Source organism: Lysinibacillus sp. VIII_CA, from assembly GCF_049943995.1.
Lineage (GTDB): Bacteria > Bacillota > Bacilli > Bacillales_A > Planococcaceae > Lysinibacillus > Lysinibacillus pinottii.
Genome location: NZ_JBNFXM010000012.1, coordinates 1 through 57,671, shown reverse-complemented (window position 1 = coordinate 57,671; position 57,671 = coordinate 1). Strand labels below are relative to the sequence as shown.

The 57,671-nt window shown below is 37.9% G+C and carries 62 protein-coding genes and 1 pseudogene (1 of these 63 running past the window's edge); 42 read left to right on the top strand and 21 right to left on the bottom strand.

Annotated elements, in window-relative coordinates; all coding sequences use genetic code 11:
• From ACP3VS_RS16020 to ACP3VS_RS15995, 6 genes are all read right to left on the bottom strand, one after another.
• Positions 1-720, bottom strand: partial view of a BMP family lipoprotein gene (locus tag ACP3VS_RS16020; protein ID WP_036215168.1) — the 5' portion only. It extends 267 nt beyond the left edge of the window; 720 of the gene's 987 nt are visible here — the first part of the coding sequence; its start codon is at positions 718-720; the stop codon falls past the left edge of the window.
• 265 nt (positions 721-985) lie between these two features.
• The gene (locus ACP3VS_RS16015; RefSeq protein WP_012293562.1) at positions 986-2,254 is read right to left on the bottom strand and encodes a PTS ascorbate transporter subunit IIC; all 1,269 of its coding nucleotides are present in this window, start codon (positions 2,252-2,254) and stop codon (positions 986-988) included.
• Between the two features lie 33 nt (positions 2,255-2,287).
• Entirely contained in the window at positions 2,288-2,551 is a 264-nt protein-coding gene (locus ACP3VS_RS16010; protein ID WP_008174366.1) for a PTS sugar transporter subunit IIB, read from the bottom strand.
• Positions 2,548-3,006, bottom strand: coding sequence for a PTS sugar transporter subunit IIA (locus ACP3VS_RS16005; RefSeq protein ID WP_036161116.1), 459 nt, complete (start codon positions 3,004-3,006; stop codon positions 2,548-2,550). The genes ACP3VS_RS16010 and ACP3VS_RS16005 overlap by 4 nt, the downstream gene beginning before the upstream one ends.
• 61 nt (positions 3,007-3,067) lie before the next feature.
• On the bottom strand, positions 3,068-3,196 hold the full coding sequence (locus ACP3VS_RS16000; RefSeq protein WP_426389203.1) for a hypothetical protein: 129 nt from the start codon (positions 3,194-3,196) through the stop codon (positions 3,068-3,070).
• A 108-nt stretch (positions 3,197-3,304) separates the two neighbouring features.
• A complete protein-coding gene (locus ACP3VS_RS15995; protein WP_426389241.1) occupies positions 3,305-3,619 on the bottom strand; it encodes a LysR substrate-binding domain-containing protein in 315 nt (104 codons plus the stop codon).
• A 481-nt stretch (positions 3,620-4,100) separates the two neighbouring features.
• Here ACP3VS_RS15995 and ACP3VS_RS15990 point away from each other — a divergent pair, with 481 nt between their 5' ends.
• From ACP3VS_RS15990 to ACP3VS_RS15980, 3 genes are all read left to right on the top strand, one after another.
• Positions 4,101-5,399, top strand: coding sequence for a M48 family metallopeptidase (locus ACP3VS_RS15990; protein ID WP_426389239.1), 1,299 nt, complete (start codon positions 4,101-4,103; stop codon positions 5,397-5,399).
• A gap of 83 nt (positions 5,400-5,482) precedes the next feature.
• On the top strand, positions 5,483-6,301 hold the full coding sequence (locus ACP3VS_RS15985; RefSeq protein WP_012293567.1) for a YitT family protein: 819 nt from the start codon (positions 5,483-5,485) through the stop codon (positions 6,299-6,301).
• A gap of 98 nt (positions 6,302-6,399) precedes the next feature.
• A complete protein-coding gene (locus tag ACP3VS_RS15980) occupies positions 6,400-6,774 on the top strand; it encodes an MmcQ/YjbR family DNA-binding protein (protein ID WP_031417935.1) in 375 nt (124 codons plus the stop codon).
• Positions 6,775-6,840: 66 nt separating this feature from the next.
• On the opposite strand, the gene ACP3VS_RS15975 is transcribed toward ACP3VS_RS15980, so the two are convergent.
• From ACP3VS_RS15975 to ACP3VS_RS15950, 6 genes are all read right to left on the bottom strand, one after another.
• Complete coding sequence (locus ACP3VS_RS15975; protein ID WP_036162625.1) at positions 6,841-7,182, bottom strand: GIY-YIG nuclease family protein; 342 nt, start codon at positions 7,180-7,182, stop codon at positions 6,841-6,843.
• 17 nt (positions 7,183-7,199) lie between these two features.
• Complete coding sequence (locus tag ACP3VS_RS15970) at positions 7,200-7,955, bottom strand: DUF2087 domain-containing protein (protein ID WP_012293570.1); 756 nt, start codon at positions 7,953-7,955, stop codon at positions 7,200-7,202.
• 134 nt (positions 7,956-8,089) lie between these two features.
• Complete coding sequence (locus ACP3VS_RS15965; protein ID WP_036165932.1) at positions 8,090-8,965, bottom strand: ABC transporter permease; 876 nt, start codon at positions 8,963-8,965, stop codon at positions 8,090-8,092.
• A complete protein-coding gene (locus ACP3VS_RS15960; protein ID WP_036165936.1) occupies positions 8,965-9,885 on the bottom strand; it encodes an ABC transporter ATP-binding protein in 921 nt (306 codons plus the stop codon). Before ACP3VS_RS15960 ends, ACP3VS_RS15965 begins: the two co-directional genes overlap by 1 nt.
• Before the next feature lie 5 nt (positions 9,886-9,890).
• Positions 9,891-10,295, bottom strand: a complete 405-nt coding sequence (locus ACP3VS_RS15955) for a DUF3021 domain-containing protein (RefSeq protein WP_036165939.1) — start codon at positions 10,293-10,295, stop codon at positions 9,891-9,893.
• A 1-nt stretch (position 10,296) separates the two neighbouring features.
• Complete coding sequence (locus tag ACP3VS_RS15950) at positions 10,297-10,746, bottom strand: LytTR family DNA-binding domain-containing protein (RefSeq protein WP_031417941.1); 450 nt, start codon at positions 10,744-10,746, stop codon at positions 10,297-10,299.
• Between the two features lie 223 nt (positions 10,747-10,969).
• Between ACP3VS_RS15950 and ACP3VS_RS15945 the strand changes: the two genes are divergently transcribed.
• The 4 genes from ACP3VS_RS15945 (at position 10,970) to ACP3VS_RS15930 (ending at position 15,102) form a co-directional block, all read left to right on the top strand.
• A complete protein-coding gene (locus ACP3VS_RS15945; RefSeq protein ID WP_036161126.1) occupies positions 10,970-11,998 on the top strand; it encodes an AbrB family transcriptional regulator in 1,029 nt (342 codons plus the stop codon).
• A 272-nt stretch (positions 11,999-12,270) separates the two neighbouring features.
• Entirely contained in the window at positions 12,271-12,411 is a 141-nt protein-coding gene (locus tag ACP3VS_RS15940) for an RAxF-45 family protein (RefSeq protein ID WP_012293577.1), read from the top strand.
• A 104-nt stretch (positions 12,412-12,515) separates the two neighbouring features.
• On the top strand, positions 12,516-14,318 hold the full coding sequence (gene abc-f / locus ACP3VS_RS15935) for a ribosomal protection-like ABC-F family protein (RefSeq protein WP_036165942.1): 1,803 nt from the start codon (positions 12,516-12,518) through the stop codon (positions 14,316-14,318).
• Positions 14,311-15,102 (top strand): GNAT family N-acetyltransferase, encoded by a 792-nt coding sequence (locus ACP3VS_RS15930; RefSeq protein WP_036165945.1) that lies wholly within the window; start codon positions 14,311-14,313, stop codon positions 15,100-15,102. Before abc-f ends, ACP3VS_RS15930 begins: the two co-directional genes overlap by 8 nt.
• A 117-nt stretch (positions 15,103-15,219) precedes the next feature.
• On the opposite strand, the gene ACP3VS_RS15925 is transcribed toward ACP3VS_RS15930, so the two are convergent.
• Positions 15,220-15,414, bottom strand: coding sequence for a hypothetical protein (locus tag ACP3VS_RS15925; protein ID WP_036165948.1), 195 nt, complete (start codon positions 15,412-15,414; stop codon positions 15,220-15,222).
• A 157-nt stretch (positions 15,415-15,571) separates the two neighbouring features.
• Here ACP3VS_RS15925 and ACP3VS_RS15920 point away from each other — a divergent pair, with 157 nt between their 5' ends.
• Entirely contained in the window at positions 15,572-16,306 is a 735-nt protein-coding gene (locus tag ACP3VS_RS15920) for a hypothetical protein (protein ID WP_012293581.1), read from the top strand.
• A gap of 87 nt (positions 16,307-16,393) precedes the next feature.
• Here the strand turns inward: ACP3VS_RS15920 and ACP3VS_RS15915 are convergent, their stop codons facing one another.
• Positions 16,394-16,765, bottom strand: a complete 372-nt coding sequence (locus ACP3VS_RS15915) for a hypothetical protein (protein ID WP_012293582.1) — start codon at positions 16,763-16,765, stop codon at positions 16,394-16,396.
• Between the two features lie 386 nt (positions 16,766-17,151).
• Here ACP3VS_RS15915 and ACP3VS_RS15910 point away from each other — a divergent pair, with 386 nt between their 5' ends.
• Together ACP3VS_RS15910 and ACP3VS_RS15905 are read left to right on the top strand one after the other, a co-directional pair.
• Positions 17,152-17,682 carry a hypothetical protein gene (locus tag ACP3VS_RS15910; protein WP_036161135.1) on the top strand — a complete coding sequence of 177 codons (531 nt, stop codon included), beginning with the start codon at positions 17,152-17,154 and terminating at the stop codon, positions 17,680-17,682.
• 15 nt (positions 17,683-17,697) lie between these two features.
• Positions 17,698-19,251 (top strand): flotillin family protein, encoded by a 1,554-nt coding sequence (locus ACP3VS_RS15905; protein ID WP_012293584.1) that lies wholly within the window; start codon positions 17,698-17,700, stop codon positions 19,249-19,251.
• Between the two features lie 417 nt (positions 19,252-19,668).
• On the opposite strand, the gene ACP3VS_RS15900 is transcribed toward ACP3VS_RS15905, so the two are convergent.
• Complete coding sequence (locus ACP3VS_RS15900) at positions 19,669-20,550, bottom strand: tyrosine-type recombinase/integrase (RefSeq protein ID WP_036161139.1); 882 nt, start codon at positions 20,548-20,550, stop codon at positions 19,669-19,671.
• A gap of 417 nt (positions 20,551-20,967) precedes the next feature.
• Here ACP3VS_RS15900 and ACP3VS_RS15895 point away from each other — a divergent pair, with 417 nt between their 5' ends.
• Positions 20,968-23,757: an S-layer homology domain-containing protein gene (locus tag ACP3VS_RS15895; protein WP_426389196.1), complete on the top strand. Its 2,790-nt coding sequence runs from the start codon at positions 20,968-20,970 to the stop codon at positions 23,755-23,757.
• 379 nt (positions 23,758-24,136) lie between these two features.
• Here the strand turns inward: ACP3VS_RS15895 and ACP3VS_RS15890 are convergent, their stop codons facing one another.
• Both ACP3VS_RS15890 and ACP3VS_RS15885 read right to left on the bottom strand, forming a co-directional pair.
• A complete protein-coding gene (locus ACP3VS_RS15890) occupies positions 24,137-24,682 on the bottom strand; it encodes a GNAT family N-acetyltransferase (RefSeq protein ID WP_099806161.1) in 546 nt (181 codons plus the stop codon).
• 15 nt (positions 24,683-24,697) lie between these two features.
• A complete protein-coding gene (locus tag ACP3VS_RS15885) occupies positions 24,698-25,522 on the bottom strand; it encodes a methyl-accepting chemotaxis protein (protein ID WP_012293588.1) in 825 nt (274 codons plus the stop codon).
• A gap of 300 nt (positions 25,523-25,822) precedes the next feature.
• Here ACP3VS_RS15885 and ACP3VS_RS15880 point away from each other — a divergent pair, with 300 nt between their 5' ends.
• On the top strand, positions 25,823-27,028 hold the full coding sequence (locus ACP3VS_RS15880; RefSeq protein WP_426389193.1) for an MFS transporter: 1,206 nt from the start codon (positions 25,823-25,825) through the stop codon (positions 27,026-27,028).
• A 24-nt stretch (positions 27,029-27,052) separates the two neighbouring features.
• A pseudogene (locus ACP3VS_RS15875) lies at positions 27,053-27,778 on the top strand (sulfite exporter TauE/SafE family protein).
• 53 nt (positions 27,779-27,831) lie between these two features.
• On the opposite strand, the gene ACP3VS_RS15870 reads toward ACP3VS_RS15875, so the two are convergent.
• From ACP3VS_RS15870 to ACP3VS_RS15860, 3 genes are all read right to left on the bottom strand, one after another.
• Positions 27,832-28,614: an enoyl-ACP reductase FabI gene (locus tag ACP3VS_RS15870; RefSeq protein WP_012293591.1), complete on the bottom strand. Its 783-nt coding sequence runs from the start codon at positions 28,612-28,614 to the stop codon at positions 27,832-27,834.
• 450 nt (positions 28,615-29,064) lie between these two features.
• On the bottom strand, positions 29,065-29,358 hold the full coding sequence (locus tag ACP3VS_RS15865; protein ID WP_426389191.1) for a hypothetical protein: 294 nt from the start codon (positions 29,356-29,358) through the stop codon (positions 29,065-29,067).
• A gap of 134 nt (positions 29,359-29,492) precedes the next feature.
• Positions 29,493-29,741: a ferredoxin gene (locus ACP3VS_RS15860; protein ID WP_004232564.1), complete on the bottom strand. Its 249-nt coding sequence runs from the start codon at positions 29,739-29,741 to the stop codon at positions 29,493-29,495.
• 106 nt (positions 29,742-29,847) lie between these two features.
• Between ACP3VS_RS15860 and ACP3VS_RS15855 the strand changes: the two genes are divergently transcribed.
• The 7 genes from ACP3VS_RS15855 (at position 29,848) to ACP3VS_RS15825 (ending at position 37,278) form a co-directional block, all read left to right on the top strand.
• Complete coding sequence (locus ACP3VS_RS15855) at positions 29,848-30,876, top strand: helix-turn-helix domain-containing protein (protein ID WP_036161145.1); 1,029 nt, start codon at positions 29,848-29,850, stop codon at positions 30,874-30,876.
• Complete coding sequence (locus tag ACP3VS_RS15850; RefSeq protein WP_426389188.1) at positions 30,877-32,319, top strand: RecQ family ATP-dependent DNA helicase; 1,443 nt, start codon at positions 30,877-30,879, stop codon at positions 32,317-32,319.
• Positions 32,320-32,405: 86 nt separating this feature from the next.
• Positions 32,406-33,134: a LysM peptidoglycan-binding domain-containing protein gene (locus tag ACP3VS_RS15845; protein ID WP_036161149.1), complete on the top strand. Its 729-nt coding sequence runs from the start codon at positions 32,406-32,408 to the stop codon at positions 33,132-33,134.
• A 146-nt stretch (positions 33,135-33,280) separates the two neighbouring features.
• A complete protein-coding gene (locus tag ACP3VS_RS15840; RefSeq protein ID WP_197223757.1) occupies positions 33,281-34,036 on the top strand; it encodes a metallophosphoesterase in 756 nt (251 codons plus the stop codon).
• Between the two features lie 113 nt (positions 34,037-34,149).
• Positions 34,150-35,115: a YpdA family putative bacillithiol disulfide reductase gene (locus ACP3VS_RS15835; RefSeq protein WP_012293597.1), complete on the top strand. Its 966-nt coding sequence runs from the start codon at positions 34,150-34,152 to the stop codon at positions 35,113-35,115.
• A gap of 56 nt (positions 35,116-35,171) precedes the next feature.
• Positions 35,172-35,732 carry a glycerol-3-phosphate acyltransferase gene (locus ACP3VS_RS15830; RefSeq protein WP_031417958.1) on the top strand — a complete coding sequence of 187 codons (561 nt, stop codon included), beginning with the start codon at positions 35,172-35,174 and terminating at the stop codon, positions 35,730-35,732.
• A gap of 4 nt (positions 35,733-35,736) precedes the next feature.
• A complete protein-coding gene (locus ACP3VS_RS15825; RefSeq protein ID WP_426389186.1) occupies positions 35,737-37,278 on the top strand; it encodes an aminotransferase class V-fold PLP-dependent enzyme in 1,542 nt (513 codons plus the stop codon).
• 28 nt (positions 37,279-37,306) lie between these two features.
• On the opposite strand, the gene ACP3VS_RS15820 is transcribed toward ACP3VS_RS15825, so the two are convergent.
• Positions 37,307-38,275: an asparaginase gene (locus ACP3VS_RS15820; protein ID WP_198695167.1), complete on the bottom strand. Its 969-nt coding sequence runs from the start codon at positions 38,273-38,275 to the stop codon at positions 37,307-37,309.
• Positions 38,276-38,359: 84 nt separating this feature from the next.
• On the opposite strand from ACP3VS_RS15820, the gene prsW reads away from it, so the two are divergent.
• The 22 genes from prsW (at position 38,360) to ACP3VS_RS15710 (ending at position 57,400) form a co-directional block, all read left to right on the top strand.
• Complete coding sequence (gene prsW, locus ACP3VS_RS15815; protein ID WP_012293601.1) at positions 38,360-39,034, top strand: glutamic-type intramembrane protease PrsW; 675 nt, start codon at positions 38,360-38,362, stop codon at positions 39,032-39,034.
• Positions 39,035-39,130: 96 nt separating this feature from the next.
• Entirely contained in the window at positions 39,131-39,964 is an 834-nt protein-coding gene (gene sleB / locus ACP3VS_RS15810; RefSeq protein WP_031417963.1) for a spore cortex-lytic enzyme, read from the top strand.
• A 15-nt stretch (positions 39,965-39,979) separates the two neighbouring features.
• The gene (locus tag ACP3VS_RS15805) at positions 39,980-41,263 is read left to right on the top strand and encodes a PepSY1/2 domain-containing protein (RefSeq protein WP_031417965.1); all 1,284 of its coding nucleotides are present in this window, start codon (positions 39,980-39,982) and stop codon (positions 41,261-41,263) included.
• A gap of 86 nt (positions 41,264-41,349) precedes the next feature.
• The gene (locus ACP3VS_RS15800; RefSeq protein WP_012293604.1) at positions 41,350-42,009 is read left to right on the top strand and encodes a flagellar brake protein; all 660 of its coding nucleotides are present in this window, start codon (positions 41,350-41,352) and stop codon (positions 42,007-42,009) included.
• Between the two features lie 96 nt (positions 42,010-42,105).
• Entirely contained in the window at positions 42,106-42,780 is a 675-nt protein-coding gene (gene cmk, locus ACP3VS_RS15795; protein WP_012293605.1) for a (d)CMP kinase, read from the top strand.
• 102 nt (positions 42,781-42,882) lie between these two features.
• Positions 42,883-44,019, top strand: coding sequence for a 30S ribosomal protein S1 (gene rpsA / locus ACP3VS_RS15790; RefSeq protein ID WP_031417967.1), 1,137 nt, complete (start codon positions 42,883-42,885; stop codon positions 44,017-44,019).
• 290 nt (positions 44,020-44,309) lie between these two features.
• The gene (gene der, locus ACP3VS_RS15785) at positions 44,310-45,620 is read left to right on the top strand and encodes a ribosome biogenesis GTPase Der (protein WP_031417969.1); all 1,311 of its coding nucleotides are present in this window, start codon (positions 44,310-44,312) and stop codon (positions 45,618-45,620) included.
• Positions 45,621-45,727: 107 nt separating this feature from the next.
• Positions 45,728-46,744 carry an NAD(P)H-dependent glycerol-3-phosphate dehydrogenase gene (locus ACP3VS_RS15780; RefSeq protein WP_012293609.1) on the top strand — a complete coding sequence of 339 codons (1,017 nt, stop codon included), beginning with the start codon at positions 45,728-45,730 and terminating at the stop codon, positions 46,742-46,744.
• Positions 46,745-46,967: 223 nt separating this feature from the next.
• Positions 46,968-47,180 (top strand): DUF2768 domain-containing protein, encoded by a 213-nt coding sequence (locus tag ACP3VS_RS15775; RefSeq protein WP_008180416.1) that lies wholly within the window; start codon positions 46,968-46,970, stop codon positions 47,178-47,180.
• A 22-nt stretch (positions 47,181-47,202) separates the two neighbouring features.
• Complete coding sequence (locus ACP3VS_RS15770) at positions 47,203-47,985, top strand: hypothetical protein (protein WP_031417970.1); 783 nt, start codon at positions 47,203-47,205, stop codon at positions 47,983-47,985.
• 93 nt (positions 47,986-48,078) lie between these two features.
• A complete protein-coding gene (gene spoIVA / locus ACP3VS_RS15765; RefSeq protein ID WP_031417971.1) occupies positions 48,079-49,557 on the top strand; it encodes a stage IV sporulation protein A in 1,479 nt (492 codons plus the stop codon).
• A 199-nt stretch (positions 49,558-49,756) separates the two neighbouring features.
• Positions 49,757-50,029: an HU family DNA-binding protein gene (locus ACP3VS_RS15760; RefSeq protein ID WP_004232618.1), complete on the top strand. Its 273-nt coding sequence runs from the start codon at positions 49,757-49,759 to the stop codon at positions 50,027-50,029.
• 219 nt (positions 50,030-50,248) lie between these two features.
• A complete protein-coding gene (gene folE, locus ACP3VS_RS15755) occupies positions 50,249-50,818 on the top strand; it encodes a GTP cyclohydrolase I FolE (protein WP_012293615.1) in 570 nt (189 codons plus the stop codon).
• A gap of 62 nt (positions 50,819-50,880) precedes the next feature.
• Complete coding sequence (gene mtrB, locus ACP3VS_RS15750) at positions 50,881-51,099, top strand: trp RNA-binding attenuation protein MtrB (RefSeq protein WP_004232621.1); 219 nt, start codon at positions 50,881-50,883, stop codon at positions 51,097-51,099.
• 252 nt (positions 51,100-51,351) lie between these two features.
• A complete protein-coding gene (locus ACP3VS_RS15745; RefSeq protein WP_426389178.1) occupies positions 51,352-52,119 on the top strand; it encodes a heptaprenyl diphosphate synthase component 1 in 768 nt (255 codons plus the stop codon).
• A 14-nt stretch (positions 52,120-52,133) separates the two neighbouring features.
• Entirely contained in the window at positions 52,134-52,838 is a 705-nt protein-coding gene (locus ACP3VS_RS15740) for a demethylmenaquinone methyltransferase (RefSeq protein WP_012293618.1), read from the top strand.
• Between the two features lie 19 nt (positions 52,839-52,857).
• Positions 52,858-53,832, top strand: a complete 975-nt coding sequence (gene hepT / locus ACP3VS_RS15735; RefSeq protein WP_012293619.1) for a heptaprenyl diphosphate synthase component II — start codon at positions 52,858-52,860, stop codon at positions 53,830-53,832.
• An 86-nt stretch (positions 53,833-53,918) separates the two neighbouring features.
• Positions 53,919-54,335, top strand: a complete 417-nt coding sequence (gene ndk / locus ACP3VS_RS15730; RefSeq protein ID WP_012293620.1) for a nucleoside-diphosphate kinase — start codon at positions 53,919-53,921, stop codon at positions 54,333-54,335.
• Positions 54,336-54,441: 106 nt separating this feature from the next.
• Positions 54,442-55,440: a tyrosine-type recombinase/integrase gene (locus ACP3VS_RS15725; RefSeq protein WP_232900780.1), complete on the top strand. Its 999-nt coding sequence runs from the start codon at positions 54,442-54,444 to the stop codon at positions 55,438-55,440.
• 799 nt (positions 55,441-56,239) lie between these two features.
• Positions 56,240-56,530 (top strand): hypothetical protein, encoded by a 291-nt coding sequence (locus tag ACP3VS_RS15720; protein WP_198695172.1) that lies wholly within the window; start codon positions 56,240-56,242, stop codon positions 56,528-56,530.
• Positions 56,531-56,741: 211 nt separating this feature from the next.
• Positions 56,742-57,101 carry a hypothetical protein gene (locus ACP3VS_RS15715; protein ID WP_198695174.1) on the top strand — a complete coding sequence of 120 codons (360 nt, stop codon included), beginning with the start codon at positions 56,742-56,744 and terminating at the stop codon, positions 57,099-57,101.
• A gap of 149 nt (positions 57,102-57,250) precedes the next feature.
• A complete protein-coding gene (locus tag ACP3VS_RS15710) occupies positions 57,251-57,400 on the top strand; it encodes a hypothetical protein (protein ID WP_198695176.1) in 150 nt (49 codons plus the stop codon).
• Positions 57,401-57,671 lie beyond the last annotated feature (271 nt).

The following is a 57,671-nucleotide window of genomic DNA, read 5'->3' as shown; positions in this document are numbered from 1 at the left end:
ATCGATATCAACCCCAGCTGCATAAATTCCCATCTCTTCAGCTTTTTTAATCGCCCCAAAGCCTGTAAAACCAGCAGCGTGGTAAATAAAATCAACTTGATGTTGAATATATTTATCAGCGATTGCCGCACCAGCCTGTGTATCATCAAAGGTTCCTGCATAGTCACTCATAATTTCAATATTTGGGTTTACATAGTGAGCTCCTTCTATAAAACCATTTTCAAAGTGATGGATAACAGGAGCATCTGCCCCACCAATAAAGCCGATTTTTCCTGTTTTGCTTGTCATAGCAGCCACCATACCAACTAAGAAGCTTCCTTCCTGCTCCTTAAAGGTAATAGAAATAATGTTGTTCACATCTGACTGTCCATCAATCAATACAAACTGTTGCTCCGGGAATTGCTTCGCAGTCTTTTCTAGTGCCTCTTGTACAGAGAAACCGAGACCAATGATAATATCATATTTTTCTTCTACAAGCTCCTGTAGTTTTTCCTCATAATTTCCATCTGGTGCCTCTTTATAATCAAATAAAATACCAAGCTCATCCCGCGCCTTTTCAAGTCCTTTAAAAGCAGAATCGTTGAATGATTCATCTCCAAGTCCAGCATCCGATAGTAAAACGCCTATCTTATAGTCTTCCTTTGATGTTTCTGTCTGAGCCGATGAACAACCTGCTATTAATAGAGCAATCAAAAGACAAGCCACCATTAATTTCTTCAAAATGTGTACTACCTCCTGTTGTTTCCTAGTTATAAAGTATATATCGGCAAAAATTTAATATTTTTAGTCTGATGTCAGACGACGAATAAAATAAATTTCTGTAGAATCTATAAGAATATATATCCAAATCTATATACATAATAAGTTAATAATCTAAAGCTTGATGACTAATCAAGTAATAAATTTATTAAAGTTTCCCACTTTCCCACGTATGTACAATAACAAAAAAGCCCAACGCAATTTGCGTAGGGCTTTTATCTAAATTTTAAACAGCTCCAAATAATTTTAATAAATTAATAATAATAATGCCGATAACACCAAAGTCTGAATCACCAAAAGTCGTGCCTTCATAACCGATGTCTCCCATAAAAATCAGAAGTATCGCGGGAATAAAGCTAATCAATAAACCGTTGGCAAAGGCACCTGACATGGCACCAACTCTGCCTCCTGTAGCATTACCAAACACACCTGCTGCAGCGCCAGTGAAGAAGTGGGGAACTAGCCCTGGAACAATCACTTTCAGTCCGATGAAAGGTAGTATAAACATTGAAACAAGTCCAGCTAAAAAACTAAATAAGAAACCGATGATAACAGCATTTGGGGCGAAGGGGAAAATAGTTGGGCAATCGAGTGCAGGCTTTGTATTTGGTACAAGTTTATCAGCAATGCCTTTAAAGGCTGGAATAATTTCAGCAATTAACATCCGTACACCAGCTAAAATGATATAAACACCAGCTGCAAATGTAATCGCTTGCATAATGGCGAAAATAATGAAGTTAGATCCATCAGATAGTTGAGCCTCAATATAGGAAGGCCCTGCGAAAAACGCTACAATGATAAAGAATACACTCATAGTTAAAGAGATGGCGACAGAGGTATCTCGTAAAAAGCCAAGTGACTTAGGTACCTGTATATCCTCTGTTGATTTTGCTTTATTGCCAAAGAGCTTTCCGATTTTAGCTGATACATAGTAACCAACACTACCAAAGTGACCGACAGCAAAATCATCATTGCCTGTTATTTGGCGGACAGTTGGTTGCAAAATAGCAGGGAATACTACCATACAAAGCCCCAGTATAATAGAGCCGACGATGATAAGAGGTGTCCCACTCATTCCACCAACAGATAAAGAAGCAGCGATTAAGCAAGCCATGAATAATGTATGATGCCCAGTTAAAAAGATATATTTTAATGGCGTAAATCGCGCAAGTAATAAGTTGAAAATCATCCCAAATACCATAATGAGTGCAGTTGCTGTTCCGAAATTAGTTTGGGCAGCTGCTACGATAGCTTCGTTGTTAGGAATAACTCCCTGAACTTGAAAAGCATGGTCGAACATTTTACTAAAATGATCTAACGAGCCAATTAAGACTGTTGCTCCTGCCCCAAGAATCACGAAGCCCATAATTGTTTTTAAAGTACCAGAAAGAACAGTGGAGCTTGATTTCTTTTGAATTAGTAAACCAACAAATGCGAATAGGCCGACTAATATAGCTGGTGTTCCTAAAATGTCATGCATGATAACATCTAACATACCAACACCTCATCCTATCCAATTTTTTTTTGCTTAAAGCCAAGGTTCCAGCTTTTCCTTAATTTCCGATATATTCATCATATTGACGATACTCACGATGATTGCGTTGTCTTTCGCTAATTCATTCACAATATCGGCCGCACCTAAATAAATATCAGCTTTCTCCGCCTTTGCGGATGCTAAATCCGTATGGGTCACCTCAGCCTCTTTGCCCATAGCCTCTAATGCCTTCTTTACATTTAATTCTAAAATAAAGCTACTTCCTAATCCGCTACCGCACACGACTAATATTTTCATCCTGCTGACTCCTTTGTCGTAAATTGTTTAATTTTCTCACTTATGTCTTCCTCATGCTGACAAGCAATTAGGCTATCAACCTGATTCGGATGTTGTAGCACTAAGGTTAGATCAGCCAATGCCTGTAGATGTGAAGTATTGTCCATAGCAGCTAAAACAAAAATTAAAAAGACAGGCTGATTAGGGCTGAAAAAAACAGGCTGCTGTAAACATAGCAAACTTACTGCTAGAGCATAGACACCGTCTGATGGTCGTGCATGTGGAAGAGCGACTTTCGGTGTAATAACGACATAAGGACCATATTGCTCAATGGATTGAATCATTGCCTCGATATACCGCTGTTCAATTTTGTTTTGACGGACTAATGGGGTGGCAGCTAAACGAATAGCTTCTTGCCAGGACGGAACAACGTTTGCAATTTGGATACAATCCTTTGTCAGCAATTTGGTTAGCAAATACTTTCCTCCTTTCTAATAAATATATCCCCATTGCATTTTATTACGGCTATCTGTGGAATTATGTCAGAACTGAAGACATTTTTAATCGCTGTACTACTTTGTAAATCGACATTTTGACAAACTCATCAATGGCATTATCTAAACGAGTTTTAGGATATATAAATTGAATCTTTCTCTGAAGCGTCACATCCTGTAAATCCTTTTCATTAGTAGACCTGATTTTAACTATTCTTCAATTAAGGCATCAGAAACGAAGGCTAAGTTCTTTAAGAAGGTCAGCCTTTTTTTATTGTACTCACAGAATCCAATTCGATGGTATAAGTAGAAGGCTGAAAAGGGTCCATCCACTTTTCGATAAAGTGATTCGTGGAGCTAGAAGAAGTATGCAATAAAAGCTTATTTTTAAGAACATCCTCTTTGGTGATGCTCTTTTAGAAGCAAGTTCATGTGTTGGACTGAATGCCAAAACAAGGGAATCCTCTCCGATTGTCTCGTATTGAAGGGCAGTATTTTCCTGTTTAGTTCCCTTAATGAGCCCAAAATCTATTTCCTGAAGCGCCACTTTATTTTCAATTTCAGGAGCTGTTTTTACCTCTAACGAAATACGAATCTCTGGATAAGCCAGTGAAACTTAATGAATTAAATCTGGCATAAAAATATGTGCAGGTAATCCGCTTGCTCCTAGTCGTAGGGAGCCAATATGGCCAGTTATTAGCTTTTCAATATAGCGAAGCGAAACATGCAGGAGCAGCAAAAGCATAGGTTGATTTATCAGATGAAGGGCAAAAGCTTGTAGCAGATGCTTACTTATTACGAGGAAACAAAGAGATACCATTTATTATCCGCAAGCTATTTAAGTGAAGATCAACGTGGGAAAACAACATTTGTAATGGATAAATAATAAGCACTATCTTAAATTCACGACATTTTAAAACAATGAGAAGGATATATGGTCCTCATTGCTAGAAATGGAGCGAATTTTTTCTTGCAAAAAAGAGATGATAAAAAGTAGTCCATATTTGTTCTAACTTTGATAATTTCGCTTACACTGACTATAGGACGAACTTTGTTTGATATGAGGGGGAATTGATATAGCTAAAAAAATCGGCATTGTTGCGCTACTATTTTTCGGTGTTTACGTGCTTTGTATGTACTGGTATATATTCCACAGTGGAGGGGGCAAAATTCCAAGTGCCTTACAGGGAACTGCTGCTGATCCAGTGATGTTTATGTCTGGTAAGGAACTATTATTAAGTGGTGAATACTCAAAAATACGGAACTTTTTATTTTTTGTAGCTACTCCCTTGGAATGGCTTGTTTACTTCATGATATTACTGTTTGGTGTCTCACGTTATTTTGAGAAAGTGAGCACATCCCAAACAAAGTGGAAGCTTTTGCAAAATGCAACCTACTTATTTTTATTGTCATTACTAGTCTATGTCGTTTTATTCCCACTGGACTATTATCGTTATTATCTCAGTAAAAGCTATGGCATCAGCACGCAAGCATTTGGATCTTGGATGAAGGATGGTGTCATTGATTTTTGGGTGAACTTTGGAATGACCTTGATCATAGTGACAGTGCTCTATTGGCTCATTAAAAAGAGTGAAAAAAGATGGTGGCTCTATGCATGGCTATTAATCATCCCCTTTTCAATTTTTGTGATGTTTATTCAGCCAGTTGTGATCGACCCTTTGTACAATGATTTTTATCCGTTAAAAAATAAAGAGCTGGAAAGCAAAATACTTTCACTTGCTACCCAGGCACATATCCCAGCAGAGCATGTTTACGAGGTGAATATGGCTGAGAAGACGAATGCCCTAAATGCTTATGTGACAGGGATCGGTAGCAATTCAAGAATTGTTCTTTGGGATACTACATTAAACAGATTGACGGATAATGAAATTTTGTTTATTATGGCGCATGAAATGGGGCATTATGTTGAAAAACATATTTATTTTGGCATTGTAGGCTATCTTTTACTCTCTTTAGTTGGTTTATGGCTAACCGCCAAAATTATGCGACGCTTAGCTTCACGATATGGACAGGTATTCAACATTAATAAAATTAGTAATATTAGCTCCTACCCATTATTTTTACTAATTACTTCCATATTATTATTTGCTTCCAATCCCGTGTCTAATTATGTATCCAGATACCAGGAATCGAGAGCAGATCAATATGCGATTAACTTGATGAATGATCGGGAAGCGGCTGTAACGGCATTTCAAAAGCTAACCATTTCAGGCTTAAGCGAGGTCAATCCACCGCTTTTGGTGAAATGGTTCCGTTATACACATCCTCCAATGCTGGAGCGTATTGATAAGGTCGCTGATAATGGCGAACAGAAACAAGAGGGGCCTTTAAAGGAAGAACAGAAGAAAAAGTAAGTAAATAGGTTTTCTCAGTAAGTAAGTTGGGTAGTCTATGGAAAAGATGTATCAAAATTTGGTCGTTTATAGGGGACATCATCATGCGTAATGTGATTATTATTACACTTTCTTCCGTTTTAGTAGCCTTTGCTTATAATTTTTTGTTAATTCCTCATGAAATTTTAAGTGGGGGATTAAGCGGTATTGCTATTATGCTTGGGATTATAACGCCGTTGAATACCGGGGTATTAAACTTACTATTGAACTTACCTCTGCTCATTTTAGGTGTGATGAAGCTTGGGAAACGATTTATTAGCTATACAATTCTATCGGTGGCTGTTTTATCAGTAAGTTTATATATTATTCCGATTTACAAGGCCACACAAGAGCCAATTCTTGCTTCCTTATTTGGTGGGGTCATCGTAGGTGTTGCAATGGGGTTGATTTTCCGAGCAGCAGGCTCCTCTGGAGGCTTTGATATTATTGCTATGCTACTAAGCCGTAAACGTGATTTTCCGCTTGGTACTTTAATTGCTGCTATGAATGGTATCGTAGTGGCAGCTTCCGGCTTTGTCTTTAGCTGGGATGCAGCGCTATTAACGCTTGTTTCCATTTATGCTACCGGAAAAGTAGTGGACACGATTCATACAAGCCATATTAAATTAACCCTTATGATTATTACGAATAAAGGCGAAGAGGTCAAACAGCAGTTATTAGAAAAGCTTCATCGAGGGGTAACGATTATCGATGCGAAAGGAGCCTATTCTGGCGAAGGCCGTAAAGTGTTAATTACGGTTATTACACGCTATCAACTGGCTGATGTAAAAAGTACGATTAAGGAAACCGATCCTAAGTCGTTTGTGAATATTTTGCAAACAACCGAGGTGATGGGGATGTTTGATCGTGGTACAAGTAAATAACGCTATTCTCAACACATGATTTCGATTATACTAATTATAATCGAACGTGTGTTTTTTTATTTTAGAGGTAACTAGTTGATCTTGGAAGGGGAATGGAAATGGAAAAGGAAACGATTCATGCAAATTGTCTTCAGCTGCAAGGAACAACGTATGACTATAAGGAAGAATGGCAAGCAGATCGCTATCATATAGGCGGGAAGATGTATGCCATGATTGGAGGAAATACCACAGGTAGGCCAGTGCTAACGTTAAAATGTGAGCCTGCGCGAGCAGAGGAATTAAGAGAAGCCTATGCCAGCATTATACCTGGCTACTATATGAATAAAACGCATTGGAACTCCATTTATATGGATGCTGAAGATGTCCCGATGGATTTGGTAGAGAATCTTATTAAGCATTCGTATGAACTTGTTTTTAGTAAATTAACGAAAACAGCACAGCAGGAAATCTACCTATTGGAAGCAAAAGAATAACAAGACTCCTATGAGTAAGGGATAGCGCATCTACCTTGATTATTGGTAAATGCGCTTATTTTATAATCAATTATAACCACGCTCACCATAAGGATTTAGTGTGTCGAGCCATTTTTGCTCTAGCTTTTCAAGCTCTTTTTTAGCATCGAAATAACCCTCTTCCTTCTTCTTTAAATACTCAACGATTTTCACCTCGAAGGCATCTTGACCAAATGAATTGTAGTCCGCCTGAAGCTCCTTATTCGTATGTGTATTAGTTTTGAGCATAAATTGAAAACCATTTAACCGTTTCAAATTATTAAAGCTACCGACAAATACTTTATCTGTTTGTGTATTCGTCATTGTAAAAACACCCGCTTCAATTTTCATGTCCTTATACATTTCTTTTAGTTCTTTTTTATGATCCATTTTCATGACCTGCCTTCTTATTTTTTTACCCAGTAAGCACTACCGTCTGCTTTACGGTCCAGAAAACCGTATTCAATTAAGTAACGGCGTATATGAACATAGTCTTCATACATGGGTTTGATGATTTCATTCAATTCTTTTTCCGTATATTGTTTTTCTTTGTCAAAAAGCATTGAGATGGCACGAAGTACTATAATTTTTTGTTTTTCACGCTTAGGAAAACGAACTAGCTCCTTACCAACACCATGTGGAAATAATTTCGCTAATACTTGTTGTTCTTCTGAGAGAGTGACATTATAGCGATCGTCAACCATTGTAGCTGTTTTATGAATAGACACAAACGTATCCTCCTTTCGATCTTGTTCCTTCAGTAATTCCATCATTACTAATAACGTCTTGGCTTGGCGTTCTTTTTCCTTTAACGCAAAACGGTGATGACGAATAGTCGTGGCACTGCCAATCTCTAATTCTTTTTTTATATCCTGATCTGATTTACCTTCATAAAATAAGCGTAAAATATGACTTTGATGCTCAGTTAAGCCGGTCATTTTTTTATTGAGTCCATTTAAGTAATGAAATACAGACTGGTGTGTAATTGTAATATGGTGCTGCATCATTTTTTCGGCTTCATACAGTAAGCCATCGTACGGGTAAATAATTCCTTTTTCTATTTCTTCTCCACATAGTAGACAAGTGAAATGTGTCTCATCGTCGATATAACCCTTTTTTAGATTATCGATAGGCGCTTGCCAAAATAGTTCATTTACATCCATTAGGAATCCTCCGTTAAAAACAAACGATTTTTATATTTGTTTGCTTATTTATTATTAAAATAACAAATTGTTTGTTATAAAGCAATAAAAAACACATCGTTTTCTAAACGATGTGTAAAAACGTTGGCAACTATTTATTTATATTTTCTTTTAAACAAAAGGAGGGAGGCAATTGCTAGGATGAGTATTGTACCAACGATAATGAGGATGCTCGTTGAGGCATGAAGGGTATTACCATGAAGCTCATAGACAATACCATAATTAATTTTATAGTCATTCACATAGGAGACCGGTGTACCTTCAAAGATATTGGTAATGGAGCTTTCCATAAATGTGTTTCGTAAGAGTAATGTAGTATGACTAACCGGAAAATACATAATTAAATTTTGTGCAAAGCTTGGTAGAGCACCAAGTGGGACATAAACACCGCATAAAAATCCGAGTAGTGTACCGACAATAGTTCCTAATGTTGAGAAGGCATTTTGTGTCGACACAAACAAGGAAAGAAATAGATTCAAGACACTTGCGAGCAAGACAGATAATAAGATAATGCCAAGTACTTGAACAAAATGTGTAAGGCTTAAAAGCTTACCGCCTGTTGCTACTATAAAAATTTCACAGCCAATTAATGCGATAAAGGAAAAAATACTGCCAATTATTAATGCATTGAGTACATAGCTCATTTGTATGGTGGCGCGGGAAAGAGGGGCAGTTAAAAAATCGGCCATTGCCTTTGATTCCTGATCCTTTATGGCAATACTATATGCACCAAGTGTTGTTGAAACGGCAATCATCGATAGTAACCCTGCTACAACCCATTCGTTCACCATGGTAATCACTTCAGGTGTGGCTTCCGTGATTCGTTCAATGGCATCTACTTGCATTTTTTGGAGGAATACGGCGTAAAGCACAATGACGATAATCACCGATAGTAGAGAGAAGAACACTTGTGTTTTATCTCGCCTAAATACTTTGTTATTTCGTTGTACTAAGCTCATTAAGGCTTCCATTATGCAACATCCCCCTCTGCCATAATATGAAGAAAGACATCGTCCATCGTTCCTTTAATCACTTCAAAGGAGGCGATGAGTGGCTCCGCTTTCTTTAAAAGGGAGAGAGCTTGTAGGGTGGACTCCAAACGGATTGTATAGATCTCCTGTTTCTCGGTATAGGAAATGGCGTGTTCTTCCAGCCATTTAACACCGTCTATTGGATTATTGAAAACAACGGCCATAGAGTCATAGGCATACTTTGTTTTCAACGCATCAGGCGTACCTTGTGCGACAATTTTTCCTGCCTTTAATACAAGGACCTGATGGGCGACTGCTGCTTCCTCCATATAATGGGTTGTTAAAAACACAGTCATATTCGTTTCGAGTTGGAGCTGCTTGATGGCCTGCCAAACTAATTGTCGTGTTTGTGGATCTAAGCCAGTTGTAGGTTCATCTAGAAATAATATAGTTGGACGATGAATAAGTGCACGTGCAATGTCTGCTCGTCTTTTTTGACCGCCTGATAATGTTCCATATTTTTGCTTTTCTATATCCTCTAAATGCAAATAGGAGGAAACAAATTGATAGTTTTCAGCAAGCTGTGTTTTTGACAATCCATAGGTTCTGCCTCGGTGTAGAATGTTTTCCTGCACAGTTAAACGATCATCTAATAGGCTTTGTTGGAACACAACACCAATGGATTTACGGATATCTGCGTTATGATTGCTGACATCTAGTGTAAAGTTATTAATAGTGACATTGCCGCTGGATTTTTTTAATAAAGTACAAAGGATTTCAATTGTTGTCGATTTGCCAGCACCGTTTGCTCCTAAAAAAGCAAAGAGGGTACCTCGTTCAACTGTGAATGAAATGTCGTTAACCGCATGGTGGTCACCATATTGTTTACATAAATTCTCAACTTTTACCGCGAAGGTCATCTAGATTATTCCTTTCTCTTTCGGATTTCTCGATTTATTTTTTCAATATCATTTAATTGAAGGATATAAAGAATACACCAAACGATGATGTAAATAAAGGCTTCAGAAAGCAGCACATATTTCACACCAGAATGCATAAACCAGCCACCAAAATAGCCAGCAATTAAAACACAGATTGTCACAGCGATTAAATGCAAGAGTAGCTGCGCCATAAAAGGAATGGATTCAATCTCAAAAATACCAGATATAAGTCCGATGGCAATGCCAAGTATGGCTGCAATTACAGTTTGCTCCAGTAATTCTGTGCCGGACACCATCGCATTATTTGATAGGACGCTAAATGTCACTAAGACATAAGAAGAGCTAAGGGATATGAGTAGTCCGATAATCATCATGCTTATATATTTCATGCTATAGATCCCTCCCAATACCTAAGTGTCGCTTCAATTCTTTTATATATTTACGACTAACATGAATGGTTACATCATTTTCAAGCAGTAATTGTGTTGTACCGATTTTGCCCATTTGAATAGAGGAGATTTTATGGATATTGACAAGTGTAGATTTACTTACTCGTACAAAGTCCTTTGAAAGCTGTGCCTCTAGTTCATATAATTTTCGTTTAGACTCAAACTCTTGCTCATTCGTTTGTAAAAATACTTTGGCATCCTCTGCATAGATGGAATAAATATCAGTAATTTTTAGTAGATGAATTTCTTGTTGAAAGTACCCATCTAGCATAGTAGTTTGGGACGCTTGTAATTGCTGCATGAGTCTTTCAATTTGTTCGTTGTATTCTTTCGCATGTATATGAACCTCTGTTTCTTCAAGTTCATGGTGAATCGTTAAATGAATTTTCATAGGAGACCTCCTTTACTTTCCCCATCAAGGAGAAAACGCTGAATCAGGTAATAATAATGTAGCATAGAAAATTTTAGCAAAGGTAAATTATTGGATAAGAGGTTCAATTTTATCGATAAGAGGTCATTTTTGAACGATAGCAAACCATACAAAAGTCGCTTCAATAGAAAAAAAGGTTAAGAAACGTCATAATATTGTTATCTAGTTGTAAGGGGTTGCTAGTATGTTTGTTTTTGGTAGGCATATATTGATTACATTATGCATTGGCCTCATAGGTGCTGTCGTTTTTCAACTACTTCATATACCAATGCCTTGGTTGCTAGGCGCTATTACAGCGGTACTTATCGTGCAATTGTCGACCAATGTACAATTGAGATGGCATTCTTCCTTCCGTAATTTTGGTTTAATCGTAGCAGGGTATTCTATCGGCTTTGCCTTTACTCCAGAAGCGGTGCAGGATATTAAGCTTTTTTTAGGGAGTATTGTCGTTATAAATGTGATTTTTATATTGTTATTTTTTGGTGTCAGTTATTTAGTAGCCAAACGTACAGATTTGGATTTTGCAACGGCATTGACATGCTGTGTACCTGGTGGCATGGCACAGGTTGTGGCTTTTGCTGAGGAGCAAGGCGATATGGATATGGTGGTCATTACATTCTTTCAAATCCTCCGTGTTCTTTTAATCGTCGGCTTTGTCCCGCTCATGTTGACAGATGTTGGTGGAAACAGCACTATGAGCAACGGAATGTATACATGGGGCCTTGTCGGTATACTAATCGTTTGTGGCTTAGCAGGGTGGATTGCTCAAAAGCTTAAAATTCCAACAGGTTATATGCTTGGCCCCGTATTTTTATTGATGGGAATTAATATGGTGGGGATAGAAGTGCCTAGAATCCCCGTATCTCTTCTACATATTGCTCAATTGATGGTTGGAATCCATATCGGGTTATTGTTGAAAAAAGAAGATCTACATTTATCAAAGAGGCATATTTTTTATGCATTTGTATCAGCTGGCATTTATATAGGGGCAGCGTATGGCTTAACATTTTTAATGAAAAGTTTATACAGTCTCGACTTTAGGACAGGCTTTTTAAGTATTGTGCCTGGGGGACTTGATCAAATGGGGATTATTGCGGCTTCTGTACATGCCAATGTGACAATCGTCACAGCTTTTCAACTCTTCCGAATCCTAGTGATTTCAATTTTCCTTGTGCCTGTCGTCAAAATGTTTGTAAAAAAAGTGAAAACATGAAGGATAGTTATCAATTAATCCCTCATGTTTTTTTGCTGGTTATATTTCAATTGATGGATTAAATCCTGCAATGTTTCGGCATTCGCTGTTAGCAGTAATGCTGCGCTATTAATAGCATCCATGCTTAAATGAATTACTATTTTTTACTGGTATATAACTAGATTGCCAGTTTGTATATTTATAAAATAAAACGATTGTTAATTTAGCCCCTTTTCAAAAAATCTGAAAAATGGTATTATATGTTTAACTATAATGAACGGAGGTGAAAAAGAATGAATAAAAACGCTACGGACGCATGTGTAAAAGTGGATACGGCTATGTATTTTGCACGCGTCATTACTTTCGATTTTGCGAACAACGGGATAGGTCTGTCCATTTTTAAGCAAAATCAAATAACAAACGTAGCGAATTAACCATTCTTTTTCACACATTTTAATGAGAAGAAGACTGCTTGTTAATGAGCAGTCTTTTTTGTGTTGTCTAGATGTTTTCGCGCGTTTCATTGGAGGAAAAAACGATGCAAATGAAAGCTGAGCAAATACAAAAAATTATGGGTGGCAATATATTATTTGAGCATTTACAACTGGAAGTAAATAGTGGTGAACATGTTGCGATTGTTGGGGTAAATGGTAGTGGTAAAACAACTTTATTGCAGCTTCTATCGGGTATAGATATGCCAGATCGAGGACGTATCATAAAAAGTAAAGATGCCACGATTGGCTATTTACATCAAATTCCACATTATCCAGGACATTCAGTGAAGGAAGTATTAGAAGAGGCATTTGCTGATATTTATGCATTAAAGGCTAGAATGACGATACTGGAGCAAGAAATGCAGTCAACCGTAACGGATAAAATTTTATGGCAATATGGGCAAGTGCAGGAGCAATTCATGCTACAGGGGGGCTATGAGGTGGAAGCCCAATTAGCGATGATTGCTAATGGCTTAGGTATTATGGAAATGTTGGCGCAACCGTTTAGTAGTTTAAGTGGAGGCGAGAAGACGAAGGTAATGCTAGGGCAAATTTTATTGAGCCAGCCAGCTATTTTATTATTAGATGAACCAACGAACCATCTTGATATGCAGGCAATCGAATGGCTTGAAAATTATGTGCGCAGCTTTGAGGGGATTGTTATTGTCGTATCTCATGACCGACATTTTATGAATCAGATTGCACATAAAATAATTGAAATTGAAGATGGAGAGGCATTTACGTACAGCGGTAATTACGATGCATTTCTTGCGCAGAAAGAGGCAAAGATCGAACAACAATTTTCTGATTATGAAGAGCAACAAAAGAAAATTAAGAAAATGCAAGAAACGATAAAACGCTTAAAACAATGGGCTAATGAAGCAAATCCACCAAATGCTTCTATGCATAGACGAGCAAAAAGTATGGAAAAAGCATTAGCACGTATCGAACGGGTGAAGAAGCCACTCTCAAAAAAGAAAATGAATCTGGCTTTAACGATGGCTGAACGTAGCGGCAAAGAGGTAGTACAATTACAAGACATACACCACGGCTATGATAAGCCTTTATTGATAGACAGTAATCTGGCTATCTATTTTGGAGAAAGACTTGCGATTGTTGGGACCAACGGTAGTGGTAAATCAACTTTATTAAAAATGATGCTAGGGGAGGTCGTTCCTAACCAAGGTGTTTGCCACGTAGGCAGTAATGTGAAAATTGGCTATCTGTCTCAACAGTTTGAACATAAAAATCCAGCTATCCGATTAATTGATGCCTTTCGAGAAAATGTAGCGGTGTCTGAGGCTGAAGCGCGCCATATTCTCGCACGATTTTTGTTCTATGGCTATGATGTCTTCAAACAAGTGAAGAATTTAAGCGGTGGAGAAAAAATGCGCCTTCGATTAGCTCAATTAATGCATGAGGATATTAATGTGCTCATTTTGGATGAACCAACGAACCATTTAGATATAGAAGCAAGAGAAGTATTGGAGGAAACGCTAGAATCCTTTGAAGGAACTATTATTGGTGTGTCCCATGACCGCTATTTCTTACAAAAAATATTTACAAAAACAGCATGGCTAAAGGATCAAACTATTCATGTGTTTGAAGGAGATTACGAGTGGGCTAGACAAAAGCTACAGGAACTCTCTAAGAAAAAAGAAGTTGTAAATGAACGGGTGCCTAAAATACAACCTGTCAAAAAAGAGCTATCCATTGAACAACAAATTGAAAAATTAGAGGCAAAACTAGAGGAACCTTCACTTGTTGAAGAGCAACGGCAAAAGCTGGAACAGCACATAGAGGAATTATATAAAAAATGGGTGGAAGAGGGAACGGAACATGCTTAATTTAGAACGCATTATGCAGCTAGATATAGATTATGTAAAGAGTTTTAGTGAGATGGAAGTATGTCAAGAAGGAGTTTTATTCTACAATAAGGCAATCCCAACTTATTATGATGCTAATCATGCACATGTTTGGCGAAAGATTGAAAATCCTGCTCAGTTTTTACAAGATATAAAAATGTTCTATCAATCTAAGTCGCTTATCCCGCGGTTGTATTTATATAATCTTGAGGACAATCAAGCATGTATGGAGGCTTTAGAGACGCATGGCTTTCAGTATGAGCAGTTTGTCAATGAAATTCAGTGTTGGAATGGTGAGTTTAGTCAACTCTCACCACATCCAGCCATCCAAATTGAACGAGTAACAGATGTAAATATAGACGAAGCCATGGCAGTGGAAATGAGCATTTCTGCCTTTGGAGATCCTGAATTAATTAAAATGGCCTTTGAGCAAGCTTATTCTTCGCTAAGCTTTACGTACTATTTATTAAAACTAGATGGGGTGCCATGCTGTACGGCTAGTATGTTTGTGTCAGGAAAGCAAGGAAGAATTGAGAGTGTAGCAACCATTGAAAGCTATCGAGGACGTGGTTTAATCGGCTATATGTTGCAGCATATCCAACAACAATCAGTGAATCAAAAGCTCGAGCAGCTATGGATATGGCCAATTAACGATCAAGTTGCTAAAGTCTATGATAGGGCAAATTTTAAATCAATTGGATCCATTGCATCCATTCATGCATTTACAGAAGGAAAAAGTATTCAAAATATACGAGAAAATTCTTAAACTAACATAAATAGCAACCCGCCAACTTCCTGTAAGGTTTAGAAGTTGGCGGGTTTTTTAGAACTGTACTTGCCAATTATAATTACATGACGCTTGGGTCATGGTCTGTTATAACAGCTAATCGGCCATGAGCTCGGTCAAATCAATTTGAATCTCTTTCACAACAGGTCGATTTCTTAAAAGGTCAAAATTTGTTTCACCAGTTGCACGATAGCTCATTACGACATCGAAATCTTCCTCCCTATTAATAGCTACGCCATGGTATATCGGTGCAGGTACTAAACTAGTCAAAGGATATAATTTTGAATGCAAGCTAGTAAAATTCCTGAATAGTATCGACTATTCAGGAAATTTGTTTTATTCTTATAAAAGAGGAATTTTCATGGATTATAAGTTTTTTACTTGAAAAAATACCGTATTCGATTTATTGTCTTTAGAGATACTTGTTTATGGACTTGGAGGATATGGAATGCACGGAATTTATATACGCTATAATGTCTCAAAAGAAACCTCAGCAGCAAAATGGCCCAAAAAAATGGATGCATTTGCGTATGTTCAACGAGGAAAACCACAACAAGACAATGACAACTTGCTGTCACCAGAAGAGCTAAAAAATCATGCGATTCGCTATATTAAAAGCTTAAAAGACAATGCAAGTGAACATCTAGTAGAGCAACGCAACGGCGAAATTGAGCATTTTGATCGCCGTTATATGGAATCCTTAAAATTAAAGGAAAGCATTGATTCACAGCTGATTAATCTTGAAGAAATCCGTTTATTGCTGCAACTAATGAATGTTTTAAATTTATCGCATGCCTTCGGGGAAAATGCTGGAAAGCTCCTACGTCAAATTACACCATATGCAAAAGAGGTAGAGCATCCAACATTCCAAACTACTCGCGTTGAACGTCATTTTTATACAGAATTAATCGAGCAAATAGAAGTCATTTACACACGAATTATGCGTCAGCATAACCCATCAACAACGGAAATGCAGCATTCAGAAAAGCTCTGGACAACAGTCTGTGAGCAAGCAATAGAAAAGGTAGAAACACGAATTGAACGCTTATCTTCTATCAAATTAAAGCATGAAAACAATTTATTAGAGTTTAATCATTTAAAACAACAAAATATCGAGGCAAAGGAACGCCTAGATTTAGCCGTTCATGAATTGGATGAGATTTTAAATGTACTAGAATCTTAAAAAAGCATGTCTACCGATTGGAATTCCAGTCGGTGACATGCTTTTTATGTATGAGCAAGTGGCAGTTCAAGCCGATGAGCCCATTCTTTATTTTTCCTCGGTTTGATCGCGCTTAGCTTGGCGGGAAATCCGTAATAAATCCAGCCCAAGCAATACGATAATGATATAGAACAGTGGGCTAGTAAATGATAAACCAATTTGTGACTGTCCACCGAGCAAAGTCAATACAATCCATAAACCAACTGTATACAGAGTCAAACCAATATAGGCCTTCTTAGACATCTTTTTATATCGACCTTTATCTAAGGCAAGCTGTATGATCACTAGCACGACTAATATAAGAAGAATCATTTTTTTAGTCAAGATCGTTGCAATCGTTGTGTCAGGGAAGAAATCATTAACAAATAATAATGTGAAAAATACTAGAATAAAGAAATTTAAGATCGTCGAGAGCTTCATGCTATATCTCCTTAGTTGCCATAATTCCTTTCTATTGTAACATGGTTCTATTAGATGGGAATGGATTTATGTTATATTAGAGGGAAAATTATAAATAGAGTAAAAATAATACAAGATAACCCTCAATAATTTTGTAGTCTGTGGTGAAAGAGCAAAATAATACTAGAAGCTGAATGAATCTTGCGCTTTCCATTTTATAATCTCCAGGTACTCTTTATGATGAATAGAAGCTTCCTTTCTACCCACTCCATCTATACTTTTATAACATTGCACTTAGTCACTATAAATATGTAAAAATAGGGGAATATTAAAAGTTTGAAAATTTTTGAAACTTTTTCTAAGTGACATCCGTATAGTAGGTAATATGATGAAAAGGGGTGAGCAACTTGACGCTATTTGGCTATTCACTCGAGCAAATCTTTTTGGTGGTTTTGATTTTTTCTGGTCTTGCCACAATACTAGTTATGTTTTTTGGTGATGCAGTTGAAGGTATTGGGGAAGGACTGCCCATTTTTAATCCGAGTGTCATTCTTTCTTTCATTACATTGATGTCTGCAGCAGGATTTATTTTAGAAAAACTAGCCTGGTTCTCTAGCGTTTGGAACATTATTGCTGCATGTATCATCGGCGCTATTTTAAGTACTTTTTTTTATTTATTTGTTCTCGTTCCACTACGGTCAGCAGATGTTTCATTGGCTTATACGGAAGAATCACTAGGTGGACAATTGGGAAAAGTCATTGTACCCATACCTGTAGATGGCTTTGGAGAGGTTGTCATTGAAACCACAAGTGGTATGATTTCGAAGCGGGCAACAGGCTATGATAATGAAGCCATTGACTATGATGAAACCGTACTTGTCGTGGATGTGAAGGATGGTACGCTTTTCGTCAGAACATATGAGAAAAAATTTGTCTAAAGGAGAGATGAGTCTATGTCAATCGAAATTTTAATCGTTTTAGGAATTGTAGCATTTGTATTAATAGCACTAGTAGGTTTATATGTATCAAAATATAAAACAGCAGGTCCTGATGAAGCACTGATTGTGACGGGTAGCTATCTCGGCTCTAAAAATGTACATAAAGATGAGTCGGGGAATCGTATAAAAATTATTCGCGGTGGCGGTACATTCGTATTCCCTATTTTCCAGCAAGCACAGCCATTAAGTTTACTATCTAGCAAACTAGAAGTGACAACGCCTGAAGTGTATACGGAGCAGGGTGTTCCGGTCATGGCTGATGGTACAGCCATTATTAAAATAGGTGGCTCTATTTCTGAAATCGCAACGGCAGCAGAGCAGTTTTTAGGAAAGCAAAAGGCAGAGCGTGAAGGGGAAGCACGTGAAGTGTTAGAAGGTCATTTACGTTCAATTTTAGGCTCCATGACGGTTGAGGAAATCTATAAAAACCGTGATAAATTCTCACAGGAGGTACAACGTGTTGCTTCTCAGGATTTAGCTAAAATGGGTCTTGTGATTGTATCTTTCACGATCAAGGATGTACGAGATAAAAATGGCTATTTAGATTCACTCGGTAAACCGAGAATCGCTCAAGTAAAACGAGATGCTGATATTGCGACAGCAGATGCGGAAAAAGAAACACGTATTAAACGCGCAGAAGCATCGAAGGAAGCGCAAAAGGCAGAACTAGAGCGTGCGACAGAAATTGCGGAAGCGGAAAAAGAAAATCAATTAAAGGTTGCTGAATTCCGTCGTGAGCAAGATATAGCAAAAGCGCGTGCTGACCAAGCCTATGAGCTCGAAACAGCTCGTGCTAAACAGGAAGTGACGGAGCAAGAAATGCAAATTCGCATTATAGAGCGTCAAAAGCAAATTGAATTAGAAGAAAAAGAGATTTTACGTCGTGAGAAGCAATATGATTCTGAGGTGAAGAAAAAGGCTGACGCTGATCGTTATGCGGTGGAACAAAATGCAGCTGCCGAAAAAATGCGAGAGCTTGCACAAGCAGATGCAGAAAAATACCGTATTGAATCCTTAGCAAAAGCGGAAGCGGAAAAAATCAGAATGGATGGTCTTGCTAAAGCTGATGCAGAACGAGCACAAGGAGAAACAGAGGCAGATATTATTCGCCTTCGTGGTCTTGCGGAAGCTGAAGCTAAACGTAAAATTGCCGAAGCCTTTGAATATTATGGTCAAGCAGCTGTACTGGATATGGTTGTGCGCATGATGCCGGAATATGCAAAAGAGCTAGCGAGCCCACTTGGTAATATCGATAAGATTACAGTCGTTGATACTGGTGGTGGGGAAGGTAGTGGCGCAAATAAAGTAACGTCCTATGCGACTAATTTAATGTCTACACTACAAGAGACATTGAAAGAAACTTCTGGCATTGATGTGAAAGAACTGATCGAGAGCTATGCTGGTAAGCATACATTGCGTCCAGAATTAGAGCAAATTGCCCTAGGCTTAGAAAAAAAGCAGGCACCTGTTGAGGCTGTCGAAACAAAAGAGACTGTAGAGCAATCCTAATCAACCTAAATTTACTTAAAGAAAAACTGCAGCTCTAATTGTGATAGGCTCCCTATTAGGTAGACAGATCAAAAAATCTGTTTATCTAATAGGGATTTTTTTATGACAAAATGTTCTTTCACTAATGATGCAGTTTGAGATATCAGGAAAAGAACACATTAAGTGAAGCAGGAAAAAATTTCCGATGTATTGGTATCTTGGCAATGAAATCAACAGAACACCTAAAAAATATACTATTGAGAGAAATATTTCATTTTACAATAAGGACGTTAATAAAAAATTTTAATAGCATTCAGGGATGCACCAAAAAAAAATCACTCTCTACCTAATGGAAACTCCATATCCACATATTTATGCAAAAAAGCCCAATCCTTTCAAATTGCGCTAATTTCGTTTTATATTCAATTTTACAAGTGGTCACATTATTTTTTCCTGAGAATACCCGTAATTTCTTTGCCAGTTCGGGATGATTTTCAGCTTTGCCAACTGCTTTTGTTTTGTTTCAGCACTGGTTCTTAAATACCGTCTTGTGGTGTCAATGCTTTTATGTCCTAAAATATCTGCTAAATCCGACAGTGGATTGCCGCAGTCTAAAAAGCTTCGAGCGAAATAGTGCCGCAGATTGTGGGGGAAAACCATTGCTGGATCAATTCCACATTGCTCTGCTACTTCTTTCATTGCACGTGCAATATAGGAACGGCTTATTGGGCTGCCTTTACTGCCCGTAAAAACGATACCGCTTTTCACATTTTTTTCCCTGCAATATAAGGATAAATAACCTTGTAAGTCCTTATGTATTACAATCGTGCGTACAGTTCCTTTATTCTTAATAAGAACCTTTCCGCTGTTGATAGCCTTAACGGTGATAAACTGCAGTTCCCCTATGCGTATTCCTGTGTAGGCAAGCGTCAGCATAATCATCGCGATTTTCGTCTTTTTATTTGTGAAGGCGCTTTCAATTAACTTGTCAAGTTCCTTTTGGGTAAGCTCATGTTGAGCAGTTGTCTGCTCTTGAATTCTGAGAGCCTTTAGCGTGAAGTCATCCAGCCCTATAAATTTAAAAAATTTGTTGACCGCCGCAATGCTGCGATTGACGCTTGAAGGTTTCAATCTTATTTCCAATGATTTTTTATACTCAATTAAATATTCTTTTTGCAATTTTCCGTCTTTTTTCTCTAAAAAAGCAAACAGTTTTAAAATATCTTTTTGATAGCTTCTAATACTATTTTTTGCGTATTCATCATATGTTAAATGTTTAATGAATTTAGGCAAAAAGTCCTTTAACGTGTTTAATAGCATAAAAATAATATACTCCTTTTTGACTTTGACACGAGTATATCAGCAAATATTACAATTTACAACACAGTTGCGATAAATATAATTATCGCAACTACTAGCTTTATAATAAACTATAATGAGCATAGTAAACCTTATATTATTTCATTATTCGAAAAAAATCGACAAAAAAATCTCAAAGCTTGCAAAGCACCTTCTTAGAAGGATTTTGTAAGCTTTTTTTGGTTGCGATAATTATATTTATCGCAACTAAAATAAAAAGATTGGTAAGTAAAGATAGGGGTGGGGCTAGGAGGGAGAAGCATTTTAACACATACTTAGACAATCTTTTTATTAACAGAATAAATCACCAAAGTAATATTAATTCAAATTTAAAGTTGTACCTTTAGGAAGTTACTAACAAATTGGAGGTAATGAAAGATGAACTATTTTGAAAGAATAACCGGTACTGTAAAAGGAATATGCAATAAGTGGACGGTTTCACTACTGTTATTTTTGATAATGTTTTTGTCACTCATGCCGCAGTTTTTGTTGTCGGTAAATGCGGATAGCGCAGCTACACTGTTTGTATCACCTAGTATAGTTTCCAACGACACCGCTCCTAGAGTGGATGGCGCAACATATGCTACGCTGCAGGGGGCGATAAATGCAGCACAGGACAATGATACGATTGCTGTAACAGAAGATATAAATCTATCCTCTGCGATTTCAATTATGAAAGATATTACGCTACTAGCTAGCGGTGGAAATTACAAGGTTACACTGGGTATTAATGCTAATTTTAGGGTTCAGGATGGCTTTGATTTGACTTTGGGAGGGGGCTCGGATACTGAAGTACTTACACTTTCAGGTCCCCAGAGAACAATTATAACCGTTGCAAATGGGAATATTGAAATAAACAACGGAGCAAAGCTTTTAGCGACTGGGCCTCGGAATATGGTACTGGATTTATACGATCCGAAGGCATCTGGAAAAATAACCGGCGGACATTTGGAATCTTCTGGATCAATCGCCATTTCGATGACGAATGGTGCCAGGCTGGAGGAAATCAGTGGCGGAACTATCATTGGTAAAACGCACTCGTTATATATGTATGACGAAGATACAAAAATCAATCTAATTTCGGGCGGCACCTTCAGAAATTTAGCTGCTTCTCCAGAGAGGTGGGCGAACGTTCAGGTGGATGGTAAGGCACAAATTGGTGAGATATCCAACGGGGATTTTTTTGCGGAACAAGAGATTGCTGCTCTTCGCCTGCTTCGTGGTGGAACTATTGGAAAAATTAGTGGTGGTCGATTTATTTGTGCCTATACCAAGCTTACTGCAAATTACTATGGAAGAGGCATTGACATTGTAGCATTGGGCGACCCATCAGGTATCGGTGAAATTTCTGGCGGAACTTTTGATGGAGAGATTGGTGTTCTGCTACTAGAAGACGGCGCTTTTATTAACAAGATTAGTGGTGGAACCTTTTTAGGTGGAGAAGCTGGGCTTCAAAATGATATTGGTGGAACTATTGATATCATTAGCAATGCCATTATTACTTCGACAAACGTTGGCCTTCTGAATGTTGGTACGATTAATGAAATCGGCAGTAATACAGAAATCACCGGAGATTCTATTGCCCTTTGGAACTATGCGTCGAATCATCCCAATGCTATTATCAAGCTCATCAGTGGGGGCAAATTTACCAGTGTCAGCGCATCTGGAGAAGCTTTCCTAAATGAAACGACGGTAAACATGATTTCTGGCGGCATTTTCATTGGCGGCTTCCATGCAATCAATTCAACTACTTTAAGTAGCACCTCTCCTGCAAAAATCGACACTATATCGGGAGGCGTTTTCTACGCCCAAACGACAGGCGATCCAAGCTTTGTGACTATCAATCTAGCCAATCCTTTAATTTTGGAACCGTTTTTATTGACTAACAAGGGAAAAGCACGTTTTTGGGGAAACGAAGGCAGTATTTTTAATGATGAAGCCCTAGTAATCTACCCGGCAGATTACCGTATGAGCACTGCTACTGAAACAATAAGCGATATTGTAGGTGTGGGATTTAAATATTTGACAAAGTCACTTTATACAGTAAACTTTAATTCCAACGGTGGTTCTGCAGTGGCAGAACAAACGGACATTCCTCGAAGTAGCCTTATAACCGAGCCAACGCCACCAATCAAAAGTGAGTATACGTTCAGCGGTTGGTATAAAGAAGATACACTAACTAATGCATGGAAATTTGATACAGATACTGTTACCGACAACATTACTTTATATGCAAAATGGACAAGTAAAGGTGGCAGTGGTAACAATAACAGTAACAGTAACAATAACAGTAACAATAACAATAGCAGCAGTGGAGCACCTTCGGCGACATTACTAGTTCAAGGCATAGACAAGCAATCTGGAGAAATTATCTATAGTAAAAGTTCAAGTGTGATAGTCGGCACGACAGAAACGATAAACGCCCTGGCTATTGAGGGTTATCACTTGGATACGGGCAGTAAAAAGACGGAAACGATAACGTTCAAAGCAGGTGAAAACAAGGTTGTATTCTTCTATAGTAAGAACATAGATGCTATCCCCGAGCTTGAAACTGGTGAACATATCAAGTATATTAACGGCTACCCTGACGGCAGCGTAAAGCCAGGAAGCTCAATCACAAGAGCGGAAGCGGCGGCAATATATTTCAGGCTGATAAAAGACGAAAATAAGAATATTGCTGTAAATGGAACATTCAGTGATGTCGGTGGCGACACATGGTATGCACAGTCGGTCAATTACCTTGCAAGTCAAGGCATACTGGTGGGGTATAGGGATGGCACGTTCAAGCCTAGACAGACAATTACAAGAGCGGAATTTGCAGCCATAGCTTCAAGATTTGATAACCTATTAACAAACGAAAACACTTCGTTTAAAGATGTCTCAATCGACCATTGGGCGGCAGCGTATATTGACAGCGCGTATACTAAGGGGTGGATAAATGGCTATCCTGACGGCAGCTTTAGACCGGCAAGTTCAATCACTCGCGCTGAAGTGGTGAAAATTATTAACAACATGTTAAACCGCAAAATCGAACTTAGCGATATCCCATCGGACGCAGTGCAATATAAGGATTTAAATAAAAAACATTGGGCGTATTGCTACATCATAGAAGCGTCTACAGAGCATAGCTACACGCGTAAGGATAACGGCTTTGAGCTGTGGAAATAGTAAAGGAAGTATTTTCTATTATTTTGTATAGGGGAAATTTATCTGGCTAATTATATTCAAAAGTGAACTGCGCTAAATTGTTAGACACATTCTAACAATTAGAAGCGCAGTTTTTTTATGGATAAATATACGGCTAATAAAAAATTAGAAGCTGTTTACGTTATTTAAATGGCAAAGTAAGTTATAGAGAATCGGGAAAATGTACGACGGCAATTGTCAAACAAACTGTCAAAAGTTATTTGATTTTTAATAACGGTAACCGAATATAAGCGAAACGAAACAACCAGTCGCCGATTCATTACCAGCAACGATTGAATGATCTTTTTGATCTCTGTCTTATATAGGAGTTAGTCCCGAATCGATTCATCAGGTCGCTTTGTTATTTTTGTTGCTGCCACTCACTTCGGAGCATGCCATATACAACATGATCCACATAATGATCATAAAGCCATTCTGCTGCTCGTAGGGTGCCCTCTTTCATTAAACCAAGGCGCTCTGGGATTGCGCGACTTTTTTCATTGCCAACAGCAGCACGAATTTCCACTTTATGAAGTTGTAATGTTTCAAAGGCATATTGTAATAGAGCTTTTACAGCTTTGGTCATAATGCCATGCCCCTGTGCACCTTCACTAAGCCAGTAGCCAATCGTGCCGATTTTATTAGTGGGATTAATAGTATTAAAGCCAGCGATGCCGACAATTTCATTTTTAAAGAGAATGACGAGAGAAAGGCTATTATTCGCTTCATACCCCTTGATACAGCCTTCTATATAGGCTTTTGTATCTGCTACTTCCTTTGTATAGTCCAGCCATGGTAGCCATTCCTTTAAATACATTCTTGAAGCATCGGTACATGCAAAAACTGCTTCTGCATCCTCTAGGGTAATTGTACGTAAAGATAAATCATCATTAATGTAAATATCCATCTCATCACCTCATTTCTATTTTAGTGCATCATGCATAAAGCCTTTCATTTCTCGGCTAAGCACTGTCAGCTCTTCGATAATTTCGCTAAAATCTTGTACGAGCTGTGCTTGCTCATTCGTGGCATCATTAATTTGTCCCATATTTTGCTTTAGGTTTTCAAGATTTCTATTAATATTACGTAAGGAGGATTCTATATTTTCGGTAGCACTAGATGTCTCAAAGGACAATTTTCGAACTTCCTGTGCCACAATATTAAAGCCAGCACCATGTTGTCCAGCGCGAGCGGCCTCTATGGATGCATTTAAGCCAAGTAAATTGGTTTGGCGGGAAATGCTTTTAATTAAATCCGTTACGGCATTGGTTTTTTCTGAATCCTCTAGGGCATGCTGTGCCTGCTTATTTATTTCCTCACTAGTCGCCGCTAATTCCTCTGAATGGGAAGCAATTGTATGTACTTTATCCTGTAGGCTATTGACAATATTATCCATAGTACTCATATAATCTTCGAGTTTAAGCTCATTATCTATTGGTAGGCCAAACGCTAAGGCACCTACTACTAAACCATTTTCGCGAATGGGGAATGAAAAAGCATTGATTGCTACGCCGTAAACATCCTTCGGTATAACCACATCTGCATTTTGTCCGTTAAAGGCAATGTAAACATTTTGGTCATTAGCATTTACTTTTTGTCCATCATGATAGCCTGAATCTACACGTTTACCTGCTAAATACTTGATGACTGTTTCACTGTCCTTTTCAATAACAGCTACAATGGCTTCTTGCTTTAATGCAAGGTGAATATAAGGTGCTGCAAGGGCTAAAGCTTCGATAATTTTCATAAAAATTCCTCCAAGTCTAGTCAATGAAAAATGGTTGTGTCATCTGTATTCATTGTGACAATGGTTCTAGATGATTACCTTTACTGTAGCATAATATTTGCCAAGTCAAAATAGTAAATTCCTTTTTATAAATAGCGTTGGAAAGAGAATTGGATTGTTTTTAAATGTCAATTAAATTTTACTTTTTTTAGTGAAAATGACGATGGATTTGTCCATTTTTTGACGGAGAGGTCGTGTGTTTTGCAAAATATTGTATTAAAATAATAGTAGAAATGCTGAAGAGCTGAAGGAGAGAGAGTCATGGAATATATACAAAAGGGCACGAAAGCGTTTCGTAAAGCAAATTGGGCCTTATTTTTGGCAGGCTTTATTACTTTTGCTAACCTCTATATAACACAGCCATTACTGCCGACATTTGCAGATTTGTTTCACGTCTCGCCAGCTGTTGCAAGTTTATCTCTTTCTGTCACTACCTTTGCCTTAGCAGTGAGTTTAATTATTATTAGTTCGTTATCTGAGGCATGGGGAAGAAAATCATTGATGACGATTTCTATTTTTGCAGCCTCTGTATTGACAGTGGCACTTGCGTTTTCACCAAACTTTGAAATAATTTTAGTATTGCGAGTGCTTCAAGGAATCGTTTTTGCAGGTTTACCGGCAATTGCCATGGCTTATTTAGGCGAGGAAATGGAACCAGCAAGCTTAGGGGTTGCCATGGGTCTATACATTAGTGGTAATTCTGTAGGAGGACTTAGTGGACGAGTCATTATTGGGACATTAACGGACCATTATAACTGGCATGTAGGGATGATGGTGCTAGGAGGAATCAGCCTTATTGTCAGTGTGTTGTTTGTCTGGATGCTGCCAAGCTCTAAGCATTTTAGCCCTCGTCCTTTACAATTAAAAGCATTAACTAAAACGCTGTGGCAACATCTGAAGGACCCTTCTATGTTGTGTCTATATGGTATAGGATTTGTTCTGATGGGAAGCTTTATCACACTTTATAACTATATTGGCTTTAAATTAATGGCCCCTCCCTATAATTTGAGCGCGACCATTGTAGGTTGGATATTTATTATATACCTAGTAGGAACAGTAAGCTCAGCTTGGTTTGGTAGTCTAGCCGATCGTTACGGACGCCAACAAATGCTATTACTAGCCATTGCCATCATGTTGGCAGGAGCCGTTGTAACACTCAATGGGCTCCTTACTTTAAAAATTATAGGCATTACGGTGTTTACCTTTGGTTTTTTTGCTGCTCATTCTATCGCAAGTGGCTGGGTGAGTAAACGGGCAACACATGATAAAGCACAAGCATCATCCCTTTATTTATTTTTTTATTATGTTGGTTCGAGTGTTGGTGGGACAGTAGGTGGTGTTTTTTGGGTGAAATATGGCTGGATAGGTGTGGTCGCCATGATTGCTTTATTTTTACTAATTGCTTGCATGTTATCTTTCTTATTGAAGGAATTAATTGCTAAGCAATATGCTACCACCACTCTATAGTATTAAATGATGTGAGGTGTTGTTTTGCAGGAATTACTTTTGTATTTTTTTATTATACTAACAGCTTCCATTTTGCAAACAAGTACGGGGTTTGGTTTTTCTATTATGGCCACCCCTTTTTTATTGTTGCTTTTTTCTCCGCAAGAGGCGATGCAAATAAATATCGTACTGTCCCTTGTTATTTCCTGTTCTCTAATTTGAAGGGTGAGGCATGATATTGATACCGTTTTGCTGAAGAGGATTATAATTGGTAGTGTTGTGGGTGCTCCTTTCGGTAGCATTGTATTTGCCTTAGTTGATGCCACGACATTTAAACTTATAATCGCCATCCTTTTAATAGGCCTTACGTTTTTATTGATGAAAAATTTCTCTATTCAACAAACAAGTGGTAGAGATTATGGCGTTGGTTTAATCTCAGGAATGTTTACAACAAGTATTGGTATGGCAGGACCGCCATTGTTGATGTATTTTGCGAGCACGCATCAAAATAAAGAAACCATTAGAGCTATTTCACTAGCCTATTATATTTTTATCTATCTTATTAGTTTACTATCTCAAGTTACTGTTGAGGGCACAAGTACACTAGTGTGGATTTATAGTCTGTATGCCTTGCCTATTGTTTTCATCGGTTTGATTTTGGGACAAATGTTGTATACTAGGCTCAATCAAAAGCTATTTAGATCATTGATTTATCTTCTTTTAGTAGCAGCAGGTCTGATTTTATTCATACAAAGTATTGGGACGATATGATAAAGAAAAAAGAAGAATGGAAGAGAGTATTTATCTTCCGTCCTTCTTTATAGTTAACCCATAATATTGTAGCCAGCGTCGATGTAAATAGTTTCACCAGTGACACCACGTGATAAGTGAGATAGCATAACAATGGTCATATCAGCTACTTCATCTTGTTGAACATTTCGTTTTAAAGGAGCTGTTTCCTCAATTTTGTGTAAAATTGTATTAAAGGAAGGAACCCCCTTTGCAGCAAGTGTACGAATAGCACCGGCTGAAATAGCATTGACGCGAATATTGTCTTGACCAATATCAGCAGCAAGATAGCGCATAGAAGCCTCTAATGCAGCCTTTGCTACACCCATCACATTGTAGCCATCAAGCACTCGTTCCGCACCTAAGTAACTCATTGTAACGATCGAGCCACCCTCTGTCATATATGGATGAGCGGCTTTTGCTGTTGAAATTAGAGAGTAGGCACTTGTATCTTGTGCAAATGCGTAGCCTTCACGTGTTGTTTCTAGGAAGCGGTTGTGTAAATCTTCGGCGTGAGCAAAAGCTACTGAATGCACAATACCATGAATAATGCCAACCTTTGAGCCAATTTCATCAAATGCTGCTTTTGTACTTTCATCACTATTAACGTCACATTGAACAACAAGAGAATCAGCTTGACCCATATTGTCTAATTGCTTTTGTAATTTTTTCAATGAGCGTTCTTGACGATAAGTGAAAATAACGTTTGCCCCTACATCAAATAAACGTTTTGCAATGCCCCATGCGATACTACGATCATTCGCTACACCCATGACAACAATATTTTTATCTTTTAATTGTAATAAATTATCCATCATTATAAAGAACTCCTTTGTGAGATAATATCTGTTATTAGTACCAACTACTAAAATCTTATCATACATAAAAAAACGTTGCAATAGAGTAGCCGATTATCGGGCAAAAAAAAATTCATCCCTACTATGTGAGAGACGAATGAAATGGCATACTAATTAGCTACATAATCTTCATACATATCTACTGCTTGATAAACAGCACTATTGATAGTGATTCTAAAGCAATTGTGGTTACGAATTGTTTGAGCAAGTATTTTGATGGCTCTTGTTTGGTCTCTATGGAAAGGCGTGTTGTCCGTTTGAAACCCATCATCTAAATATGCGAGAAAATAAGGTTTGTCTTCCTGAGAATTTAATAAATCGGCCGCAGTACTTTTTCCAACCGTCTTATAAACCCATAAATCGATGGCATTTCCTAACTGAAACGCAGCAAAGTATTGTAAATCGTCATTATTACATTGATTTATTTTTTTGAATTATTTGAATTTTTTTGAGCTCTTCCAGCAAAAATGTATTGATAGAGTAGTAGATGGCTTTAGAAGGATTGAGAATCAGTTCATCGGTATGCTGAGATTTAAAAAAAAACCAATTATTTAACACAATGGCCCATGAATCGAGTGTATTCAAACATTTCGCATAAACCTGCGGAAAAATTATTTGCCATTTTGCCGCGAGTTTTTTAAATTGATTGATATGCTCTTTATCGATATGGAATAAACTATGCTCTACTTGTAACTGCTCAAACATCATCATTCCTCCAATAGATTGGTCTGTATAGTATATGATTGATAATCTTGTTGCAAAAGTTAGTAGAATATTTCATCCAAATGAAGAAGGCACCCATTGAAGGATGCCTTTTGGGTGTACATACATATTGAAGACTATTCGAATTTTAATGAGTCACCATCAAAAGTTTCATCTGCTACTTTGATAGAGTCAGTTGGACACCCTTCAAAAGCGTCTTGCATATCTTCTAATAGATCTTCTGGCACTTCAGCAGTTCCCATGTTATCATCTAAAATAACGAAGGCAATACCTTCATCATCATAATCATAAATGTCTGGCGCTGCGGCTCCACATGCGCCACAAGCGATGCATGTATCTTTATCAACTATTGTGTATTTAGCCATTTTTTTCTCTCCTTTAACGATGTTCCTACAAAGCTTCATACTCATTTTAAAGATGTTTATCTTACATTTCAACTTAAATACTATTAAATTGGAGGAATTTGCGTCAATGTTTCATCAAATTCTATTGCAAATCTTTCAAAAACTCAATAAGGAACGGACGATTTCGGCTGCTTATCACGTCTTGAAAGGAAAGCGGTCAGGTCAGACTATTCAAGACATTGGCCTTTTTCAGTTGCATCAATATTTTGGTTTATTACCTAAACTACCACGGACTACCTTTGATGAGGCGGTAACGTTATTTATGCAATATAGTTGGCTAAAAGTGCAGGAATCTGGTCACTTTTACATGGAAAAGCTAGGTTTGCAGCGAGCGCAACAAACCCCGCCATTTTTCTTTGATGGATGGCATTATCGAGGAAATGAGCATGTGTTTTTTGCACGTCTTTCATTAATTGTGCAAAGTTTGTCGTATCAAACTGCAGCTGTTCGTTCTTTCTCACCCATCAGTAGAGATCCTGATATTCAAAATTGGGTGCGATCCTTTTTGCAGAATCATCATTATCTACAAGGTCATTTACAACAGCAATTATTAGATGAATGCACCAGCGTGCTGAAGAATATTCCAGTTTCAGATGGTAGCAAACAGCTTGTCCTTTATCGATTAAGTGGGTATCGTTTGCCTGGTTGGACATGGCAGCAGCTTGCCGATAAACGGAAGGAGTCTGTGCTAGATAGTCAATTAGCTTTTATTGAAACACTACATAAATTATTAAACGAAGTGCAACAAAACAATGATTATCCATTGCTTAAAGAAGTGGCACAAGGAGTAAGAGTGAAAATATTGCTAACCGATTCCGCACAGCAAACAGCACAATTGTATGAACAGGGATATTCAGTTGAACAAATAGTGCAAATAAGAAAACTGAAGCAAAGTACTATTGAAGACCACTTTGTGGAATTAGCGATGTATGAACCGAACTTTTCCATTGGTCCATTCGTCTCATATGAGGAAGCTGAAAAAGTTTGGCAGGCATCAAAGCATTATCAAACGAAAAAATTGAAAATCTTACATGAGGCTTTAAAGGAATTGAGTTATTTTCAATTAAGGCTTGTCCTTGCGAAAGGAGAAGTATAAATGGAACTGGAAGAACTATTGCATAAACATTTTGGTTATTCATCATTTCGACCAGGGCAAAGGGAAGTCATTGAAGCAATACTTCAAGAGAAAGATGTAATGGCCTTATTGCCAACAGGAATGGGAAAATCACTTTGCTATCAGCTACCAGCTTATATTTTAGAAAAGCCAGTGCTGATTGTATCGCCATTGCTTTCATTAATGCAAGATCAGGTAGAGGAATTGAAACGTTTTGGAGAAAAGAGGGTTGTCGCTTTAAATTCTTTTTTATCCATCACAGAAAAAAGATATGTATTACATTATTTAGAACAATACCGTTTCATTTTTACCTCGCCAGAGATGCTACTTCAGCAGCAGGTTCAAGAGAAACTAGCACAGGTAAAATTAGGTTTAATCGTAGTGGACGAGGCACATTGTATATCGCAATGGGGCTATGATTTCCGACCAGATTATTTACGGATAGGTGAGTGGCTATCGAGGCACAATCGATCTCCATTGCTAGCACTATCCGCCACTGCAACAAGGAAGGTCATGCAAGATATTCGAGAAACATTATCGTTAAAGGACCCATTTGAATTTATGTATAATGTTGATCGGCCCAATATTCAATTAGGACGCATTGTTCTGGAGGATAAGGCGGATAAAGCGAGCTGCCTTATGCGACATGTCAAAGCAACTGCTGGCCCAGGTATACTGTATGTTTCCTCACGCAAACGAGCGCAACAGTATAGTGAGGCATTTTTACAAGTAGGTATTCGTACTGCAGCCTATCATGCAGGCTATGGGGCTGAGGATCGCCAATTTATTCAGCAGCAGTTTATTGATGGTGAATTGGACTGGATAGTGGCAACAAATGCTTTTGGTATGGGGATTAATAAACAAGATATTCGTCAGGTCATTCATGAGTCAATGCCTGCTAATATTGCAAATTATATGCAGGAAATTGGTCGAGCAGGTCGAGATGGTGAACCTGCACATGCCATTTTACTCTATTGTGATGGTGATGAAGAGCTGGCGAAGTTCGTTGTGACAGGTGACCTTCCGAGTTCTCAACATGTTGATCGCTATGAGGAGCTTCTTTCTCAGCAAGTACTACCAGCACAGATGTTAAAAAATGGAGAATTAGGAGAGACAGCATTTCGTGTGTTGGACTATTGGATGCAACAAGAAACTAAGGAGCAAGTAAAGGCTCGCCTCAATCAATTAGCCCTAGAAAAATACCGTGCAGTCGATGAAATGTTGAAGATTATACAGACAAAAGACTGTATTCGTGAACATCTTGTCGGGTATTTCGGGCAAAAATTGCAAAAAAAACCGGAAAAGTGTTGTGAAAATTGTGGAATCCATTATGATGAAATCAAGAAAGTACGCTTAACAACAGAGAAAAAAATAGAAATGATTTCGTGGGAACGTCGATTGCAGCTACTATTACTGGGTAATTAGACTAAAACTGACGGTCATTTACTTTTTTCGTAAAATTCGTCATAATAGAGTGACAAAAAGAGTAGTAAGGTTTGGGGGAAAGACAAATGAGTAAAGAAGATTATCGCGATAAAATAGAAGAACATCGTCAATCATTTGAAGATGAACAAAACGAACAGCAAACTTTGTCGAGAGTTTCCAGAATGAATAAAAATGGAGATAAGAAACAAAAGCCTAAAAATCCGAAACGGAAAACACCGTTAATGACGATTCTTTTTGTTATATTTATCCTTATTCCATTAACAATTCTAGTCTATTTTTGGAAGTTTTACGAGCCAGGGAAAACAATAGAGCAAGCTGAGAAAGATTCAGGTGAACAGGTCGTCGAAATGGATTCTTCAGAGGCATCTGCATCTGACAAGGACAAAAATAAAGACAAGGGCGAGCAAGCTGATCAAAAGTCAAACGAACCATCTAAAGAAAATGCTGATAAAGTAGCAGCTGACCAAAAAGCTGCTGAGGCAGCGAAAAAAGCTGAAGAGGCAAAAAAAGCGGAAGAAGCAAGTAAAGCGGAAGAAGCTCGCAAAGCTGAGGAGGCAAGAATAGCTCAGCAACAGGCCGAGGCAGCGAAAAAAGCTGAAGAGGCAAAAAAAGCGGAAGAAGCAAAACAAAATACTAAAGCAAGTACACATACTGTTAAAGCAAATGAGAACTTATTCCGTATTGCATTAAATCATTATGGTGATGGCAGTGAAGCGACTTTAGCTAAAATTCGTGCTGCCAATGGTATGTCTTCAAATACAGTTATGGTTGGGCAAGTAATTAAACTTCCTTAGACAAAAACCATATAATGGTCATATAGTTTAGCTAGTATAAAATAAAGGACAAACGTTCACACCAAAACGTACGTCTGATTTAGTAAAAAGACGATTCTTCATAGGAAACGAATCGTCTTTTTGCTGTCGTAAGGAGAAGTGAGGGAATGCTATATATAGGGCTATTGCTTATCGTAGTGGTCGTCTTTCTGATTTATATGTTGAAGGTGGCACATGAAAACAATGTTTTACATCACCAGCTACTATTAAAGGGAGCGCCGGAAAAACTACGTTTATTTTTTATTTCAGATGTTCATTTACGTAAAATTAATAAAAAAATGATTGCTCAATTAACAGGACATTTTGATGCTGTCATTATTGGTGGAGATTTAGCAGATAATCGCACACCCATTCCACGTATTCATGAGAATTTACAATTATTAACTTCTATTGGACCTACTTATTTTGTATGGGGAAATAATGACAGAGAAGTGGGAGAGGAGAGGCTTAAGAGCATATTGCAGCAGCATCATATTCAAATTATTGTCAATGATGCGGTGCTGTTACCAACGAAAAACCGTTTCTGGCTTAGTGCAATTGAGGATACAACAGTTAAAGAATATAGCTTTGAAAAAGCATTTGAAAAAGTAGAAGAGCATGATCTAGTTGCTTTTATTGCGCATAATCCAGGTGTTTTTGCGAAAGTCCGTGCCAAGTACCGTGCTGATTTAATGATGGGTGGACATTTACATGGAGGACAGATTCGATTTGGTCCATATGGTGTCCATCCTAATGGTTCTTATCGAGAGCGAGATGGTGTTATGACTTTAGTTAGTAATGGCTATGGAACTACATTATTGCCAATGCGACTTGGTGCCAAACCACAATGTCATATCATCGACATTGATATTTCGAGTAAATAAACAAACAAAACTTGCTAGAAGGCGTATAATAAAAAGGTATCGTCTATTTTAATAATGGATGTAAGCAAGGAACAGCAACTATAGCTGTCCATATTCGATTGGAGTGTCAAGAAATGCAGCAAGCAGATGCGATTATTGTTGGAGGAGGCCCATGCGGTTTAGCAGCAGCAATAGCTTTGCAAAATATTGGATTAAAACCCATCGTTATTGAAAAGGGAAATATCGTAAATGCGATTTATCATTACCCTACCCACCAGACTTTTTTTAGTACAAGTGAACGATTAGGGATTGGCGATGTGCCATTTATTATTGAGGGACGTAAGCCCAAACGGAATCAAGCCCTTGTATATTATCGAGAAGTTGTTCGATTAAAAAATATTCAAGTTAACCGCTTTGAAAAAGTGCAAAGTGTTGTGAAAAATAATGGTATGTTTACTGTTACTTCAGATAAGGATAGTTATGAAACGCCTTATGTCATTATTGCAACAGGCTACTATGATCATCCTAATTATTTAAATATCAATGGAGAACAATTACCTAAAGTTTTCCATTATTTTAAAGAGGGACATGAATTTTTTGATACGGATGTTCTTGTCATTGGGGGCAAAAATTCAGCTATAGATGCAGCGTTGGAATTAAATAAGGCTGGTGCTCGTGTTACGGTTGCCTATAGAGGACATGAATATTCTCCAAGTATTAAGCCATGGGTATTACCTGAATTTGAAGGAGTAGTCAAAACAGGAGAAGTTGACATGAATTTTAATACGAATGTGTTAGAAATACGTGAGCATGAAGTAGTCTTAGCAATAGATGGCCATGAAAAGGTGATGAAAAATGATTTTGTCTTTGCTATGACTGGCTATCATCCTGATCACTCCTTTATTAAAGCTATGGGCGTCAATATTGATGAAGAAACGGGTCGCCCTTATTTTACACCAGAAACGATGGAAACAAATGTGGAAGGATTGTTTATCGCAGGCGTCATTGCCGCGGGAAATAACGCCAACGAAATTTTTATTGAAAATGGACGTTTTCATGGGGATTGCATCGCACAAACTATCGCTCAAAGAAAAGGATAAAGGTGAGGCTGTATAGGCATGTAGCTTATACAGCCTTTTAGCAAGGGGGAATATGATTGATTGGTTTGTATTTGCTCTTCAGTTATTTAATAGGAAACTTCATGACAGCATTTTTCGTTGGAAAGATATATGGTGTTAATTTACAGGAAGAACGCAGTAAAAACTTAGGTGCGCGCAATGCGGGAAGCGTCCTTGGCAAGAAGGCCTTTTTTATGACATTTCTAGGTGATACCATGAAAGGTGCACTGGTGGTAAGTTTAGGGCGCTTATGGCATTTAGAAGAATGGGTCATTGTTAGTGGAGCAGCCTGTGTCATTGCAGGGCACTTATATCCATTCTGGCTGAAATGTAAAGGAGGAAAAGGAGTCGCAACTTTTATTGGAGTTGGCCTCGCTCTATCACCAAGCTTGTTTTTATGGATGATTGCAGGTACGGCGGCCGTGCTTATATGCACAAGGAGCTTAACATTAGGCATGGTTGGAGGTTTTATTTTTTATGTTGGCGCTATCATACAATCGGGTCAATTAGAGGCCTATGCACTTTTGATTATTGCAATCGTGTGTATGATCATAAGACATATGTCTAATATTAAGGAGTCATGGAAAAGAGGGAAGTAACGAGATGTATTGGTGTAAAATAGCTCAAACAAATGAAGAGTATGAGGCGATTGCGCGATTAAATTATGAGACATTTGTGGAAGAAATTCCACAGCATGAGCCCAATAAGCAAAGACTAAAAATTGACAGATTCCATCAGGAAAATACATATATAGTAGTGTATAAAAAAACAGAATTAATCGGAATGGTAGCATTTAGAGATCAAAGACCCTTTTCGATGGATGAAAAAATTGGTAAGGTAGAGCAATTTTTACCGGAAGAGATTTGTGGCAAGATTTGTGAAATACGTCTACTTGCTGTGAAAAAAAATTACCGAACTGGGCGAGTCCTATGGAGGCTCACACAAGCTTTAAACACATTTGCCTATGAAAAGGGCTACACCGCAGCCGTAATTTCAGGAACAACGCGTGAAGAAAAGCTCTATAAGCAAATGGGCTTTCAACAATTTGCACCAGCTGTTGGAGCAAAGGATGCACAGTTTTTACCAATGGTGCTTACTAGAGATGTATTTGAGCATGACCTACAACGTAGGCTTGCAAAAGATGACTATACTTTTTATCCTGGACCTGTTAAGCAATTGGAGACAATTGGTTATACCAATTTATCGCATCGTTCGTTAAATTTTAAGGCAATCTATGAACGAGTACAACAACAGCTACTACATTTAGCGAATACTAAGCATGTTGGAATAATCGTTGGAACTGGAACTTTGGCCAATGAAGTGATGCTTGCTCAACTACACGCTCAGCAACTAGGAAAAGGTCTTATTTTAACAAATGGAGAATTTGGTGAACGGTTAAGAAAACAAGCGGTCCGTTGGTCTTTAGATTTTGATGCAGCAGAACAACAATGGGGAACAATTTTTGATTACGAGAAAATAGCATCGTTGCTAAAAAATGGAGCATATCAGTGGATGTTGGTAGTGCATGGGGAAACCTCAACGGGGACTTGCAATGATTTAGAGAGTCTTGGTCATTTGGCAAAGTGTTATAATGTAAAACTTTGTGTAGATAGCATCAGTACGTTTGGGTCTATGCCATTTTCGTTACAGGACTGTTATTTAGCTACCGCAGTGAGTGGGAAAGCAATTGGGGCAATGAGTGGGCTAGCATTTGTATTTTCACAATATTTAGCACAATCCACCACTACATTGCCTGCATACTTGGACTTAGCAAATTACCACCAAGGCGCCATACCCTTTACGCTTCCAGCCGTATTGCTCGGAAATTTAGATGAGTCATTACAAGCCTATCCAGTCCGCTATGCGCAGCTACAGCAACGTTTTGAGGCGCTACTGCAGCTACCATATATGCACTTTCAATTACCAACAACTCAGTACCCAATGCTTATAACGATTCAACTGCCAGACACACTCTCAAACTTACACATCGATTTAGCCTTAAATGGACTTTTGGCTCATGGTGATAGCCCATATTTACGCCAAAGAGGATTCCTTCAATTCGCTGTCATTCAGCCCGATTTCGAAGACGCCCTTGTACGTCTTCATGAAGTGCTGCACTATTATGAACAAATAACCGAGGCATAAGCAAGTGCTCCATATGAATACATTGATTCTACAGGAAAAAATCCTTTAAATTTAAAGGTCTTCCAGTTGTGTTCAGTCCAATTAATAATTTTAATCGTGCCTTTTGACCATTGATACCCGTGGCAAATATTGCACCTAAGTCTTCCAGCATTTTACCGCCACCAACATATCCATAGACACCTTCTGCGATACCATTAAAGCAGCGGGAAACAAGGATTACAGGGATATTGCGTTGGATCAAGCTCTCAATGCCTTTTACAACAGAAGGAGGGACATTTCCTTGTCCTAATCCTTCAAGCACCACACCTTCATATTTACATGCGAGCACGACATCAAGTAAATCTTCTTCCATACCAGCATAAACCTTTAGCATAGCTACGCGTTTAGATAAACTATTAACGTCTACATATTGACGACGAATTGGCGCATGATGGAACAAAATACGTGATTTTGTAATAAGCCCGATTGGTCCATATTGTGGGGATTGGAAAGTATTGACTGAACTTGTGCTCGTTTTCGTTGTATTGACGGCAAGATGTACCTCATCATTCATAACAACTAGAACGCCTTTGTCCCGAGCTTCATCATCGACTGCTACTCGGATTGCCTCCATCAAATTATAAATGCCATCTGCTCCAAGCTCATTGGATGAGCGCATCGCACCTGTTAGTACGATGGGGATGGCTAAATTTGTTGTCAGCTCTAAGAAATAGGCAGTTTCTTCTAATGTATCTGTACCATGCGTAATAACAACACCGTCGATTTGCTGGGCTGTAGTTTGCTCCATAATCAAGTTGCGTAATAGAAGCATTTCTGTTGGCGTGATATGTGGAGAAGGTAGGTTAAAAGCTTCTATTTCAATAATGGTCGCCAATGAATTAAGTTTATTACTCTCTTTCATGAGAGGGTTTTCTTTGTTGGGCATAACTGCTCCCTCAGCACTCATCGCCATGGAGATTGTGCCGCCAGTATGAATTAATAAAATTGTTTTTTTCATGAAAAATAAAATCTCCTTTTAAAAAGTTTTTTTGTCATTACATGGTATAATAATAGCAGTCTATTGTTGAAAGGAGCCGGCATCATGATCATTTTATTATCTGCTGCCATTGCTCCCGGTCTAGCGCTTTTTAGTTATTTCTATTTGCGCAATCAAATGGCTACGGAGCCAAGAAGAACTTTATTGCAAACATTTTTATACGGTGCATTTTTAACGTTCCCGATTCTGTTTTTACAATATGTACTAACAGAGGAAGGAGTTTTTCGATATTTTTACCTTCAAGACGTTCTTTTTTCTAGTGTTATTGAAGAATTTTTTAAATGGTTTGTACTATTAATAGCCATCTACAATCATGTAGAATTCGATGATCCATATGACGGTATATTATATGGGGCAAGTATATCACTTGGTTTTGCCACAATTGAGAACGTACTTTATTTATTATCCTTTGGCTTGGACACAGCATTTATGCGAGCTCTATTACCTGTATCAAGTCATGCATTATTTGGCGTAGTAATGGGCTACTATTATGGACGTGCTAAGTTTTCAAAGCTTGCCAAGACAAAAGAAATGATTGCTATGGCGCTTTGTGCACCAATTGTACTTCACATTCTATACAATACAATATTATCATTTAAAGGTCACTGGATTTATTTAATGATTCCGTTTATGCTGTTTTTATGGTGGTTTGGCTTACGAAAAGTGAAACTAGCGCATTACCATCTGGTACAACATTTGCATATGCATAAAAAAATATAAAGCGTAGAAATCGTCAAGATTTCTACGCTTTATTCTTTTTTATCATGTATAAATTGCCTCATTTGTTTCAAGCTATAAAAAAAAGGAGTGATAAAAGTGCGTTTAGTAAGCATACTTTTTGCTTTGATATTAGGAATTAGTATAATTGCGATTCCTCAAAATGAAGTGATTGCATTTAGTGACCAGCAAATTACTCGTGGTGCCTATGGAGATGATGTCATTGAATTGCAAGCAAGGCTACAATACTTAGGTTTTTATAAGAGTAAAATTGATGGGAAATTTGGCTATAACACATACTGGGCATTACGTAATTTCCAAGAGAAATATGGTTTGCCAGTAGATGGTATCGCTGGAGCGAAGACCAAAAAAACTATAGCTGGTTATTCTGATTACGATGAAAAATGGGTGAAAGCGCAATTAAATGCTGGTAATCAATTTACCTATTATGGTGGTATTCCGCTCGATCAGCAAGTGAATAAAGGAACTAGTACAGGTAGTGGTGCTGGCAGTGGCGGAGGAAATAGTAGTGGTACTACTAATAACAATGGAACACAGACGCAAGTTCCTCCAAAATATACAGAACGTGATTTACAGTTAATGGCGAATGCTGTGTATGGAGAAGCTAGGGGAGAGCCGTATGAGGGACAAGTAGCAGTAGCCGCAGTTATTTTAAACCGTTTAGAAAGTCCTGATTTCCCAAATACTATTTCCGGAATTATATTTCAGCCTTTAGCGTTTACAGCGGTAGCAGATGGACAAATTTGGTTAGAGCCTAATGATAGAGCAAAAGAAGCTGTTATTGATGCAATGAATGGCTGGGACCCATCTGAAAATGCATTGTATTATTTCAATCCGAAAACAGCAACAAGTAAATGGATTTGGTCACGTCCGCAAATTAAACAAATTGGAGAGCATATTTTCTGTTCATAGAAAGGAGGAACTTAGATGAAAACTTGGCTCGTGGTCTTAACGATAGCTGTTATCGGGTTAGGGGCATATAGTATTGATTTACATGGAGATAAAGAAGATTTACAACGTACCGTATTAGCACAGTATACAGATAAGTTAACAGATGCATCTGAAAAACTATCTCATCTACAGCGATCAGTATCGCAGTCACTACTGTTTCAAGACGAGCAGGCAATTCACAGTGAATTAGATTCAGTTTGGCGTTTAAGCTCAGAAGTTCGTTCTTCAATTGCTAATATTCCGATAGGGCAAGAACTATCAAATGAATGGATGAATTATTTAGGGCGACTTGGCGATGAAGCGAAGAGAACAGCAAAGACAGGCGATTATGTAGCTTGGCGTGAAAAAATGCCACAGGTTTCTTCGAATTTACAAGCGCTGTCTGATGATTGGACAGCCGCAACTGTCGATTTTTATAAACATAATGGAAAAATGGATGTTTGGCTGCAGCAAGTGGATAATAAAAATCCAAACACAAACTTTGATAAAGTGAAGGACACGTTAAAAGGTTATGGAGAAAAGGATTTCCCGCTAACATTATCTGAGTCAGACTGGCAAAAAAAGATTGAGTTAAAAGCTTTACAGGATGCCGAAATTACGGAAAAAGAAGCGTTAGAAAAGGTGAAATATTTATTCCCAGTTATTAAAGACGCGACATTTACTGTAACAAAAAGTAGTGACACGGCACCGTATCCGTTCTATCACATACAATTCCACCAAGGAATTCGTTTAGGGTATGTGGATTTAACGGTAAAGGGAGGGCATTTACTGTCCTATTTAGTGGAACGTCCTGTTGATGAAGCGAAGCAGTCACAGGAGGAAATCCTCAAAAAAGCCGAAGAATATGTCAAAAAACTTGGCATGAAAGATGTAGCCTATGTGGAATCGCGCGAAAATCATCAGGCTTGGCACGTAACATTTGCCCGTGTACATCCAGGAGATAACGCATTAATTTATGCGGATGGTGTTCAACTTAAATTAGCTAAAGATACGGGTGAGTTGTTGGGTGCAAACGCGATGGAATACATTCAAGAAGAGAATATTAAAAAACAAACAGCAAAACCAATCGATTGGAAAACATTCTTCCAAGATGATATTCAAGTCCAAGAAGTAAAAAATATTTATACGGATAATGGGGAATTTGAACAACGTCTATGCTATGAGGTCATTGCATTGCGTGATGGTAAAACACAAGAGACATTTAGAATCGTCATTGATGCAGAAAATCATAATGTTTTAAAAGTGGAATATTTAACTTAATAATAAGAAAATACTACCAATTTTTATAGCCAAAATTAATATCTCATGAGATAATTAAACCATATTTTTCGTACGGGGAGATGCTCATGGAGATTAAAATTGGTACACAATTACAACTTGAACCTACTTATACAGAGCGTGTGGAGAAATTCCGCTGTAAGGTTGTAGAGCAACAAGATCATATTCTTTATATTGATTATCCAATTAATATGGCGACAAAGAAAACAGCATTTTTGATAGATGGCTCTGAATTTAGAGCAACCTTTCGTACCGAGGACAAACAATCATTTGCCTTTAATACAGAGGTAATAGGTCGTAAAGCGGGCCATATACCTATGATTATGTTGCATTGCCCAAAGCCAGAGGAATTTATCAAAATTCAACGTCGAGAATATGTCCGTGTTGAAACACCAGTGGATGTGGCCGTTCAGTTCAAGGATCACAAATATCAGTTAGTAGCTGCGGATATTAGTGCAGGAGGCTTAGCCCTCATTTTGAAAGGAGAAGTAGCTTTCGATGATGGCGATGAGGTGAAATTAACAGTTGCCTTGCCGTTTGTCAATGGGGATGTGAAATACGTAATAACAGAGGCAACTGTCGTGCGTATTTTTGAAAAAGATTCTAAACGAATTGCAACAATCCAGCTGACGGATTCAGATGATGTAGACCAGCAACATATCGTTCGCTTTTGCTTTGAGCGCCAGTTAGGCAATCGACGTAAAGAATTGAATCCATTTAATGCTTAATATGCCGCATAGTAATTTTTTAAAAGCCCTCTTCTAGCAGAGGGCTTTTTATAGGTTATATGATACAATATGAGGTGACAGAAAGTAGGGAAGAATATGAAGAAAAACATCCAAATTGCGATAGATGGTCCTGCTGGTGCCGGTAAAAGTACTATTGCAAAAATTGTTGCTGAGGCACTTGATTTTACTTACATTGATACAGGTGCAATGTATCGAGCAGTTACGTATAAAGCGATGCAACAAAACATACATTTAGATGATGAAGCAAAATTAGCGGAGATGCTAGCGGCTAGCACCATCGATTTAAAGCCATCTCCACAGGGGCAGCTTGTTTTTTTAGATGGTCATAATGTATCAGCCGATATCCGTTCAAATGAAGTCACTTCATCCGTTTCTCAGGTAGCTGCACATGCAAAGGTTCGTGAGTTATTAGTAGCTCAACAACAAAAGCTGGCAGCAAATGGTGGCGTCGTAATGGATGGCCGCGATATTGCAACACATGTATTGAAAAATGCAGAGCTAAAGATTTTTATGTCTGCAACGGTAGAGGAACGTGCAAGAAGACGATTCATAGACAATCAAAAAAGAGGAATCGACTCTTCGCTTGAAAAACTTCAGGAAGAAATTGCATTGCGTGATAAAAAAGATAGTGAACGCGAAGCATCACCACTTATTCAAGCAGAAGATGCCATATTTTTAGATACGACAGCATTGTCTATCGATGATGCAGCACAAGCTATTTTAAAATTAGCAGAAGAAAAAATGCTATAAATCCTAAAATTTCAGACATTTTTCGAATTTAAAGGATTTATTTTTGTCTTTGTCTTCAATATCGAATAAAATAGTAAGGGAAGATGCGAAGGAGGGTTACATATGTCTGAAGAAATGAACTATGCAGAACAAACGTTTAACGAGGGTGATATCGTCAAAGGTATTGCAGAGCAAGTTGATGAAAAAGCAGTATCTGTATCAATTCCGGGTGCACCATTTGATGGTATTATCCCAATCAGCGAATTATCAAGCTTACACATTGAGAAAGCTTCTGATGTCATCTCTGTTGGGGATGAGTTAGAATTGATGATTACAAAGGTTGAGGAAGAAAATTTTGTCCTATCAAAACGTAAAGTGGATGCTTTAAAAGCATGGGATACACTCGAGCAACAATTTACCGCAGGAGAAATTTTTGAAGCGGAAGTAAAGGATATTGTTAAAGGTGGTCTTGTCGTAGATTTAGGTGTACGTGGCTTTGTACCAGCATCACTTGTAGAAGACTACTTTGTCGATGATTTTGAGGGCTACAAAGGCAAATCATTAAGCTTCAAAATTGTTGAGCTTGATAAAGAAAAGAATCGTCTTATTTTATCTCATCGCGCAGTGGTTGAATCAGAAAAGGCATCACAAAAGAAAGACGTTATAAATCAAATCAAGGCTGGCGACGTTTTAGATGGTAAAGTACAGCGTTTAGCATCATTTGGGGCATTTATTGACCTTGGTGGTATCGATGGTCTTGTCCACATTTCACAAGTGTCTCACGAGCATGTGAGTGATGTAAGTGAAGTTTTATCAGAAGGACAAGGTGTAACTGTAAAAGTTCTATCTGTTGATCCAGAAAATGAACGCATTTCATTATCTATTAAAGAAACGATTCCTGGACCGTGGTCTAATATCGAAGAACGTGCAGCTAAAGGTACGATTTTAGAAGGTAAAGTGAAGCGTCTTACATCATTCGGCGCATTTGTGGAAGTTTTCCCTGGTGTTGAAGGATTAGTGCACATTTCGCAAATTGCTCACAAACACATTAATACACCACATGAGGCATTAAAAGAAGGACAAGAAGTACAAGTAAAAGTCCTTGATGTCAATGCTGAGGACGGTAGATTAGCGCTAAGCATTAAAGAATTACTTGAAAATCCAGAAGCAGAAGAAGTGATCGATTACGAATTACCTGAAGAAAACACAGGCTTCTCATTCGGAGACGTAATTGGCGATCAATTAAAAAATTTTAAATAAGAAGAACGCGAGGATACAAGATTGTATCCTCGCTTTTTTGTTGGAGTAATGGAATTCGAAAGTGACGGATAGAACCTTTGGATTAAATAGTAGATAGGATTCAAAAAGCAAAGGATTTATCCTCAAAAAGCCTTCACACATGCTCTCAAAATACATGAAAAAACCGGGAAAATAAATCGTTTGGATTGTTAAAGCCATACATAGCGTTCTACTTTATGGATATGATATGATATAATGGCATTTTTCGTGTATAATAGCGAAAGACAAGAAGTTGGAAGGATGAAGTACAGATGACGAAACCAGTAGTAGCCATCGTAGGTCGTCCGAACGTAGGTAAGTCGACGATTTTTAACCGTATCGTTGGAGAGCGTGTGTCTATTGTGGAGGATATTCCAGGCGTAACACGTGATCGTATTTATAGTTCGGCAGAGTGGTTAACACATGATTTTAATATTATTGATACAGGTGGGATTGAAATTGGGGACGAGCCGTTTTTAGAGCAAATTCGTCAACAAGCCGAAATCGCCATTGAAGAAGCAGACGTTATTATTTTTATGACAAATGGTCGTGAAGGGGTAACCGCAGCCGATGAGCAAGTAGCTAAAATTTTATACAAAACTAAGAAACCAGTTGTTTTAGCAGTCAATAAGATTGATAATCCTGATATGCGTGAAATGATTTATGATTTTTATGCATTGGGCTTCGGTGAGCCTTGGCCAATTTCTGGCTCTCACGGCTTAGGGTTAGGGGATTTATTAGACGAATGTGCGAAACATTTCCCAAAAGAAGATGAAGAGCAGTACGGAGATGATGTGATTAAATTCTCATTAATCGGTCGTCCAAATGTAGGGAAATCATCTTTAGTGAATGCTTTCTTAGGTCAAGATCGAGTGATTGTAAGTAATATTGCAGGGACAACACGTGATGCAATTGACACACCTTATGCGTATGAAGATCAGGAATATGTCATTATTGATACTGCAGGTATGCGTAAAAAAGGTAAAATTTATGAGACGACAGAGAAATATTCAGTTTTGCGTGCGTTACGTGCGATTGAACGTTCAGACGTTGTGTTAGTGGTACTGAATGCGGAAGAGGGTATTCAGGAGCAAGATAAGAAAATTGCTGGGTATGCACATGAAGCTGGAAAAGCAGTGGTGATTGTTGTCAATAAATGGGATGCTATCGAGAAAGACGAAAAAACGATGAATGTTTTTACGCAGCAAATTCGTGAGCATTTCCTATTTTTAGACTATGCACCGATTATTTTCGTATCGGCGAATACAAAACAGCGTGTTCATCAGATTTTACCAATTATCCAACGTGTCAGTGAGAATCATGCGATGCGTATTCAATCTTCTATTTTAAACGAAGTCATAGAGGATTCTGTAGCACGTAATCCTGCGCCAACCGATAAAGGTCGTCGTTTACGTATTTACTATGCTACGCAGGTTGCGATTAAACCACCAACATTTGTGGTATTTGTCAATGAACCTGAGCTTATGCACTTCTCCTATGAACGTTTCTTAGAAAATCGTATTCGTGAAACATTCGATTTTGAAGGAACACCGATTCGTTTAATTACACGAGCACGAGCTTAAAGTTATAGTCATACACATACAATACGCCAACCCGACATATTTGTTGGGTGGCGTCTTTTTACAAGAAAAAATTAGTGTAGACAACCCACTATAAGGGAGGATTTTTTATGGAAAAAGTTTGTGTGTTAGGAGCAGGCTCTTGGGGGTCTGCGCTGGCAATGGTACTAGCGGAAAATGGCCATGATACGCTTGTATGGACACATCGAGCTGAACAGGCAGAAGAAATCAACCGTATGCATACTAATAAAAAATATTTACCTGAAACGGTATTGCCAACAAATTTACATGCTACGAGTGATATTGCAAAGGCAGCAACACATGCTGAAACAATCGTTGTGGCTGTGCCGACAAAAGCAATTCGTGAGGTTTGTGAAAAATTGACGGCTGAATTAACAAAAAAAGTTTTATTTGTACATGTTTCAAAAGGAATTGAACCAGATTCTTTAAAGCGAATTTCTGAAATATTAGCAGAGAGCCTACCTGCTGAAAAAGTGGATGAAATTGTAGTGCTTTCAGGGCCGAGTCATGCGGAGGAAGTAGTTCTTCATCATCCTACAACAGTTACAGCTGCATGTGCAGACATAGACGCTGCTGAAAAAGTACAGGATCTATTTATGAACCAATTCTTCCGTGTTTATACAAATGACGATGTGATCGGTGTAGAAATTGGTGGGGCACTGAAAAATGTTATCGCTTTAGCTGCAGGCATTACAGATGGCTTGAATTATGGTGATAACGCGAAAGCGGCATTAATTACGAGGGGGCTTGCGGAGATTACTCGTTTAGGTGTAAAAATGGGTGGTAATCCATTTACGTTCTCAGGCCTTACGGGCATGGGAGATTTGATTGTAACGTGTACAAGCGTTCACTCAAGGAACTGGCGAGCAGGGAATATGTTAGGGCAGGGCATGAAGTTACAAGAGGTTCTTGATCAAATGGGAATGGTTGTAGAGGGAGTCCGGACTACAAAGGCCGCCTATCAATTAGCAGAGAAGTATGGTGTGGCAATGCCTATTTCTACGGAGCTTTATAGCGTACTCTTTAATGATGTAGAGCCGAAAGTGGCTGTTGATGCACTTATGATGCGCATGAAAAAACGTGAAATTGACGAGATGAAGCATTAATATTATTTTTATGATTAAATTTGTCATGAAACGGACATAAATAAGGTGTCTTAGTGAATCTACTGAGACACCTTATTATGTGCTATTAGTTGAATAGTGAAAGCATTTTAAAAGGTTGTCCATTTCTTGATAGTTATGGGACAACTATTTCTTTTTAACAAAGGCACATAGTATAATATACTTTGATTGTGTCTTGACATAGAAAGAAAGGTGGTTATTTGAAATGGGCCCGTTAGCTCATATGCCTGCTTTAGATGTAATGTGGGTATCGTTTTATTGTATAGGTTTTATGATTATATCAGTCGGCTTAATTTATTTAGCTCGTAACAAGATTTCAAATGTATTTTTACGAACAATCGTAAATTTATGTGCATACATACTGTTTGGACTTGGCACATTTTTAATGGTACTTATAGTTGCCACTTGGCCAGCATAATAAATAACGAGGTGTCAGTAACATGAAAAAACTAAGTGCTTTTCTGTTGGTAATTGCAACCGCCATATTGTTAGTCGGGTGTGCGTACCCAGAAGACGAGAAAAGGGCGAAGGTTACGCCTGATGTGGACCAACTAGCAGCTGTTCAGCGTGCTGTTAATGAATACCGGGAAGCAACTGGTGGGCTAGTACCCATTAAAAATAGCGAATTAGATACAGATTTATATATCAAATATTTAATCGATTTTGAAAAGCTTATGCCGAAGTATTTGTCGACGATCCCTGGAAACGCCTATGAAAAAGGCGGTATATATCAGTATATTATTTGGGATCCAGAACATGATGCGACCGTTAAACTAGTAGATTTAAATGCTGCAGAGCGTATTCGTGAAATAGGTATTCGGAAACTATCTACACAATACTTACCAATAACAGGTTCAACATCTGATAATGTGTACCAAATTAATTATAAGGATTTGGGCTATAAAACAGAGGTTACTGTGAAAAGTCCCTATTCTGGCGTCGAATTGCCACTCTTTATGACTGGAGACGGTGAATTGCATGTAGATTATTCCATTGATTTAGGGCAACTTCTAAAAGAAGACAAGCCAGATGTCAAACCAGGTGATGATATTCGCCAATTACTTGTCGATAAATTTCCTGTAGTACCTGCCTACTCTGTTCCGTATACAGTGGATGAGAAAGGTGAGCCGGTTTATGATATGGACACTTATAAGGCAGATGTCAAGAAGGCCCAAGAACGACAAAAACAAGAGGCCGAAGCCGCCAAGAAAAAAGAAGAATAATAAAACAAGCTCCTTACATTTGTGAGGGGCTTTTTCATATTTGTCTACAAGCTCGCATATAGTGAAAAAGCGTAGATAAAGGAGGCAGAAACCTTGAGTGAAGCAGTATTTAGAGAAATTGCAGAGCGAACAAATGGCGATGTTTATATTGGTGTTGTCGGTCCAGTACGTGTAGGTAAATCAACATTTGTAAAAAAGGTAATGGAATCCGTCGTGTTACCAAACATTGTGGATGAAACAGAAAGAATGCGAGCACAGGATGAGTTGCCACAAAGTTCTCCAGGGCCAGTCATTATGACCGCTGAGCCGAAGTTTGTGCCTGCTCAAGCAACCCGTATTGTGGTCGGTGATGATGAAATGCCATTTCAAATTCGTTTAGCAGATTGTGTGGGTTATATTATCGAAGGAACAAAAGGCTATGAAGATGAAAATGGTCCGAAATTTGTTCATACTCCTTGGCATACAGAGCCTATTCCGTTCCAGGAAGCAGCGAAAATAGGTACGGATAAAGTAATTCGCGATCATGCGAATATTGGAATAGTAGTGACGACTGATGGAACAGTTAACGGTATTAGTCGTCGAGCTGCAGAGAAGGCAGAAGAAGAGATTGTTGAGCAATTAAAAGAAATTGGCAAGCCTTTTGTCATATTACTTAATTGCCAAATGCCTGCTAGAGAAGAAACTGTTCAACTGCGTAATGAGTTGTTTGAACGTTATAATGTTCCTGTTATCGCCATTTCAATTGATCAAATGAGAGAAGCGGATATTCAGTATATTTTACAAGAGGCACTATTTGAATTCCCAATCCGGACAATTGAAGTGGAGAAGCCAGATTGGTTAGACGTGCTAGATGCCTCACATCCATTAAATGTTGCACTGATTGATTCGATGGAAGAGGTACTTTCTTCTGTTATGAAAATTAGGGATGTGCAACAAGCATCTGACGCTTTTAAAGCTATTGATTTTATAGATCAAAGTGAAGTAGTTCATGTAGATGCGGGTATTGGAACAGCTGTAATTCGTGTGTCCTTACAGGGTGAACTATATAAATCGGTTTGTAATGAATGGTTAGAGGAACCGATTGAAACGAAAAAAGATTGGCTACTATTTATTAAGGAAGCCGCTGAGGCAAAAGAAGCTCAAAAACGCTTTAAAAGTGCCATACATGATGCGGATATGACAGGTTATGGTGTTACATTACCAATGATGCAGGAATTTGAGCCAACAGCTCCAGAATTAATTAAGCAAAATAATTTCTTTGGTGTACGAATGAAAGCGAAGGCGCCATCTTATCATATTATTCGTGTCGATATGGATTCAGAATTTGCCCCATTAATCGGCTCTGAGTTCCATAGTCAGCAACTTTTAAAAGATTTGAACCATGCTTATTTACATGATCGTGATGCTCTATGGAATACACAGCTATTTGGAACACCATTACATGAAGTATTAAAAGAAGGTATTCGCTATAAAATGGATGCAGTTCCACCTACTGCCAAAAAACGTATGCGTCAAACGATCGAACGTATGGTAAATGAAGGGGATCGTGGGTTAGTTACCTTTATTTTATAGTGATAAAAATTAAAAAGAAGTGTAAAAAAATAGGTAAAGGGCTTTTCGTTTTTATGCGAAAAGTCCTTTTTTTTGATTTTTTGGGTGAAAAACTGATTTTTTGGTTATAATCATGAATGAATACAGTTGCGTAGCGGTTTTCTATGTGTTACTCTTTTTACAGAATTGGTTCATGACCCTTTGAGAGGAGGTGAATGGTGTGAATAAAACAGAATTAGTAAACTCTGTTGCTGAAGCTGCAGGTCTTTCTAAAAAAGACGCTTCTAAAGCAGTTGAAGCTGTATTTGATACAATTCAAGATGCTCTTGCAAAGGGTGACAAAGTACAATTAATTGGTTTTGGTAACTTCGAAGTACGTGAACGTGCGGCTCGTAAAGGTCGTAACCCACAAACTGGTAAAGAAATCGAAATCGCTGCTAGCAAGGTGCCTGCTTTCAAACCAGGTAAAGCGCTTAAAGACGCGGTAAAATAATACACGTCTAGTAGTTACATAGAGCAGTCTTCATGTTAACGAACATGGAGACTGCTCTTTTTAACGTCAAGTATTAATACATAATCATATAAAAGCTAGATTTGCTAACTTGCAACAAATTTTTTGTGAAACAAGTAAGTCATTTTGCGCTTACCTTTTGGATGTGCTACGATGCATAGGGAAATGTGTAATGTTTTGATATGCAGGAGGTTTTTTTGAATGTCGAATATAGATTTATTAAAAATAGAAGAAGCCGTTAAAATGATTTTAGAGGCGGTAGGTGAAGACGTAAATCGAGAAGGTTTATTAGATACACCAAAACGTGTTGCCAAAATGTATGCTGAGATGTTTAGTGGCTTACATGAGGATGCTAAAGACTATTTTAGAACAGTGTTCCACGAGGATCATGAAGAGTTGGTTCTTGTCAAAGATATTCCTTTTTATTCGATGTGTGAGCATCATCTAGTTCCGTTTTATGGAAAAGCACATGTCGCTTACATACCGAATGACGGCATTGTGGCAGGGCTAAGCAAATTAGGTCGTGCAGTAGAAACAATTGCTCGTCGACCACAGTTGCAAGAGCGTATTACGTCTTCAGTCGCTGATACAATAATGGAAATGCTAGCACCAAAAGGGGTTTATGTGGTGATTGAAGCTGAGCACATGTGTATGACCATGCGCGGGCTGAAAAAACCAGGCTCCAAAACCGTAACATCTGTAGCAAGAGGTGTTTACGAGGAAGATGAAGTGAAACGTAGAGAAGTTCTATCATTTATTCAAATGTCTTAAATTGCTTGTCTAATTATGTTATGATGAACTAAGAATTTGTCGGATTTAAGGAGTGTACAAGAATGTCACAAGATTATATTGTTATTCAAGCTGAAGAAGATGGTGTACATGTCATTGGTTTAACGCGTGGAACAGATACAAAGTTCCATCATTCTGAAAAGTTAGATGCCGGCGAAGTTATGATTGCTCAATTTACAGAACACACTTCTGCGATGAAAATTCGAGGGAAAGCACAGATTCATACAGCACATGGTGTGATTAATAGTGAAGCAAAAAAATAATAAATAGACAAGATATGGTTTCATAATAGTTTTTATCCGTGCCATTTAGGCACATATAAATGAGTTAGATGTGAAAAACTAATTATATGGGCAGTAGCATTCCCACCTCATGGGAAAGCTTTACTGCCTATCCTCTTGAAGTAAGCAAAATTTTTTTATTCCGCATCGTTGCGTATGCTATAATGACTCAGTAAGCAAACGTTAAGACTAAGATAGGATTAACGTATTTGAAAGTGAAATGGAGTAAGGTCTATGAATGCAACATACATTCAAAATTCAATTGCCCAGTTAAAAACAGAGATTTTCATGGATGTTCGTCATAGAACTTTGCAAAAATACACAGGAATGCCTGTGCTAGATGAAAATCAATTGTTTTATTTGTTAGTCCCATTTTTGAATGGTGAAGTGTGGCAACAGGAGCAACAAGAGGCTGCCATTACTGTTGGCATTGTGTATGCGGCATTGGCGGCACACGATCATATAAAAGAATTAGATGCTACTTCTAAAGAACAGCAGCTAACGGTATTAGCTGGGGATTTTTATAGTGGTCGTTATTACGAAATATTAGCAATGTCTGGAAATGTCGAATTGATACGAAAATTGTCACAAGGAATTGTGACACGATGTGAAAACCAGATAAAGGTTTATGAGGCTGAACAAAGAACGATCGAGCAATGGTATGCTTCGATGTGCAATATTGAATCAGGATTAATTGCTCAATTTTTCGAGCTTTATTCTTTTAGTGAATATATACCGTTAATGGAAAAAAGTTTATTGATTTTACGTTTAGAAAAAGAAATGACAGCTTATCAACGTGGACAATCGTCTTTAATAGGTAAGGCACTTGAAGAAAGTGTTCAACGTCATGGTACAACTTTTCATAGCGTCATCAAGCAGAAAATAGTGCATTTAAAAATAGAGCTGTCAAAGATGGTGGAGAATGCATCATTTTTACAAAATGATGTGAAACGAGCTTTACATGCACATGTAGAGGCTTCTATTGCTTCTACTAACGGATAAGAGAGGTTTTCAAAATGGCTAAAACGAAAGCAGAGCATGTTCATGAAGTATTTGAGAGTATCTCGGATAATTATGACAAAATGAACGGTGTTATTAGTTTCCAAATGCATATTGGTTGGCGTAACGATACCATGAAACACATGGCTGTCAAACCGGGATCAAAGGCATTGGATGTTTGCTGTGGTACAGCAGATTGGACGATCGCATTGGCTGAGGCAGTTGGAGAAAGTGGAGAAGTTAAAGGACTCGACTTTAGTCAAAACATGCTTAAAGTTGGCGAAAAAAAAGTACAACCATATCCGCAAATTGAATTGATTCATGGAAATGCTATGGAATTACCTTTTCCAGATGATACGTTTGATTATGTGACGATTGGTTTTGGTCTACGCAATGTACCAGATTATTTGCAAGTATTAAAGGAAATGCACCGTGTCGTAAAACCAGGTGGTATGGTTGTATGTTTAGAAACATCTCAATCTGAAATTCCTGGTTACCGTCAATTATTCCGTTTTTATTTTAAATATATAATGCCGATATTTGGTAAAATATTTGCGAAAAGTTATAAGGAGTATTCTTGGCTTCAAGAATCTGCGAATGATTTCCCAGGTATGAAAAAGTTAGCGGCATTGTTTGAGCAGGCAGGATTAGAAAAAGTAACGTACAAAGCATACAGTGGCGGGGCTGCGGCAATGCATATAGGCTTTAAAAAGATACGTTAATGGGGGAAGGTTTTCACACGTGGAAAAGATGAAGTTAAAACTACTCTATTCCGATTTGAAATCAGATATCGATATCATTGAACGAGAGTTAGAAAATGCGGTGGACTCATCTTCATATTTGATCAACGATGCTTCTCTCCATTTATTACAAGCTGGTGGCAAACGTATACGACCAATTTTTGTATTACTAGGTGCAAAATTTGGTGAATATGACATTGAGAAGATGAAGGATGTTGCAGTCCCTTTAGAACTCATTCATATGGCATCACTTGTCCATGATGATGTTATTGATGATTCCAATATGCGAAGAGGACGCCCAACTGTCAAAGCGCAATGGAATAACCGAGTAGCAATGTACACGGGCGATTTTATTTTTGCACGTGCTCTCGAATATATTACAAAATTAGAAGACCCACTAGTTCATCAAATTTTAGCACGTACCATGGTTGAGATTTGTAACGGTGAAGTTATTCAAATTGAAGATAAATTTAGACTAGATCAAGGTTTAAAAGATTATTTTAGAAGAATCAAACGCAAAACAGCTTTACTCATTTCCTCAAGTTGTGAGTTAGGGGCTGTGGCGGCAGGCGTTGATGCTAAAACTGTACGTCATTTAAAGCGCTTCGGCTACTTTGTGGGCATGAGCTTCCAAATTATCGACGATGTTTTAGATATAATGGCAACAGATAAGGAGCTAGGAAAGCCAGCGGGTAGTGATTTACTACAAGGCAATATTACCTTACCGATTCTCTTGTTAAAGGATGATCCGGAGATGCAGCCTTATTTAGTAAAAGTATTTGCCGGTACATTAACAGAAGTCGAACGTCAAAATATGTTGCACTATGTGCGTAAATCTCATGCAATTGAGCAAGCTAATCGTATGAGTGATAAATACTTGAAAAAAGCTTTACAAGAAATAGATGCCTTACCAAAACATCCCGTAAAGAAAAAGCTACGTGATGTCGCATTGTTTATGGGTAAGCGCAAATTCTAGCTTTTTGTTGTACAAAGTCGCGTTTTTTGTTAATATTTATCGGTAGGTGTAAAACCTGTTAGAAGAACTTAAGGAGTGTTTTAAACATGGCAATTGAACAAACTTTTTTAATGGTTAAGCCAGATGGCGTTGAGCGTCAAGTAGTTGGAGACATCGTTGATCGTTTTGAACGTCGCGGTTTTGTAATGAAAGGTGCTAAATTAATGGTAATTCCAAAAGAATTAGCAGAAAAGCACTATGCTGAACATGCTGAGCGTCCATTCTTTGGGGAACTAGTTGATTTCATCACTTCTGGTCCTGTATTCGCTATGGTATGGGAAGGCGAAAACGTAATTAAGCTTGCTCGTACAATGATGGGAGCAACTAAACCTGAGGAATCTAACCCAGGTACAATCCGTGGTGACTATGCAACAACTGTTTCTCACAACATCATCCACGGTTCTGACTCTCTTGCTTCTGCAGAGCGCGAAATCGCTTTATTCTTCGGTGAAGATTTAGTTTAATTCGTTAAAGATCGGACTATACTCGGATAAAACACCGAATTGTACAAAAGCATACTCGCTATAATGGCGGTTAACCCTCTAACTATTACAGTTGGGGGGCTTTTTGTTGTCTTTTAATAAAGTTGATTCAAACGTTGATTTAAGTTTATTCGATATTAACTCCAGGCGTAAGTCTACCGATAAATTCGGTTTCAACGAGGAATCGAATACTAGAAATATTAAAGTCAATCACGCAATGAAAATTGTTAATCAGCAGTGGAAATTGCTCGGGCTAAGACCTCGTACAATTGACAGTTATAATTACAACTTTTCGAAGTTTGTCGAAGTAACTAACGTTGTCTATCTACATGAAATCAATAACGATAAAATTTACGAATATTTATTTTCTTTTAAAGACGTTAGAGATACAACGCTAAAAGGTCGACTAAAGCAGATTAGCGCGGTTCTAGCGCGTTTTTATGATAATGGCTGGTTAGCGTCGGTTTTTTGGAAAAGCATTAAAATAAAGGTCGACACGGCCTTTAAAGAGGCTGCTACGGAAAAAGAATTATCGTTACTTATTTCTTTGCTAGATAAGTCTACTTTCAGTGGGTTCCGAGATTCTATTGCTATCTTATTGCTTTATAAAACTGGGATCAGGATTAAAAGTTTAGGTTTATTGCGTGAGAAGAATATTGATTTTGAAAGTAAGACGCTTATTTTACCTGGTGAGATTATGAAAAGTCATCGCACTTTAATGCTACCTATCGATGATGAGATATGCGCTTTATTGAAGGAATTAATAAGTGTAAACAATGATATTAGGAAAGAGCATCGTCAGAAAAACGATTATATTTTTGTATCAAATATTGGAATCCCCATTTCTAATTCTGTTTCTCCATCTAATTTAATTTCCAAAAATTTGTGGATGTACAGTAAGCGTTGGGGTCTTAAAAATGTTAACCCGCATTCAATAAGGCGCCTTTACGGTCAGAACCTTTTAAAACGAGGTGCAGATGTAAATTTAATTTCACACGCCTATGGTCACAGTGATTTGAGTACGACTTCTCGCTATCTAGGATTGGATACATCTACAGTTGTACGAAATTTACGTGATTATTTATAAAAAGATAAAAGCCGCTAGTGCGACAACACTAACGACTTCTTAAACGATTACACTATCGCTGGCAGGCAAATAGTGTTCACCCATAACTGAATATGAGCGATTATATGCCTTCATTTTACCTCGGAAATTCGTAAAATGCAAAGGCCTGCTTTCCTATTGTCTTTTTTAGGAACGCTCACTGACGAGGAGCCGTTTAAGCGTCATTAAAAAACACGTCAGGTTACGCCGAGCCAACGCAGGGAATTCGGATATATCGCAAGACAAGCCGTTTCCTGTTACGGTTGCGATGAATTGGTGAGCGCCACCATTTAAGGGCGCGGCATGGTTTATCGGCTAGGGTAAGCATGTGCAAGCGGACAATCAGCGTGCAAATACGCTCAATTAAGGACTACCACACGTCTAGGACGATAAAAAGACGAGTACATACGGATAGAAATATCCCAACCTAACAGGAGCATACGAGAAACCCAGGACGTCACTATGAAGCTGAAATATGCGGTTGTTACTTATTGTTGCTATTCGCGTTTTTCTACGTGTCTAGCGATTATAGGTAACCACTATGCCCAATTTCCCGGAGTGAGCAGCTATTCTGATGAAAATGGGTGCGATTGTCAAACTCTATTTATGCAGATGGATTTAAATATATTATAATAAAAAAAATGGTATTTGGGAGATGGTTATTATATATAATAGGAAATTCTTTTTGGGAGTATCGGGCTTTATTTATATAGTATGTTTAATGAAAATGTTTGAATATTTCGACCTAAGTAATACCTTCTATAAAGCTTGTGGAAGCATTGTGAAGGCATATAATTTACATCATAATCCTTTAGTAGTATTAACAGTTTTTCTAATCGCATCTGCAGCAATATTTTTGGCTCTTTCTATTGAAATATTTATGAAACGCTTTAAAGAGAAAGGGTATAAAGAATACAAAAGTATAGCAGGTGTATCTTCTATACTGCTTTGGTTATACATAACGGCATTAATAACTACATCCGCAAATAACATTGGTCCAATGCTTTTTGGTGGGGTGTTAGCGTTGTGGATTACTCTTTTACAAGATGATCAAAAACACAAAAAAAGTTAACAAAGTGCAACATTGTCAAATCGTTATGTTGTGACTACTGGGAACGGTCGCTTTTTATCTACTTAAATGCTACTGAAAAATCAGCGCCAAGCCGTTTTCCTTATCTCGGCATCATGATGGGGGATGACAAAAATATATCAAGTAATAATTACAAAATACTTATTTGAAATAATATATAAATTTGTATAATAAATGTAAAGGGGTGATTCATATGTTTTTGGGGTATAAATCAGTAGAAGAATATAAAAGAGATCATGTAGAAAAAGTTACAATTGATGAAATAGTTGAGCTAAAGCAAATAAATAAAAAAGCAAGGCGTTGTAAAAATTGTAGTACATTAATAAAATATGATTCAGAAGGTAATAAAGCTTGGTTCTATATTGTTGATCCCCATCCAGATGCAATGGAATTTATGGAGTACCATGCAATGGAATTTTGTACAAAAGAATGTGTAGTTGAATATTTCACCTCTGAATTTAATAAACCATTCGATATATTCTTGGAAGAATTTAATGGGAAACTAGATAAGCACCATGCTGAAATAATTCAATTAATAGAAGAATCGCTATAATATAGAAGGCGCCTAGCTATATACTAGAGCGCTCTTTCTTCGTCATATTTTGTTGTTGAGCAAGTAGGTTTAGGCTTAGGCAAACACCTAGCGCATATTTAAGCCATCTATTACATATTAGTACTAAAAGCAGCAAAGGACGGTGCAGAATGAGGTACAACGAAGAAAAAATAAAAGAACTTGCTGAGAAGGTTCGAATAATATCAGAGAAGTCTGGCTACCCGACAATGCCGAAAAAGAATAGGAAAAAGAAAAAAGTAAAGAACGTTATAGATGGAAACGAAAGCACTGCCAATTAGTCAGAGCATGTAAGATTGATAGAGATGCGGTAATCGATGTACAATAAGGCAAAGCTGGACAAGTTTGCGGAGAGTGTTCGTAAGCAAACGGAGAAGTACGACATCCCTACTGCTCCAAAAAAGAAGAAGAAAAAGAAAAGCAAATAAAAAGAAAGACGATTGCCACTATTGAACTGCACCCCAATTGTTAGACTCATCTAACAATTGGAGGTGTAGTTTTTTTATGACGAAATTTACAAATGAACAAAAACTCGATGCCGTTATGCGCTAT

Coding starts and splice junctions, on each gene's coding strand:
- ACP3VS_RS16015 (WP_012293562.1), bottom strand. CDS start 2,254: ATGTTAGATGTTATCATGCATGACATTTTAGGAACACCAGCTATATTA.
- ACP3VS_RS16010 (WP_008174366.1), bottom strand. CDS start 2,551: ATGAAAATATTAGTCGTGTGCGGTAGCGGATTAGGAAGTAGCTTTATT.
- ACP3VS_RS15985 (WP_012293567.1), top strand. CDS start 5,483: ATGCGTAATGTGATTATTATTACACTTTCTTCCGTTTTAGTAGCCTTT.
- ACP3VS_RS15980 (WP_031417935.1), top strand. CDS start 6,400: ATGGAAAAGGAAACGATTCATGCAAATTGTCTTCAGCTGCAAGGAACA.
- ACP3VS_RS15975 (WP_036162625.1), bottom strand. CDS start 7,182: ATGGATCATAAAAAAGAACTAAAAGAAATGTATAAGGACATGAAAATT.
- ACP3VS_RS15970 (WP_012293570.1), bottom strand. CDS start 7,955: ATGGATGTAAATGAACTATTTTGGCAAGCGCCTATCGATAATCTAAAA.
- ACP3VS_RS15965 (WP_036165932.1), bottom strand. CDS start 8,965: ATGGAAGCCTTAATGAGCTTAGTACAACGAAATAACAAAGTATTTAGG.
- ACP3VS_RS15960 (WP_036165936.1), bottom strand. CDS start 9,885: ATGACCTTCGCGGTAAAAGTTGAGAATTTATGTAAACAATATGGTGAC.
- ACP3VS_RS15955 (WP_036165939.1), bottom strand. CDS start 10,295: ATGAAATATATAAGCATGATGATTATCGGACTACTCATATCCCTTAGC.
- ACP3VS_RS15950 (WP_031417941.1), bottom strand. CDS start 10,746: ATGAAAATTCATTTAACGATTCACCATGAACTTGAAGAAACAGAGGTT.
- ACP3VS_RS15945 (WP_036161126.1), top strand. CDS start 10,970: ATGTTTGTTTTTGGTAGGCATATATTGATTACATTATGCATTGGCCTC.
- ACP3VS_RS15940 (WP_012293577.1), top strand. CDS start 12,271: ATGAATAAAAACGCTACGGACGCATGTGTAAAAGTGGATACGGCTATG.
- abc-f (WP_036165942.1), top strand. CDS start 12,516: ATGCAAATGAAAGCTGAGCAAATACAAAAAATTATGGGTGGCAATATA.
- ACP3VS_RS15930 (WP_036165945.1), top strand. CDS start 14,311: ATGCTTAATTTAGAACGCATTATGCAGCTAGATATAGATTATGTAAAG.
- ACP3VS_RS15920 (WP_012293581.1), top strand. CDS start 15,572: ATGCACGGAATTTATATACGCTATAATGTCTCAAAAGAAACCTCAGCA.
- ACP3VS_RS15915 (WP_012293582.1), bottom strand. CDS start 16,765: ATGAAGCTCTCGACGATCTTAAATTTCTTTATTCTAGTATTTTTCACA.
- ACP3VS_RS15905 (WP_012293584.1), top strand. CDS start 17,698: ATGTCAATCGAAATTTTAATCGTTTTAGGAATTGTAGCATTTGTATTA.
- ACP3VS_RS15900 (WP_036161139.1), bottom strand. CDS start 20,550: ATGCTATTAAACACGTTAAAGGACTTTTTGCCTAAATTCATTAAACAT.
- ACP3VS_RS15895 (WP_426389196.1), top strand. CDS start 20,968: ATGAACTATTTTGAAAGAATAACCGGTACTGTAAAAGGAATATGCAAT.
- ACP3VS_RS15890 (WP_099806161.1), bottom strand. CDS start 24,682: ATGGATATTTACATTAATGATGATTTATCTTTACGTACAATTACCCTA.
- ACP3VS_RS15885 (WP_012293588.1), bottom strand. CDS start 25,522: ATGAAAATTATCGAAGCTTTAGCCCTTGCAGCACCTTATATTCACCTT.
- ACP3VS_RS15880 (WP_426389193.1), top strand. CDS start 25,823: ATGGAATATATACAAAAGGGCACGAAAGCGTTTCGTAAAGCAAATTGG.
- ACP3VS_RS15870 (WP_012293591.1), bottom strand. CDS start 28,614: ATGATGGATAATTTATTACAATTAAAAGATAAAAATATTGTTGTCATG.
- ACP3VS_RS15865 (WP_426389191.1), bottom strand. CDS start 29,358: ATGTTTGAGCAGTTACAAGTAGAGCATAGTTTATTCCATATCGATAAA.
- ACP3VS_RS15860 (WP_004232564.1), bottom strand. CDS start 29,741: ATGGCTAAATACACAATAGTTGATAAAGATACATGCATCGCTTGTGGC.
- ACP3VS_RS15855 (WP_036161145.1), top strand. CDS start 29,848: ATGTTTCATCAAATTCTATTGCAAATCTTTCAAAAACTCAATAAGGAA.
- ACP3VS_RS15850 (WP_426389188.1), top strand. CDS start 30,877: ATGGAACTGGAAGAACTATTGCATAAACATTTTGGTTATTCATCATTT.
- ACP3VS_RS15845 (WP_036161149.1), top strand. CDS start 32,406: ATGAGTAAAGAAGATTATCGCGATAAAATAGAAGAACATCGTCAATCA.
- ACP3VS_RS15840 (WP_197223757.1), top strand. CDS start 33,281: ATGCTATATATAGGGCTATTGCTTATCGTAGTGGTCGTCTTTCTGATT.
- ACP3VS_RS15835 (WP_012293597.1), top strand. CDS start 34,150: ATGCAGCAAGCAGATGCGATTATTGTTGGAGGAGGCCCATGCGGTTTA.
- ACP3VS_RS15825 (WP_426389186.1), top strand. CDS start 35,737: ATGTATTGGTGTAAAATAGCTCAAACAAATGAAGAGTATGAGGCGATT.
- ACP3VS_RS15820 (WP_198695167.1), bottom strand. CDS start 38,275: ATGAAAAAAACAATTTTATTAATTCATACTGGCGGCACAATCTCCATG.
- prsW (WP_012293601.1), top strand. CDS start 38,360: ATGATCATTTTATTATCTGCTGCCATTGCTCCCGGTCTAGCGCTTTTT.
- ACP3VS_RS15805 (WP_031417965.1), top strand. CDS start 39,980: ATGAAAACTTGGCTCGTGGTCTTAACGATAGCTGTTATCGGGTTAGGG.
- ACP3VS_RS15800 (WP_012293604.1), top strand. CDS start 41,350: ATGGAGATTAAAATTGGTACACAATTACAACTTGAACCTACTTATACA.
- cmk (WP_012293605.1), top strand. CDS start 42,106: ATGAAGAAAAACATCCAAATTGCGATAGATGGTCCTGCTGGTGCCGGT.
- rpsA (WP_031417967.1), top strand. CDS start 42,883: ATGTCTGAAGAAATGAACTATGCAGAACAAACGTTTAACGAGGGTGAT.
- der (WP_031417969.1), top strand. CDS start 44,310: ATGACGAAACCAGTAGTAGCCATCGTAGGTCGTCCGAACGTAGGTAAG.
- ACP3VS_RS15780 (WP_012293609.1), top strand. CDS start 45,728: ATGGAAAAAGTTTGTGTGTTAGGAGCAGGCTCTTGGGGGTCTGCGCTG.
- ACP3VS_RS15775 (WP_008180416.1), top strand. CDS start 46,968: ATGGGCCCGTTAGCTCATATGCCTGCTTTAGATGTAATGTGGGTATCG.
- ACP3VS_RS15770 (WP_031417970.1), top strand. CDS start 47,203: ATGAAAAAACTAAGTGCTTTTCTGTTGGTAATTGCAACCGCCATATTG.
- folE (WP_012293615.1), top strand. CDS start 50,249: ATGTCGAATATAGATTTATTAAAAATAGAAGAAGCCGTTAAAATGATT.
- mtrB (WP_004232621.1), top strand. CDS start 50,881: ATGTCACAAGATTATATTGTTATTCAAGCTGAAGAAGATGGTGTACAT.
- ACP3VS_RS15745 (WP_426389178.1), top strand. CDS start 51,352: ATGAATGCAACATACATTCAAAATTCAATTGCCCAGTTAAAAACAGAG.
- ACP3VS_RS15740 (WP_012293618.1), top strand. CDS start 52,134: ATGGCTAAAACGAAAGCAGAGCATGTTCATGAAGTATTTGAGAGTATC.
- ndk (WP_012293620.1), top strand. CDS start 53,919: ATGGCAATTGAACAAACTTTTTTAATGGTTAAGCCAGATGGCGTTGAG.
- ACP3VS_RS15715 (WP_198695174.1), top strand. CDS start 56,742: ATGTTTTTGGGGTATAAATCAGTAGAAGAATATAAAAGAGATCATGTA.
- ACP3VS_RS15710 (WP_198695176.1), top strand. CDS start 57,251: ATGAGGTACAACGAAGAAAAAATAAAAGAACTTGCTGAGAAGGTTCGA.